Source organism: Sphingobium sp. PNB, from assembly GCF_019873065.1.
Classification (GTDB): domain Bacteria; phylum Pseudomonadota; class Alphaproteobacteria; order Sphingomonadales; family Sphingomonadaceae; genus Sphingobium; species Sphingobium fuliginis.
Map to the genome: position 1 here is coordinate 1 of NZ_JAINEZ010000035.1, position 49288 is coordinate 49288.

Annotated in this window: 54 protein-coding genes and 2 pseudogenes; 43 read left to right on the top strand and 13 right to left on the bottom strand. The window is 64.1% G+C overall.

Features of this window, described 5'->3' with window-relative positions; all coding sequences use genetic code 11:
- The coding region (locus tag K7W03_RS13305) for a hypothetical protein (RefSeq protein WP_222886534.1) at positions 1-851 on the bottom strand (851 nt) is incomplete at its 3' end.
- 461 nt (positions 852-1312) lie between these two features.
- Complete coding sequence (locus K7W03_RS13310; RefSeq protein WP_020819418.1) at positions 1313-2311, bottom strand: IS110 family transposase; 999 nt, start codon at positions 2309-2311, stop codon at positions 1313-1315.
- A 72-nt stretch (positions 2312-2383) separates the two neighbouring features.
- Here K7W03_RS13310 and K7W03_RS13315 point away from each other — a divergent pair, with 72 nt between their 5' ends.
- From K7W03_RS13315 to K7W03_RS13390, 16 genes are all read left to right on the top strand, one after another.
- The gene (locus tag K7W03_RS13315) at positions 2384-2623 is read left to right on the top strand and encodes a hypothetical protein (protein ID WP_020819419.1); all 240 of its coding nucleotides are present in this window, start codon (positions 2384-2386) and stop codon (positions 2621-2623) included.
- Entirely contained in the window at positions 2616-2891 is a 276-nt protein-coding gene (locus tag K7W03_RS13320; protein WP_025160948.1) for a hypothetical protein, read from the top strand. The genes K7W03_RS13315 and K7W03_RS13320 overlap by 8 nt, the downstream gene beginning before the upstream one ends.
- Positions 2892-2895: 4 nt before the next feature.
- Positions 2896-3066 (top strand): hypothetical protein, encoded by a 171-nt coding sequence (locus K7W03_RS13325; protein WP_020819421.1) that lies wholly within the window; start codon positions 2896-2898, stop codon positions 3064-3066.
- 98 nt (positions 3067-3164) lie between these two features.
- Positions 3165-3431, top strand: a complete 267-nt coding sequence (locus tag K7W03_RS13330; RefSeq protein WP_025160949.1) for a hypothetical protein — start codon at positions 3165-3167, stop codon at positions 3429-3431.
- A gap of 192 nt (positions 3432-3623) precedes the next feature.
- Positions 3624-4964, top strand: coding sequence for a ferric reductase-like transmembrane domain-containing protein (locus tag K7W03_RS13335; RefSeq protein ID WP_020819423.1), 1341 nt, complete (start codon positions 3624-3626; stop codon positions 4962-4964).
- An 81-nt stretch (positions 4965-5045) separates the two neighbouring features.
- The gene (locus K7W03_RS13340; RefSeq protein ID WP_020819424.1) at positions 5046-5441 is read left to right on the top strand and encodes a hypothetical protein; all 396 of its coding nucleotides are present in this window, start codon (positions 5046-5048) and stop codon (positions 5439-5441) included.
- Between the two features lie 63 nt (positions 5442-5504).
- Positions 5505-7649: a TonB-dependent receptor gene (locus K7W03_RS13345; RefSeq protein WP_020819425.1), complete on the top strand. Its 2145-nt coding sequence runs from the start codon at positions 5505-5507 to the stop codon at positions 7647-7649.
- A 372-nt stretch (positions 7650-8021) separates the two neighbouring features.
- Entirely contained in the window at positions 8022-8354 is a 333-nt protein-coding gene (locus K7W03_RS13350; RefSeq protein ID WP_021223103.1) for an energy transducer TonB, read from the top strand.
- A 78-nt stretch (positions 8355-8432) separates the two neighbouring features.
- The gene (locus K7W03_RS13355; RefSeq protein WP_020819427.1) at positions 8433-9134 is read left to right on the top strand and encodes a VIT family protein; all 702 of its coding nucleotides are present in this window, start codon (positions 8433-8435) and stop codon (positions 9132-9134) included.
- Positions 9135-9205: 71 nt separating this feature from the next.
- A complete protein-coding gene (locus K7W03_RS13360; protein ID WP_020819428.1) occupies positions 9206-9940 on the top strand; it encodes a cytochrome b/b6 domain-containing protein in 735 nt (244 codons plus the stop codon).
- A gap of 85 nt (positions 9941-10025) precedes the next feature.
- Positions 10026-10703, top strand: coding sequence for a response regulator transcription factor (locus K7W03_RS13365; protein WP_020819429.1), 678 nt, complete (start codon positions 10026-10028; stop codon positions 10701-10703).
- Positions 10700-11716, top strand: a complete 1017-nt coding sequence (locus K7W03_RS13370) for a sensor histidine kinase (protein WP_037485648.1) — start codon at positions 10700-10702, stop codon at positions 11714-11716. The genes K7W03_RS13365 and K7W03_RS13370 overlap by 4 nt, the downstream gene beginning before the upstream one ends.
- Before the next feature lie 58 nt (positions 11717-11774).
- Positions 11775-12887: an efflux RND transporter periplasmic adaptor subunit gene (locus K7W03_RS13375; protein WP_037485649.1), complete on the top strand. Its 1113-nt coding sequence runs from the start codon at positions 11775-11777 to the stop codon at positions 12885-12887.
- 9 nt (positions 12888-12896) lie between these two features.
- A complete protein-coding gene (locus tag K7W03_RS13380) occupies positions 12897-15968 on the top strand; it encodes an efflux RND transporter permease subunit (protein WP_037485651.1) in 3072 nt (1023 codons plus the stop codon).
- A complete protein-coding gene (locus K7W03_RS13385; protein WP_020819433.1) occupies positions 15961-16260 on the top strand; it encodes a DUF3240 family protein in 300 nt (99 codons plus the stop codon). The genes K7W03_RS13380 and K7W03_RS13385 overlap by 8 nt, the downstream gene beginning before the upstream one ends.
- Positions 16257-17504, top strand: coding sequence for a TolC family protein (locus K7W03_RS13390; RefSeq protein WP_020819434.1), 1248 nt, complete (start codon positions 16257-16259; stop codon positions 17502-17504). The genes K7W03_RS13385 and K7W03_RS13390 overlap by 4 nt, the downstream gene beginning before the upstream one ends.
- 7 nt (positions 17505-17511) lie before the next feature.
- Here K7W03_RS13390 and K7W03_RS13395 read toward each other — a convergent pair whose 3' ends face one another.
- The 4 genes and pseudogenes from K7W03_RS13395 to K7W03_RS13410 all read right to left on the bottom strand — a co-directional run.
- On the bottom strand, positions 17512-18372 hold the full coding sequence (locus K7W03_RS13395; RefSeq protein ID WP_020819435.1) for a class I SAM-dependent methyltransferase: 861 nt from the start codon (positions 18370-18372) through the stop codon (positions 17512-17514).
- On the bottom strand, positions 18369-19862 hold the full coding sequence (locus K7W03_RS13400) for an efflux transporter outer membrane subunit (RefSeq protein ID WP_223308155.1): 1494 nt from the start codon (positions 19860-19862) through the stop codon (positions 18369-18371). Before K7W03_RS13400 ends, K7W03_RS13395 begins: the two co-directional genes overlap by 4 nt.
- Positions 19863-19891: 29 nt before the next feature.
- Entirely contained in the window at positions 19892-21016 is a 1125-nt protein-coding gene (locus K7W03_RS13405) for an ABC transporter permease (RefSeq protein WP_020819437.1), read from the bottom strand.
- A 6-nt stretch (positions 21017-21022) separates the two neighbouring features.
- Positions 21023-21898, bottom strand: a pseudogene (locus K7W03_RS13410) (ABC transporter permease); the annotation flags it as partial.
- 10 nt (positions 21899-21908) lie between these two features.
- Between K7W03_RS13410 and K7W03_RS13415 the strand changes: the two are divergent.
- The 6 genes from K7W03_RS13415 to K7W03_RS13440 all read left to right on the top strand — a co-directional run bounded on the left by K7W03_RS13415 (position 21909) and on the right by K7W03_RS13440 (position 24371).
- Positions 21909-22061 (top strand): hypothetical protein, encoded by a 153-nt coding sequence (locus tag K7W03_RS13415; RefSeq protein ID WP_021222963.1) that lies wholly within the window; start codon positions 21909-21911, stop codon positions 22059-22061.
- 11 nt (positions 22062-22072) lie between these two features.
- Positions 22073-22471 (top strand): type II toxin-antitoxin system VapC family toxin, encoded by a 399-nt coding sequence (locus K7W03_RS13420; RefSeq protein WP_197672744.1) that lies wholly within the window; start codon positions 22073-22075, stop codon positions 22469-22471.
- Between the two features lie 208 nt (positions 22472-22679).
- On the top strand, positions 22680-23198 hold the full coding sequence (locus K7W03_RS13425) for a hypothetical protein (protein WP_020818772.1): 519 nt from the start codon (positions 22680-22682) through the stop codon (positions 23196-23198).
- Positions 23195-23668, top strand: a complete 474-nt coding sequence (locus K7W03_RS13430) for a DUF6878 family protein (RefSeq protein WP_015460584.1) — start codon at positions 23195-23197, stop codon at positions 23666-23668. Before K7W03_RS13425 ends, K7W03_RS13430 begins: the two co-directional genes overlap by 4 nt.
- A 3-nt stretch (positions 23669-23671) precedes the next feature.
- On the top strand, positions 23672-24061 hold the full coding sequence (locus tag K7W03_RS13435; RefSeq protein ID WP_015460585.1) for a DUF6915 family protein: 390 nt from the start codon (positions 23672-23674) through the stop codon (positions 24059-24061).
- A gap of 4 nt (positions 24062-24065) precedes the next feature.
- Positions 24066-24371 (top strand): hypothetical protein, encoded by a 306-nt coding sequence (locus K7W03_RS13440; RefSeq protein WP_015460586.1) that lies wholly within the window; start codon positions 24066-24068, stop codon positions 24369-24371.
- Between the two features lie 139 nt (positions 24372-24510).
- On the opposite strand, the gene K7W03_RS13445 is transcribed toward K7W03_RS13440, so the two are convergent.
- Positions 24511-25383, bottom strand: a complete 873-nt coding sequence (locus tag K7W03_RS13445) for a nucleotidyl transferase AbiEii/AbiGii toxin family protein (RefSeq protein ID WP_222886535.1) — start codon at positions 25381-25383, stop codon at positions 24511-24513.
- Entirely contained in the window at positions 25376-26047 is a 672-nt protein-coding gene (locus K7W03_RS13450; RefSeq protein WP_020818773.1) for a type IV toxin-antitoxin system AbiEi family antitoxin domain-containing protein, read from the bottom strand. Before K7W03_RS13450 ends, K7W03_RS13445 begins: the two co-directional genes overlap by 8 nt.
- 312 nt (positions 26048-26359) lie before the next feature.
- On the opposite strand from K7W03_RS13450, the gene K7W03_RS13455 reads away from it, so the two are divergent.
- The 9 genes from K7W03_RS13455 to K7W03_RS13495 all read left to right on the top strand — a co-directional run bounded on the left by K7W03_RS13455 (position 26360) and on the right by K7W03_RS13495 (position 33400).
- The gene (locus tag K7W03_RS13455; RefSeq protein ID WP_015460589.1) at positions 26360-27055 is read left to right on the top strand and encodes a hypothetical protein; all 696 of its coding nucleotides are present in this window, start codon (positions 26360-26362) and stop codon (positions 27053-27055) included.
- A gap of 11 nt (positions 27056-27066) precedes the next feature.
- A complete protein-coding gene (locus K7W03_RS13460; RefSeq protein ID WP_015460590.1) occupies positions 27067-27351 on the top strand; it encodes a hypothetical protein in 285 nt (94 codons plus the stop codon).
- Between the two features lie 390 nt (positions 27352-27741).
- Positions 27742-28281, top strand: a complete 540-nt coding sequence (locus tag K7W03_RS13465) for a DUF736 domain-containing protein (RefSeq protein WP_015460591.1) — start codon at positions 27742-27744, stop codon at positions 28279-28281.
- 168 nt (positions 28282-28449) lie between these two features.
- Positions 28450-28764 carry a type II toxin-antitoxin system prevent-host-death family antitoxin gene (locus tag K7W03_RS13470; protein WP_031297199.1) on the top strand — a complete coding sequence of 105 codons (315 nt, stop codon included), beginning with the start codon at positions 28450-28452 and terminating at the stop codon, positions 28762-28764.
- Between the two features lie 871 nt (positions 28765-29635).
- On the top strand, positions 29636-29965 hold the full coding sequence (locus tag K7W03_RS13475; RefSeq protein ID WP_007015553.1) for a single-stranded DNA-binding protein: 330 nt from the start codon (positions 29636-29638) through the stop codon (positions 29963-29965).
- Between the two features lie 53 nt (positions 29966-30018).
- Positions 30019-30348, top strand: coding sequence for a hypothetical protein (locus tag K7W03_RS13480; protein WP_020818465.1), 330 nt, complete (start codon positions 30019-30021; stop codon positions 30346-30348).
- Between the two features lie 32 nt (positions 30349-30380).
- Positions 30381-30983, top strand: coding sequence for a hypothetical protein (locus K7W03_RS13485; protein WP_020818466.1), 603 nt, complete (start codon positions 30381-30383; stop codon positions 30981-30983).
- Between the two features lie 670 nt (positions 30984-31653).
- Entirely contained in the window at positions 31654-32652 is a 999-nt protein-coding gene (locus K7W03_RS13490; protein WP_020818467.1) for a DUF2493 domain-containing protein, read from the top strand.
- Positions 32653-32833: 181 nt separating this feature from the next.
- Complete coding sequence (locus K7W03_RS13495) at positions 32834-33400, top strand: hypothetical protein (protein WP_020818468.1); 567 nt, start codon at positions 32834-32836, stop codon at positions 33398-33400.
- A 2-nt stretch (positions 33401-33402) separates the two neighbouring features.
- Here the strand turns inward: K7W03_RS13495 and K7W03_RS13500 are convergent, their stop codons facing one another.
- Complete coding sequence (locus tag K7W03_RS13500; RefSeq protein WP_015460598.1) at positions 33403-33666, bottom strand: hypothetical protein; 264 nt, start codon at positions 33664-33666, stop codon at positions 33403-33405.
- Between the two features lie 595 nt (positions 33667-34261).
- Here K7W03_RS13500 and K7W03_RS13505 point away from each other — a divergent pair.
- Positions 34262-34753 (top strand): hypothetical protein, encoded by a 492-nt coding sequence (locus K7W03_RS13505; protein ID WP_020818469.1) that lies wholly within the window; start codon positions 34262-34264, stop codon positions 34751-34753.
- Between the two features lie 366 nt (positions 34754-35119).
- Positions 35120-35344 (top strand): hypothetical protein, encoded by a 225-nt coding sequence (locus tag K7W03_RS13510; RefSeq protein ID WP_020818470.1) that lies wholly within the window; start codon positions 35120-35122, stop codon positions 35342-35344.
- 119 nt (positions 35345-35463) lie between these two features.
- Here the strand turns inward: K7W03_RS13510 and K7W03_RS13515 are convergent, their stop codons facing one another.
- Positions 35464-35682, bottom strand: coding sequence for a hypothetical protein (locus K7W03_RS13515; RefSeq protein WP_020818471.1), 219 nt, complete (start codon positions 35680-35682; stop codon positions 35464-35466).
- 554 nt (positions 35683-36236) lie between these two features.
- On the opposite strand from K7W03_RS13515, the gene K7W03_RS13520 reads away from it, so the two are divergent.
- The 5 genes from K7W03_RS13520 to K7W03_RS13540 all read left to right on the top strand — a co-directional run bounded on the left by K7W03_RS13520 (position 36237) and on the right by K7W03_RS13540 (position 42869).
- Positions 36237-36527, top strand: coding sequence for a hypothetical protein (locus K7W03_RS13520; protein WP_025160433.1), 291 nt, complete (start codon positions 36237-36239; stop codon positions 36525-36527).
- The gene (locus tag K7W03_RS13525; RefSeq protein ID WP_020818473.1) at positions 36517-38823 is read left to right on the top strand and encodes a type IV secretion system DNA-binding domain-containing protein; all 2307 of its coding nucleotides are present in this window, start codon (positions 36517-36519) and stop codon (positions 38821-38823) included. The genes K7W03_RS13520 and K7W03_RS13525 overlap by 11 nt, the downstream gene beginning before the upstream one ends.
- On the top strand, positions 38823-41894 hold the full coding sequence (gene mobF / locus K7W03_RS13530) for a MobF family relaxase (protein WP_020818474.1): 3072 nt from the start codon (positions 38823-38825) through the stop codon (positions 41892-41894). The genes K7W03_RS13525 and mobF overlap by 1 nt, the downstream gene beginning before the upstream one ends.
- A 49-nt stretch (positions 41895-41943) precedes the next feature.
- A complete protein-coding gene (locus K7W03_RS13535; RefSeq protein WP_020818475.1) occupies positions 41944-42144 on the top strand; it encodes a hypothetical protein in 201 nt (66 codons plus the stop codon).
- A gap of 71 nt (positions 42145-42215) precedes the next feature.
- Positions 42216-42869, top strand: a complete 654-nt coding sequence (locus K7W03_RS13540) for a hypothetical protein (protein WP_020818476.1) — start codon at positions 42216-42218, stop codon at positions 42867-42869.
- 20 nt (positions 42870-42889) lie between these two features.
- Here the strand turns inward: K7W03_RS13540 and K7W03_RS13545 are convergent, their stop codons facing one another.
- Both K7W03_RS13545 and K7W03_RS27850 read right to left on the bottom strand, forming a co-directional pair.
- Positions 42890-44089, bottom strand: coding sequence for a tyrosine-type recombinase/integrase (locus tag K7W03_RS13545; protein WP_020818477.1), 1200 nt, complete (start codon positions 44087-44089; stop codon positions 42890-42892).
- A 145-nt stretch (positions 44090-44234) separates the two neighbouring features.
- On the bottom strand, positions 44235-44765 hold the full coding sequence (locus K7W03_RS27850) for a type II toxin-antitoxin system ParD family antitoxin (protein ID WP_063619123.1): 531 nt from the start codon (positions 44763-44765) through the stop codon (positions 44235-44237).
- A gap of 132 nt (positions 44766-44897) precedes the next feature.
- On the opposite strand from K7W03_RS27850, the gene K7W03_RS13560 reads away from it, so the two are divergent.
- Both K7W03_RS13560 and K7W03_RS13565 read left to right on the top strand, forming a co-directional pair.
- Positions 44898-45572, top strand: coding sequence for a type IV toxin-antitoxin system AbiEi family antitoxin domain-containing protein (locus tag K7W03_RS13560; protein ID WP_020818478.1), 675 nt, complete (start codon positions 44898-44900; stop codon positions 45570-45572).
- A complete protein-coding gene (locus K7W03_RS13565; protein WP_020818479.1) occupies positions 45565-46428 on the top strand; it encodes a nucleotidyl transferase AbiEii/AbiGii toxin family protein in 864 nt (287 codons plus the stop codon). Before K7W03_RS13560 ends, K7W03_RS13565 begins: the two co-directional genes overlap by 8 nt.
- Before the next feature lie 20 nt (positions 46429-46448).
- Here the strand turns inward: K7W03_RS13565 and K7W03_RS13570 are convergent, their stop codons facing one another.
- Positions 46449-47048: a hypothetical protein gene (locus K7W03_RS13570; RefSeq protein WP_020818480.1), complete on the bottom strand. Its 600-nt coding sequence runs from the start codon at positions 47046-47048 to the stop codon at positions 46449-46451.
- Between the two features lie 178 nt (positions 47049-47226).
- Between K7W03_RS13570 and K7W03_RS13575 the strand changes: the two genes are divergently transcribed.
- From K7W03_RS13575 to K7W03_RS13585, 3 genes and pseudogenes are all read left to right on the top strand, one after another.
- Positions 47227-48147, top strand: a complete 921-nt coding sequence (locus tag K7W03_RS13575; protein WP_020818481.1) for a hypothetical protein — start codon at positions 47227-47229, stop codon at positions 48145-48147.
- A 282-nt stretch (positions 48148-48429) separates the two neighbouring features.
- Positions 48430-48903, top strand: a complete 474-nt coding sequence (locus tag K7W03_RS13580) for an Hsp20 family protein (RefSeq protein WP_020818482.1) — start codon at positions 48430-48432, stop codon at positions 48901-48903.
- 104 nt (positions 48904-49007) lie between these two features.
- Positions 49008-49288 (top strand): annotated as a pseudogene (locus K7W03_RS13585) (hypothetical protein); the annotation flags it as partial.

Genomic DNA, 49288 nt, shown 5'->3' on the forward strand with positions numbered 1-49288 from the left:
ATAATGCGCAGCAACGCGGTTAGAAAACGGCGTAATTCTCGTGCATAGCTGACTTCCTTCGCATTATTCCAACCTCGCGATAATATGCCGCGCATGCGGGCTGGGATCCCGAATGCCGCAAGCCTGGCCCACTCGATGCGGGCGCCGAAGCCTATGATCACGGCTTTTGCGATGGTGGCGGCAACCGCGATGACCTCTTCGACACCGCGCGCCGCGCCTTGATGGTGGATCGCACACCAACGTCTTCGGCCATTTTGCCCGCGCGGCCTCGTCCCAGCGAATGGCTCAAGCCGACTGACGTGCCGCGGCCGGCACGCTGGCATCGTCGCCTCCTCCTGATCGGTGCGCCCGAAGCCGGACTGGTCGCCGCGCCGGCAAAAACGGCCCTGCTTCGTCCGGCTCTCGATTCCTGCTCGGGCTGCGGGGAGGCGACCATCGTCGTCATTTCCGGAGCCGGTTTTCACCCTCTCGATAGAGCCGATACGGCGCTGCCCCTCGGTGGTCCCGAAGCACTGGAGGTACTCGCGTCCGATCGCGCACTCCAGGCCTGCTTGCGGGCGCTGCTCGGTGATCGCGACTTTGATGACATCCTTGTCGCTGCCCAAGGGTATTATCTGGCTTTGCTCGATGCACATGCTGCAGCGCTTCCGCTTTGCCGGACAATGGAACGAACGCGGAACACCGCGCTCCAGCAACGGACGCACTTTCGTATCTGGCTCGACCGTGGGTTTCTCGCGGGCCAGACGGTCGGGGCAGGCCACATTCGTTGGGGCAAGGCCGTCAATGGCCTGACGGGCCGGCTCGGAGAATTTACGGCCCGTTATGCCGGCAAGCTTCCCCCGCGCGGCCACCGCATCGTCATCGAAACCGCCGACGGTAAGCCTGCCGCGGGCTTCGTCACGGCGCGAGGCGAGCCATTGGCATGGGAAACCGTCATCGCAAATCGCGCCCGTCTGCGCAGCACGATGGCAGCGCGCCTGCGGGCATTCGGCGGTGCAACGCGGCTGGCATGGCCAAGGCCAGCAAACACGTCAATCCAGGGAAGGAACGATTCTATGGACGCCTCCCGCGCAAGGTAGTTTCTCGATGTTGCTCCGGCATTGGATGCGTGAATCTATCCGGCCTGTTGATTGAGGTGTTTTCGCCCCTGGCCATGATGGGAATCCGCGCGGTTCAGTGCCTTTTAAGATGAGCGGCCTCGAGGGCCATCGTTCCTTACAGGCTGTGAAGCGGCGGTCCGTGCCGTTACACCATCAAGTCTTCACCTCGCATTTGTAACCTCTGATCAGATTGCGGCCCGCTGCCCGAACGGTCACGCCATTTTGTAACTTTCGCCGCTTCGCAACATCGCCCAGGCCATGCGAGCAGTCTTGTTTGCCATGGCGACGAGTGTCTTGTTGTGGCCTGCCCTTGATTGCAGTTCCTGCGCCCATTTTGAACGCCGGTCGTCATGCTTGGCGATCCGCAGCAACGCAGACCGTGCACCATGTATCAGCTGGCGCCTCAGGTAATGATTGGCTCTGTTCCCGATACCACCGAGCCTTGGCTTTCCGCCGGTCGTGTATTGTCGCGGAACCAGTCCAATCCAGGCAGAAAGGGCTCGGCCGGATGCGAAGTGTCGGCCATCGTCAATTGCGGCGATGAGGGAGGTTGCGACAATCGGTCCTACCCCCGGCAGCGTAGTCAGACGTTTGCAACGATCGTCTCTCCGGCAGATATCAACCAGCATGTCATCCAGAGTGGATACTCTGGCATCCAAGTCGCGATACTCCTCGACGAGCTTCAGGAACAGGTCCTTCGCCAAGTGCGATAGTTCGGCAATTTCGATCATCTTGTCGACCTGCAGCCGGAACCGGGACGCACCTGCCGGCATGACGACGCCATACTCGGCCAAAAGACCACGAGTGTGATTGATCAACGCGGTGCGCTGCACGATCAGTCTGTCACGCGTTCGGTGCAGAGCTTGCAGATCCTGCTGTTCGACGCTCTTCAGCGGCACGAACCGCATGGTTGGCCTGTTGGCAGCTTCGAAAATGGCTTCGGCATCAACCGCATCATTCTTCGATCCCTTCACGAATGGCTTGACGAAACGCGGATGGATCAGGCGAACGGCATAACTCAGCGCCTCGAAGACGCGGCCCCAGTGGTGTGAACTGGCGCAGGCTTCCATCGCGACCGACTGCGGTTGCAATCTGGTCACCGCATCGACCAGCTTTGCCCTGCTAACCTTCCGCGAGATTACCTCACCTTCGCAAGTGATCCCGTAGATGTGAAAAGACTGCTTGCCCAAATCGATCGCTAGCATTTGCATGTGATGAACTCCTCTTCCCGGTCGCTGTGGCAACATGCTCGGCCCGCTTGCGGGAGGCGTCCATCCCATAAGATGAAAATCCGAAAGGTGACTATTGGCGTCACGCTGTTGATGCATGACAGCGATGAGGATCGCCTCTCGACCATGAGCCTCGCCCGTATCGGCGAGGAAATGGACTTCGGTGACATGGTTGGCGCCTTCGCCATCACATCCGCCGACGATGTCCCACCCCATGCCCTGCAGGCTGAACTCACCGCGCTCGGCAACGACGGCACCTTCTTTGACGACAGGATGGAGCACGCAGATGACTGACGGATCGTCCATGACGAAAGCATGCACAGTCGCCGCAGTGCTGTGCGAGTTGCTCGAGACCCACATGCAGGCATGCGACGTGGGAGGGCGGCCGTCAGGGGATCACCACCATCATATCGTCTCGGCTGTGCATGGAACCCGTGCTGACGTGGAAATCCTCTCCAGCTGTGAAAATGAAGACGGTGTCGAGATCGGGTTGACGCTCAATGATGGCGCCACCTTCCGGATACAGGTTGAGAGCCTGTCCGCATCTCCTGGTCAGGAATAGCCCCATGACCGAGGACGAATTCGATCAACTCGTTGATGATGCGACGCATGCAGTCAACAATCTAATCCCGGATCTCTATCTCGACGGCATGGGCGACACTGCCCATAGCGGTGTGCTTTACGCGATCAATGATGCCCTCAGCACTATATTGCGGGACGTCATCGAACCCCGCTGATGACTTCGGCCTCGATCGGGGCTGACGATGTCGGCCGTGCGCCAAGGCATCTGGGCCTGTCACCCGCGATCATTCCAATGCCTCAAAGGGAGATCAGCATGTCTGCGCCAACCCATTTCGTTCACGTCTATGCCACCGTGCGCGTCAAACTGGGCGTGACCGCACATGACCAGTTTGCAGCAATGAAGGAGGCAGATCGCCTTCTCTTTGCCAACGGTTTCGGTGTTCGTCTGATTCCGAGTGCTACAGGAGTGCTTGAAGCGGACTACGCCGAAGAAGTGTCCGGCTATCTTGTCGACGAAGCGGGCGACCACGAATACGACCGGAGCCGGACCTATGCTGCCGATGGTGCACCCATTTCGTGAAATATGTCACGCTGCGAGGCCTGACACTATCGAATTTGGGTAATGCTCGTCAGGCTTTCGTCAGACTTGTCGGCGATGTTCGCATGCGCCGAGCAAGGGGTTCTGCCTTCTTGTCCGAAATCAATCCCACAGCTGGGCCGATCGCTACAGGGCGAAGGGAACAATTGACGCAAGGGCCGGACAAGGATCGAAATGCGCAACCTGCGACTGACATTCTGGGGCCTGGCCGCCTTGGTCACCATGTTGTGGCTTCTTGCGGACCTGTCCATATTCCGGTCGTCCGGCTTTTTCGCGATCCGCAGCGCGGCGGTGCAGTATAGCGGCGCGCTGGCGATCGCCTGCATGAGCGTCGCGATGATGCTCGCCATCCGCCCCCGCTGGCCCGAACATGGGCTGGGCGGACTGGACAAGATGTATCGTCTCCACAAATGGCTCGGCATCGCGGCACTGGTCACGGCCATCGCGCACTGGCTGTGGGCGAAGGGTCCGAAATGGGCCGTGGGGTGGGGCTGGCTCGAACGACCGTCGCGTGGCCCGCAACCGCCCGCAAGCAATCCTGTCGAGGCCCTGTTCGCCAGTCTCCGCCACACGGCGGAGGGTCTGGGCGAGTGGGCCTTTTATGCCGTGGTTGCGCTGATCGCCGTCGCGCTCATCCAGCGCATTCCCTACCGCTTCTTCTATCGAACGCATCGGCTTCTGGCGCTGGCCTATCTCGTGCTGGTCTTTCATGCCGTGATCCTGACGACGTTCAGCTACTGGCTGTCTCCGTACGGCCTCACGCTGGCGGCGCTGCTTGCTTGCGGCACCGGGGCGGCGATCCTCATTCTGTCGCGCCGCGCAGGCCGGGACCGGCAGGTGCCGGGCAGGATTGCCGCCATCCACCATTATCCGGGCGTGCGGGCGCTCGAGACCATCGTCGACATGGGGGAGGGGTGGCCCGGCCACCGACCCGGCCAGTTCGCCTTTGCCGTGTCGGACCCGGCCGAAGGGCCGCATCCCTATACCATCGCGTCCGCCTGGCGCGAGGATGAGCGGCGGATCACCTTCATCACCAAGGGACTGGGGGATCATACGCGGCGCCTGCCCGAAAAACTCCATGTCGGCCAGGAGATCAGGATCGAGGGGCCTTATGGATGCTTCACATTCGACGATGATAGCGCCCGTCAGATCTGGATCGGTGGCGGGATCGGTATCACGCCGTTCATCGCCCGCATGAAGTATCTGGCCCAGAGTCCCGAAGGCGCGCGCGCGGAGATTGATCTCTTCCACTGCACGGCCGAAGTCGACGAGGAGGCTCTGGGCAAGCTGCAAGCGGATGCGGCGGCTGCCCATATTCGCCTGCATGTTCTGGTCGATGCACGCGATGGCCGCCTCGATGGCGAGCGAATACGCGCCGCCGTGCCGGAATGGCGGGAGGCGAGCCTCTGGTTTTGCGGCCCCCTTGGATTTGGTGAAACGCTGCGCCGGGACTTTGCCGCGCTGGGCTTTCCGGTAGCGAAACGTTTCCATCAGGAGCTGTTCGCGATGCGCTAAGTCAAGGCGATGTATGCGAAAAAATCCGACTTGTCACCTCGACATCAGCAGGACCGATTTCTAAAGACCGCTCCCGTGACCATGATCCGCTCCTTCCTTGCCCGGCATCGCTGGCTGGCCATCTGGCTGGCCGGGGCCGCGCTCATGCTGAAGGTGCTGGTGCCGGCCGGGTTCATGCCGACCGTCTCTTCGGGTACGATATTGGTCCAGCTCTGCTCGGGCCAGGGTCCGCAAACGGTCATGATGGAGCTTCCGGGCAGGTCCGGCGATCATGATCCCGCGGATCACAAGCAGGCCGACATGCCTTGCGCTTTCTCGGGTCTGTCGTCGCCGGCGCTCGCCGCCGCCGACCCGATCCTGCTGGCGCTCGCCATTGCCTTCATCCTGGCGATGGGCTTTCTTGGCCTATCTTTCGCCCTGCCCGGTGCCTCGCCATTTCTGCGGCCTCCGCCAATAGGACCGCCAACAGCCGCCTGATCCCTTTCGCCGTTCGTTTTCAACGGCGCGCGGACCGCCGCGCGCCCGGATCAGGATCCATCCATGTCTGTCATTTCCAAAGCCGCGAGCGCGGCTGCAATATTCTATGGCCTGTCGGCCGCGAGTGCCTTTGCGCAGGATACACAGGTTCTTCCGTCCATCGGGATCGATTCCGAGGATCGCCCTGCCGGTCCCGTGTCGTCCGAGATCCTTTTGCGTGACAAGGTCGCACCCCTGCAATCGGGAACAAGCGATACGGCGGCGCTGATCGGCCGCCTGCCGGGGGGCAGCAGCTTCGGCGCCGGTGGCTTTTCCAGCCTGCCGGTGATCCGGGGCCTCGAAAGCCAGCGGCTGACCATATTGGTCGACGGCGTGCCGATCGACATCGCCTGCACGAATGCGATGAACCCGCCTTTGTCCTACACCGATCCGCAGACGATCGACGCGATCAGCGTCATCACGGGCGTGACGCCGGTCAGCATGGGCGGTGACAGCATCGGCGGCGCGATTTCGGTGGAAACCCTGACACCGCGCTTCGCCAAGGCGGGCAAACGATTGCTGACGGGCGAACTGTCCACCTTCTACCGCAGTAACGGCGACGGCTTCGGCGGCGCACTTTCGATCACGGCGGCAAGCGACCGGCTCAGCCTCAGCTATGCCGGTTCCTTCACCCAGTCCGACAATTACAAGGGCGGCGGCCGTGACGGCACCGTCCGTTCGACTGAATACAAGAAGACGGACCATGCGCTGAGCCTGGCCGCGCAGACCGATATCGGGCTGTTCGAACTGAAGGGCGGCTACCATTTCTCGCCGTACGAGGGCTTTCCCAACCAGTATATGGACATGACATCCAACAAGAGTTGGTATCTGAACGGTCACTGGAAGGGCGCCTTCGACTGGGGCGATCTGGACCTGCGCGCCTTCTATCGCGACACCGATCATCGGATGAACTTCCTGGCGGACAAGGGCGGCACCGCGACCGGCGGCATGCCCATGAACACCGAGGTTCATAGCGCCGGCTATACGCTCAAGGGCGACATTATGCTGTCCAATCGCGACACGCTGCGTCTCGGGAGCGAATTCCACCACCAATGGCTCAATGATTACTGGCCGGCGGTCGCGGGCCACATGATGATGGGGCCCAACACCTATATCAATGTGAACGGCGCGAAGCGCGACCGGCTTGGCACCTTTGCCGAATGGGAGGCGAAGTGGACGCCGCAGCTCACCACGCTGGTCGGCGTGCGCAACGATCAGGTCTGGATGAACACCGGCGAGGTCCAGCCCTATTCCACCTCGATGATGAATATGGCCGACGCGATGGCGGCCACCGCGTTCAACGCCGCGGATCGCAAACGGCATGACAGCAACTGGAGCGCCACGGCCCTTGTCCGCTATGCGCCGAGCGATCAGGCGACGCTCGAATTGGGCTATGCGCGCAAGAGCCGTTCACCGGGCGTCTATGAGCGCTACAGCTGGGGACGCGGTTCGATGTCGAGCCGGATGATCGGCTGGTTCGGTGATGGCAACGGCTATGTCGGCGATCCCACCCTGAAGCCCGAAAGGGCTGATACGATAAGTGCCGCGGTCAGTCTGAAAGGCGCCGGCGCCAATGGCTGGACGCTCAGGATCGCACCCTATTACACGCGCGTCCATGATTATATCGATGTCGTGAAGCTGGCCGATTTCACCAATATGATGGGCACGCCGACGGGGTTCGTGCAGCTTCGGTTCGCCAACCGCGAAGCCGAGCTATATGGCGTCGATGTCTCGGGTTCGCTTGCGCTGTGGCAGTCGTCATCGGCCGGCACGGCGAAACTGACCGCAACGGCAAGCTGGTTGCGCGGGCGCAATCTGGACGACGGCGGGTCGCTCTACCATCAGATGCCGTTCAACGCGACGTTTGCGCTGGAGCATCGGCTCGGGGGCTGGGAGAGCGCGGTCGAACTGACGGTCGTGGCGGACAAGAACCGGGTCGACGCCACGCGCAACGAACCCCGAACGGACGACTATGCGCTCGTCAATCTTCGGACCGGCTATGCCTGGGGCAATTACCGGCTGGGCCTGGATGTCCAGAACCTGTTCGACAAGGGCTATGATCTGCCGCTGGGCGGCATGTCGCTCGGCGATTACAAGGCGACCGGCGACTTGCGGCCGGTGCCTGGTCGTGGCCGCTCCTTCAACATCGGCCTGACTGCGAAATTCTGAGGCATGGCCGCCAGTCCAGCATACCGGCTGGCCCAGGCGAGCGATACGAGGGCTTTCGGGTTCCTCGTGTCGCTTGCCCTGCATGCGGGTGTTCTTGCGGCCTATGGCCTGTGGAGCCACAGTCCGCGTCTAATCCCCGAAAGGCGGGAGGAACCCCGCACGGTCACGATCATGACGCTGCCTTCGCTCGAAACCGAACAGCCGTCTGCCCGCCGGCCGAAAGCCGCCCCCAGACCGGCAAATCAGCTGACGCCCCCCAGTACAACGCCAGCGACACGCGCGCGGCAAGGGCCGCAGGCGTCGCCCGACCGGCCTGCCTCCGATCAGGCTGCCTTGACGCTACCTGTCGCACCGTCGCCCTTGCCTGCCCGCATGAACGTCGACATGCCGCATCCCCAACCTGCTTCGCCGCAGGCTGCGTCATCAACGCTCAGCACTGCGCGTGCGGCCTATCTTCGGCGGTTGTGGGAATGGATTGCCGCCAGACGCCCGGCGGGCCTTCATCTTGAGGGTGAGGCGCTGATTAATTTTTCCATCGGTGCTGACGGCGCCTTGCGCGAGATCTCGCTCGCGCAATCCAGCGGCAATGCGCAGCTTGACCGGCTCGCCCTTCGCACGGTTCGCCTGGCGGCGCCCTTTCCGCGCCCGCCTGAAAGTCTCGGCGTGGGAACGCTCGATTGCGTCCTGCCTTTCCATTTCAATTAGCGCCGGAAATCACATTGCGTCAGGAGCTGGTCAGCAAATGCGGTCATGGTCTTGTGCCGACCCTTGGCTGGAGGACCCATGACCCGCTTGCACGCTCACCCCGAACGACATGCGGTATCACGTATCGGCTGGCTCCGCGCGGCGGTCCTTGGCGCCAATGACGGTATCGTTTCCACAGGAAGCCTCATTGTCGGCGTCGCCGCTTCGGGAACGGACCGATCAGGCATCCTCGTTGCCGGCATCGCGGCGCTTGTCGCCGGCGCCATGTCGATGGCCGCCGGCGAATATGTCTCGGTCAGCTCGCAGGCCGATACCGAGAAGGCGGACCTCGCCCGCGAAACGGCGGAACTGACAACGCAGCCCGGGCTCGAGCGGCAGGAACTGGCGGACATCTATATGGCGCGCGGCCTGGACCCCGATCTTGCGCTCAAGGTTGCCGACCAGCTCATGGCGGACGATGCGCTTGGGGCGCATGCCCGCGATGAGCTGGGAATTTCCGACATATCCACGGCGCGGCCGTTGCAGGCGGCATTCACATCCGCCGCGACGTTCAGCGCCGGGGCGATCATGCCGCTGGCGGTGGTTGCCGCCGCGCCGGGACAGCAATTGATACCGCTCGTCGTCGCCGTTTCGCTTCTGTGCCTCGTGCTGCTCGGGGCGCTTGGCGCGAAGGCGGGCGGGGCCCCTGTCATGCGGTCGATCGTCCGCGTCACGTTCTGGGGCGCCCTGGCGATGGCGTTGACGGCAGGCGTGGGCAGCCTGTTCGGAGCGGCTGTCTGACGTGATCGCTGCCCCGCGTTCGTCAGCGCGCCGTCAGCAATCTCTCTTATGGCCAAAGGCCAAGGAGACAAATGATGCTCATGGCAAAAACGAGCTACAGTGATAGTTTCAGGGTTTGGGATGCCCCGCTCAGGCTTTTCCACTGGCTGCTGGTCGCGGCGATCACGATTGCCTTTTTGTCCTCGGAAGGAGACAGCGGAATCGCGGACTGGCACATGGCGGCAGGCTGGACCGCCGCTGTCCTGCTTGTCTTTCGTCTTGTCTGGGGGTTTATCGGCGGCGAGCATGCGCGTTTTGCCAATTTCGTGCGACCGTCACGCCTTCTGTCCCACGTCCGGGAACTTGTGACGGGTCATCCACAACGCACGATCGGGCACAATCCGCTGGGGGCGCTCGCTGTTCTGGCCATGCTCATTGCAACCGGCGCGGTGCTGTGGACCGGCATCCAGGTCGACGCGGGGCAGGCCGACGAGGATCTTCATGAGGCGATTGCCTATGGCCTGCTGGCGCTCATCGGCGTTCATGTCGCAGCGGTGGTCCTGATGTCCGTCTTCACCCGCGAAAATCTCGCGCGCGCCATGGTTACTGGCCGCAAGAGCGTCGCTCTGCACCCTGGCGCCCACGATGCCCGTCGGCCGGCCGTCGTCGCGGTGCTGCTGGCCGTCCTGGTGATCGGGATGACGGTGTTTGGCATCCTGCGCTACGATTCCGCGGCGTTCAGTGCGCAGTCGCACGGCGAGGCAAAGCAAGGGCATGAAATCGAAGGTGGAACAGCCGTTCAAGGCGAGGATAATGACCGGGATTGAGACGGCCTCTTTCGATCCCCGCGCGGGACTGGTCAGATTGCAGGGCGGGAATTGAGGCGGGATCGTGCTAGGAAAGCCGGCATAGATGCGCGTTCTTGTCATAGAGGATAATGACCGGCTGGCGAAGCTGGTTGCGGACGGCCTTCAGCGCCGGGGCTTTTCGTGCGACATCGCCACGACCCTGTCCGATGCGGACAGCGCACTGGGTGGCGCGGTCTATGACGCGATCATACTCGATCTCGGCCTGCCGGACGGCGATGGCGTCGCCTGGCTGGCGAACCGTCGCCAGTATCGGCAAATGCCGCCCGCGATCATCCAGACCGCGCGCGGCGCGCTGGAGGACCGGGTCACGGGGCTTGACGCCGGCGCCGACGATTATGTCGTCAAGCCTGTCGAGATCGATGAACTGGCCGCGCGCATTCGCGCGTTGCTCCGCCGCCCCGGCCCGCGCGCGCAACCTGTGCTGGAAGCGGGCTGCCTGCGGTTCGACACGGCGGCGCGCACGGCGCACTGCGGGGACTACGCCATCGATCTGTCCCGCAGGGAGGCCGACCTCCTGGAATTGCTGCTACGGCGGGCGGGAACCGTCGTCCGCCGCGAGACGATCGAGGATGCGCTCTACAATTTCAACGAGCCGGTGACGCCCAATGCCGTGGAAGCGGCGGTCTCCCGCTTGCGCCGGAAGCTGGACGAGGCTGGTGCCACTGGCGCGCTCCACACCATCCGCGGCGTCGGCTATATGCTGAAGGATGTCGCGGCGTGACCTATCGGCGCTCCGTGTCGCGCAAACTTGCGCGAGGGCTTGCTCTCGTCGGCCTTGTCGGCACCATCTTGTTGCTTGCAGCGGTCGTCTTTTTCTACAGCCTGACATTCGACGATCTGACGGCGCAGGACGCGCTGATCAAGGCCGTGCGCGAGATGCTGGAGCATGTCGCGCTTCCACTGGTCGTGCTGATGGTGCCCGTCGCCTTCGTCGTGCGGCGCGTGATCCGACAGGCTTTTGGCTCCCTTGAGGAAGCCGCAACCGCGATCGAGGCCGCGCGTGGGCACGAACGCGGCTTTCGCATAGACACGTCCCATCTGCCGGCCGAAGCCCTGCCGTTCACGGATGCCGTCAATGATCTGCTCGGCCGGCTTGACGACGCCGCCATGCGCCAGGAAGCCTTTGCCGCCGATGTCGCGCATGAACTGCGCACGCCGCTCGCGGTGCTGTCGCTCGAATTCGACCGGCTCGATCATGACGACGCCGCGCGCCTCAAGAACGATGTCGCCGGGATGCGCCGCCTGGTCGACCAGCTCATGCTGCTAGCCCAGGTTGATGCCACAGCTGCCGCACAATTCCCGCTGGAATCCGTGTCCCTTGTCGAGATTGCGCGCGATGTCGTCAGCCTTCTTGCCCCGGCCATCATCGCGGAAGGGAAAGCCATCACGCTCGATGTGGGCAGCGGGATCCCAATGGCGCGGGGCCGGCGTGAAGCAATCGCGGCCGCCTTGCGGAACCTTATCGAGAATGCTGTCCGGGTGACGCCGTTGGGAGGCACGGTGAATATACGGGTTGGCCCGGATCCGGTGATTGCGGTGGGCGATGGCGGAGAGGGCCTTTCACCCGAACGCCTTCGCGAACTTGTGCGGCGGCACAGCCGGGCGGACCATGCCAGCACCAACGGCGCCGGGCTTGGCCTGGCGATCGTCGACCGGATCATGGCGGCGCACGGCGGACGGCTGACCACCGATCCCGCCGTGCGGGAATTGTCCCTGCATTTCCCCAGCGCCTGAAGCGCCGAGCATTGCGACCCGTCAGGGTCTCGTCAGTTTCGCGCACTAGGCGAAGCCCATGTCGAAGCGGAATTATATCCTTGCCGGCTTTGCCGTCATCGCGCTGGCGCTTGGGATCTGGTGGCTTGCCGGGTCCGGCACGGCGCCTGAACCAGCCCCTTCATCCCCCGAAGCCGGGAAAGCGGCGCCGGGCGTTCTGCCCGTTGACCGCAGGCAGGCCGCGCAGCTTGGTATCCGCCTGGCGCCCGCCCTCACCGCGAGCGAAGCCCCCATCGCCGTCATTCCGGCGGTGATCCAGCCGCCCGCCAATGCGCGCGTGGCCGTGGCCGCGACCTTTCCCGGCGTGGTCATGCGGACGCTGGTGGTTGAAGGCGATACCGTCCGGCAGGGCCAGCCGCTCGCGGTTATTTCCAGCCGCGACGTGCTGACGATGGGGGCCGACCTGACGCGCGCCAATGCGCGGGCAGGGGTCGCGCGGTCGAACGCGGCCCGGCTCTCGCAGCTTGCCCGCGAAGGCATCATCGCCGGCGCGCGCGCTGATGAAGCCCATGCACTGGCGGCCGAAGCAGGCGCCGATGTCGCCGAAAAGGCGCGCATCCTCAAAATGGTCAATGGCGAGGGGAGGGGCGGCACCTATACGCTGACCGCGCCGATCGCCGGGCGCGTCACGACCGCCAACATCCAGACGGGCAATCCCGTGGACGGAACCACCGCGCCTTATGTGATCGACGCCGCCAACCGCTATGAGGTTGTCGGCCAGTTGCCCGAGCGGCTCGTCGGCGCGGTCCGGCCCGGCATGACCGTAGTGATCGAACCCGACATCGCCGGGCGCGTCACCGCCGTTGGCTCGACGATAGACCCCGCCACCCGTTCCGCCATGCTCAAGGCCGAGATTCCCGCCGGGCCGGGCATCGTCGCGGGGCGCACGACCAGCATGTCGCTGTCCGGCCCGGCGCCGGCCGGCGCCGTCAGCGTGCCTTCCGGCGCGACCGCCATGATCGGGGACAAGACTATCGTCTTCGTCGCCACCGGCGGCGGATATGCGATCCGCGACGTGAAGATAGGCGGTTCCGTTGGGGGACAGACCGTGCTGCTGTCCGGCGTCAGGCCGGGCGAGCAGGTGGTCGTTTCCGGCACGAGCGCGCTCAAGGCGCTCGCTTTGTCGCGATAGGTCCGGGCCATGTTGCGTTCGCTGGTCGCCGCCTCGCTCTCCTGGCGCCTGCTCGTCATCGCGCTGGCGCTGGCCGTTGCCGGGCTGGGCACCTGGGCCTTCATGACGCTTCCCGTCGATGCCTATCCGAACATCGCCCAGACGCAGGTGAAGATCATCCTCAAGGCGCCGGGCATGACGCCCGAGGAGGTGGAAAGCCGCGTCATCACACCGATCGAGATGGAAATGCTCGGCATTCCCGATCAGGCGATCCTGCGCTCCACCGCCAAATACGCCATCGCCGACATCACCATCGATTTTGTCGACGGCACCGACATCTATTGGGCGCGCCAGCAGGTGGCGGAGCGACTGTCGAATGTGATGCGCGATCTGCCCGCGTCGGTCAGCGGCGGCCTTGCGCCGATCTCTACGCCGCTTTCGGACATCTACATGTTCACGATCGAGGGGCCGCTCTCGCTACAGGAGAAGCGCGAACTGCTCGACTGGACCATCCGTCCGGCGCTGCGCACCGTTCCCGGCGTCGCTGACGTGAACGCGCTGGGCGGCTATGTGCGGACCTTCGAGGTCAGGCCCGATCCTGTTGCGCTTGCGGCGGCAGGCCTCTCCATCGCGGACATCGAGACGGCGATCGAAAGCGGCAACCGCAACGATGGCGCGGGACGCCTGAAAAGCGGCGAGGAATCTCTGATCGTGCGCGCGGTCGGCGCAATCCGGTCGGTCGAGGATCTCCAGCAACTCGTTGTCGTCAGCCGGAACGACCGCATCGTTCGGCTGGGCGATGTCGCGACGGTCGGCACCGGCAGTCTGACGCGCTATGGCGCGGTGAGCAAGAATGGGCGGGCCGAAGCCGTGCAGGGGCTGGTGATCGCACTGCGCGGGGCCGATGCGCGGCAGGTGGTCGATGGTGTCCGCGCCCGCCTCGCGGAAATCGAAAGCACATTGCCCGCCGGCACCCATGTCGATGTCTTTTACGATCGGTCCGACCTGATCGCGCGCGCCGTCGGCACGGTCGAGAAAGCCCTGCTCGAAGCGGCCGTCCTTGTCGTCGTGCTGCTCATTCTGTTCCTGGGCGACTGGCGCGCGGCGGCGATTGTCGCCGTCACCCTGCCGCTGGCGGCGCTCATCACCTTTCTGTTCATGCAGGGCATGGGCCTGTCCGCCAATCTCATGAGCCTTGGGGGCCTGGCTATCGCCATCGGCCTGCTGGTCGACGGGTCGATCGTGGTGGTGGAAAATATCGTCGAACGGCTCGGCCGGGCGCATGAGGAGGGAACCCCGCGCCTTAACCTCGTCTATCAGGCGGCAAGCGAAGTCATCGTGCCGGTCTCGGCCGGGATCGCCATCATTGCGCTGGTCTTCCTGCCGCTGCTGTCATTGCAGGGCCTCGAAGGCAAATTGTTCGCGCCGGTTGCGCTCACCATCGTCTTCGCGCTCGCCGGTTCGCTGCTGCTCGCGCTCACCCTGGTCCCCGTGCTTGCATCCTTTGGCCTTAAAAGCGGCCATCATGGCGAGCCGTGGCTGATGCGCCAGCTCGGCCCTCGCTACCGGGGGCTTCTCGACGGCGCCTTCGCGCGCAAGCGGCTGGTCTACGGGCTGTCGGCGGCGGGGCTCGTCCTCGCCGGCATCGCCTATGGCGCGGTCGGCAAGACCTTCATGCCGACGATGGATGAAGGGTCGATCATCGTCCAGCTCACCAAGCTGCCCTCCATCGATCTCGACCAGTCGGTCCAGGGCGACATGGCCGCGCAGCGCGCGCTGATGCGCGTGCCGGAAGTGCAGGACGTGATTGCGCGCGTCGGATCGGACGAAATCGGCCTCGATCCGATGAGCCCCAATGAAACCGACAACTTCGTCCGCCTGAAGCCGCGCTCCGAATGGCGCGGCGACAAGGATCTCATCGTCGAGGACATGCGCAAGGCGATGGCGGACCTGCCCGGCATCGAGCCGAGCTTCACCCAGCCGATCGAGATGCGCGTTTCCGAAATGCTGACCGGCGCGCGCGGCGATCTTGCCGTCAAGATCTTCGGGCCGGATCTGGCGACGCTGGGCGAACTTGCAGATCAGGTGCAGCAGATATTGTCGAACGTCGATGGCGCCTCCGAAGTGCTGACCGTCGCCAATGACCGCGTTGATTATCTCCAGCTCGACATCGACCGCGCCGCCGCCGGGCGCTTCGGGATGCCGGTCGACCGCATACAGGATGCGCTGCGCGCGCAGGTCGAAGGCGCCCATGTCGGTATCGTCGCCGATGGCCAGAAGCGCGTGCCGATCGTCATTCGCGGCGACGAGGCGCTGCGCGCCGATCCCGCCCGTTTTGCCGATCTGCAATTGCATACGCCGACCGGCATAGTCGCCCGGGTCAGCGACATGGCGCGGATCGAGCGGACCGAGGGGCCGGTCAAGCTCGACCATGAGAACGGGTCGCGCTTTGCGCTGGTGCAGGCGTTCGTCTCGGGGCGCGACCTGGTCGGCTATGTCGATGAAGCGAGAGGCGAGGTCGGCGCGAAGGTCAAACTGCCCGCCGGCTACAGCATCGTCTGGGGCGGGCAGTTCGAAAACCAGCAGCGCGCCTCGGCCCGGCTGGCGGTCGTGATCCCGATCGCGCTGCTCCTGATCTTCTTCGTTCTGCTGGCGACGCTGCGCTCGATGCGCGCCTCGGTGCTCATCCTTGTCAACATCCCCTTCGCCATGGTCGGCGGGATCGTCTCGCTCTGGGCTTCGGGAGAATATCTGTCGGTTCCCGCCTCGGTGGGCTTTATCGCCCTGCTCGGCATCGCGGTGCTCAACGGACTGGTCATGGTCACCTATTTCCGCCAGCTCCGCGCCGATGGGCGGAGCATGACCGAGACGGTGCGCCTCGGCGCCGAACGGCGCCTGCGTCCCGTCCTGATGACCGCCAGCATCACGGCCTTCGGCCTTGTGCCGCTGCTGTTCGCGACCGGCCCGGGATCGGAGATCCAGCGCCCCCTCGCCATCGTCGTGATCGGCGGCCTCATCACCTCCACCCTGCTGACGCTCATTCTGCTGCCGATCCTGTTCGAGCGTTTCGGCGAAAGCGCGGGAGAAACCGACAATGGCTGACATCCTGCTGACCTTCCATTGCGCCTCGCATGACGCCGATAGCGTGACTGACGCACTCCGCGCCGCCTGCGACGCGCCGATCCATATCGCCGAGCAGGCGGTGCGCGGCTGGGACTTCGGCGACGCCAGCACGGCGGAACGGGTGTCGGGCCTTCTGCGCCGCAACGCGCTGGAACTGATTGTCGATGAGGACGCTCTGGGGACACTGGTTGACGCGGTCACCCAATCGAAGCGGTCGCTGCCAGTGCGCTGGCACGTAGTCCCGGTGTCAGCCCGGGGGAGGATCGCATGAGATCGCCGATCATCCTCGGGGCGCTTGTCGCATTGCTCACACCCGCTGGGGCGCTTGCCCAGCGCGCCGATTTGCCGCCGAGCGAAAAGGTTGCCGAAGCGCTGGACAATCATCCGGCCGTGGCGGCCGCGCGGGCACGGGTGGACGCCGCCCGTGCCGACCGCGACATGCTGGCGAAGGGGACCCATGAGATTGCCGTTACCGGCAGCTATGTTCGCCGCAGCGTGGACAGGGAAGGCGGCTATGACGAGTTCGACGCCACGATCGCCCGACCGTTCCGCCTGCCGGGCAAGGCGGCGCTCGATCGCGAGGCGGGCGCCCTGGGCATAGAGGTCGCGGAAAACCGGATGGAGGATGCCCGGCATCAGACGGCTTTGCTGCTCTCCGGCTATTGGAACGACTGGCTGGTCGCCGGCGCGCTGTATCGCAACGACCTCGATACGGTGCGCTGGCTGGAAAAGGAGCTGTCCGCGCTGCGCCGGCGCGTGGCGCTGCGCGATGCGGCGGCGCTCGATGTTGATCAGGCCATGGCGGCAATGGCTCAGGCCCAGGCCCAGGCCGCGAACTCGCTCGCGGCGCGCGAACAGGCGCGTGTGGCGCTTGCCGCGAATTTTCCAGAAATACCGCTGCCCATCGAGCCGCCGGAAACGTCCGTCGCGATGGTTCCGGCCCAGAGACTTGCGGCGATGCGGGATCTGGTGATCGAACGCAGCCATGAAATCCGCGCCGCCGAGCGCGAGGCGCAGCGGCTGGCGGTCGTTGCGCAGCGTGTTCGCGCGGACCGGATTGCCGATCCGTCCTTCGGCGTCCGGCTGTTCAGTGAGCGGAGCGGCATGGAGCAGGGCGCGGGGGTGGTCATGTCGATGCCGCTGGGCGGCGGTCACAGACGCGCGGCGGCGGACCGGGCTTCCGCGGAAGGCAATGCCGCGCAGCTTGAGCATATGTCCGTCCAGCGGACCGTGAGGGCCATCGCGGATGCCGATCTGTCCAGCGCCACATTGCGGCTGGAGGCGTGGAAAAACACGGATCTGTCAGCGCAAAGCGCCGCTAGTGCGCTGGCCCGAACCGAACGTGGCTACCAGCTCGGCCAGATCGACCTTGCCGACCTGCTCTATGCCCGCCGTCAGGCGGGTGAAGCGCGCCGGTCCGAGATCATGGCGCGATCGGAAGCGGCCCGCGCCCTGCTCAAGCTGGAAATCGATTCGCATAGCCTGTGGGTGGTTCACGATGAGGATGGCGGTTGACGCCAGGTCACGCGCGGGCGCTCACCAGCCAGGCTTTCGCGCCCATGCGAACACCTTCATTATCGCAATTGCGCTCGAACAGTTCGACCAGGCTGCGGTGAACGGCTGCGCGTGTGTCGTCCCCGCTCGCCCGGACGAGATCGCCGACCTGCATGCCGTCGAGCACGAAGCGGGTGGCGCTCTCGGGATCGCTGCCGGGTCCGCCGACGCGCTGCTCGCCCGTCCAGGCGTCGAACGATATGTCACAGAAGCCGGCGCTTTGCAGAAGATCGGTGACATAATCCTGCTCGCCCAGCGCGAAGGGGCCGGGCTCGCGCGGCTGCGGCGTGGGCAGGTCGATATGCCGGCGGATCGCGGCCATGACATTGCGCTGCCACGGATTGTCGGCGATCGGCGCCCACACCGCGATGTCGAGCCGTCCACCGGCACGCAGCATCCGGCGCAGATTGGCGAATGCGGCATAGGGTTCGGGAAAGAACATCGTGCCGAAGCGGGAATGCAGCCGGTCGAAGGGGGCTTCTTCGGGCATGGCCGTCGCGGCGTCGCCTTGTTCGAAGCGGATGTTGGCAAGACCGGCGCGCTGCGCCCGATCCGTTGCCGCCGCCACCAGTTCGGGCGATATGTCGAGGCCGAGCGCCAATCCCGTGTTGCCCGTCCTTTCGGCGATCCGCCTCGTCGTCCAGCCGCCGCCGCAGCCGATATCGACCACCTTCTCCCCGGCAACATAGGCTGCTCGCGCGAGCAGCGCTGCGCCGATCGGTTCGATCATGCTCTCGAAACGGTCGAGCTGGGCGAGCCAGCGTGTGCCCGCTTCCCCCGCCCAGTCGTGCGCGGCCGGTTCCTTGCTGTTCCCGTCAGCGTCATTCATTGCCCTTCTCCCACTGTGGCACCAATTGAAACGTGTTTGGAAGTCGGCGCATCGGGCAAGTCCCAGCCCCCACCGATCGCCTTGTACAACGCCACCAGTTGCACCGCCGTTGTGGCATGCGCGCGGGCACAGGCGGTTTCAGCTTCGTGCAGGAGGCGCTCGGCCGCAAGCAGTTCAATCCCCGCGATATCGCCGGCGGCAAAACGGGCCTCGGCGTGGCCGACACTTCGACGCGCAGCGTCCAGCGCCGTTTGACGCCGCGCGAGCGCATCGCGTCCGGCGTCATAGTCGCTCAAGGCGCGCTCCGCGTCGCCCAATGCGGCCAGGACGGCCTGTTCATAGCCCAGCGCGGCCTGCCGCTGAACGGCCTCCCGCGCGCGTATCTCCGCGCGCACGCGGCCGCCGTCGAACAAGCGCCAGGAAATGAGCGGCAGGATGGAGTAGCGGGTGCTGGAGGTGTCGAACCAGTCGCCCGTGCTAAGCGCCTGAAATCCGCCGCCCGCTGCGATAGAGAGCTTGGGAAACAGTTCGGTGGTCGCCACGCCGATATCGGCGGTGCTGGCGGCGAGGCGCCGTTCGGCAGCCAGAACATCGGGGCGACGCCGCAATATATCGGCCCGTTCCCCCACGGGCAGCGCCGGCAGTATGAGAGACGATGCAGTTGCATCGAGCAGCTTGAGTTCACGTTCCGGCGGTGAGCCGAGCAGGACACCAAGGCCGAGCACTGCCGCACGCTGCCGCGCCTCTATGCCCGGCAGCAGGGCGTTGGCGGCGGCCCAGCGTTCATGGGTTGCGTCCACGTCGGCACCGGCAACATCGCCGAGCGCCGCGCGACCGCGCATGAGTTCCAGCGTCTGGTGCAGCGTCGCCACCGTCGCCCGCTGCGCGCGTAATTCTTCTCTGGCGCCGGTCGCCTCGAACCATGCGCGTGCGACTTCGGCCGCGATCCGCATACGCACGCCCTGCGCCTCCGCTTCACTTGCCTGCAAGCGGGCGTTCGCGCCTTCCAGCGCCCGCCGGTTCGCGCCGAACAGGTCGAGTTCCCAGGCCGCGTCGAAGCCGGCATCGTAGATCGTCTGAGACGCATCGAGGCCGGGAATGGACCCAACGGGCAGCGGGCCGTTCTCGCTTTGCCGACGCTGGTTCACACTGGCGCCAGCAGAAACCGTGGGCAGTTGCCGGCCAGCGGCGCGGTCTCGCAGCGCGCGCGCCTCGTCGATCCGTGCGGTGGCTTGACGGATATCGAGATTTTGCGCCAGTGCGGTATCGACCAGCCTCTCCAGTTCGGGATCGCCCAGGGCCCTCCACCAGCGGTCCAGGTCCGTTGGCGCCGACGCTTCCCCAACCGGCCGGCTCCAGCCACTACCCGTGTCAACGGCAGGTGGCGCCCGGTAGTTGGGGCCGACCATACAGGCCGTCAACGAACTGCAGCCAGCTATCAATATTGCGTAGCGCGACCATCGCGGGGAACGTCCGCCCGTATCAGACAATGACGGCGCATGACTGTGGCGGGGCGATCTCATTGCAGGCGTCCTCGAACGAAGATGGTGGCCATGGTGAGCGACACCAGGGCGATCATCGCCAATGGCCAGAGGCTGGCAAATATGTCGCCCGGCGCCATGGCTTTGAGAAAGCTGCCCTCGACGATGACCAGGAAATGGGTGAGTGGAATCGCCTGCGCCAGCCATTGCAGCAGCATGGGCATGTTCTCGACCGGCGTGGCAAATCCCGACATCAGGACGGATGGCACGCCGATGGCGAAGGCGCCCAGGATGGCCTGTTGCTGGGTCGCGCTGATCGCCGAAATCATCAGACCGATGCCCACCACCGACAGGATGAACAGGACCAGGCTGACAAACAGCAGCGCGAACGACCCGTTGAACGGAATCCGGAACGGTCCCGCGGCCGCGGCCATCATCAGAAGTCCGAGCATGGTGCCGATGACCAGCGCCGGCAAGGATTTGGACAGGATGATTTCCGGCGTGGAGGTTGGTGAGACCAGCAACTGGTCGAAGGTTCCCAGTTCGCGTTCACGGGCGATCGACAGCGAGGTTATGAGCAGTGCGCTGAAGAACGCCAGGATGCCGGAGAGGCCCGGGACGATGAACCAGCGATACGTCAGATTGGGATTGAACCAGTTGCGTACCGCCACTGGCGTCGCAGGACCTGTGCCGGGGTTGGCCTCCGCGCCGACTTCGGCGGCGATGGCGGAGAGATAACTGGCGGTGATCTGTCCCGAATTGCTGCGCCGGCCGTCGATCAACAGCTGGATACGGCCGCTGTCTCCGGCAGCGATTGCGCGCGAAAAGTCCGGCTGGATGTCGAGCGCCGCGATCACCTTGCCCTGGTCGATCAGGCGTCCCAGTTCCTGACCGTCGGTCACGCGATAGACCTGGGTAATGAAGTCGGCCCGATCGAGCCGCGCGATCAGTTCATGCGACCAGCGGCCCGCATCCTGATTATGCACGGCAATATCGACGTTGCGCACTTCGAGCGTCGCGGCGAAGGCGAACACCAGCAGTTGCAGCAGCGGCGGCATGAACACCACCATGCGGCTGCGCGGATCGCGCAGGATGCTCAGCACTTCCTTGACGAACTGGGCTCGCAGCCGGGTGAAAGAGAGATAGCCATTGTGCCGCGTCATGGCTCGTCACTCCAGATTCTTGCGCGTGGCGCGCTTGGCCAGGAGGAAAAACAGGACGCCGATGGCGCCCATCGCCAGCAGGTTCGGCACGAAGACGGCCCAGATGTCGCCGGCCAGAAAGACGGTTTTTAGCGAAGAGACGAAATAGCGCGCCGGTATCGCCCAGGTGATGGCCCGGATCGGCGCGGGCATCGCGTCGATCTCATAGAGAAAGCCCGACAGCATGAAGGCCGGCAGAAAACCGGAGAACAAGGCGATCTGCGCGGCCAGGAACTGGTTGCGGGTGACAGACGAAATCAGCAGCCCTTGGCCCAGCGCCGGCACCATGAAGGTGGCCGAAAGCAGCAGGAGCGCCGCCAGCGATCCGCGCAGCGGCACGCCGAACACGAAGACCGCCAGCGCGGTCGCACCGAGCGTGGCCAGCATGCCGAGCGCAAAATAGGGCAGGAGCTTGCCGATCAGGATCTCCGCGACCGATGCGGGCGTGGAGAGCACCGCTTCCATCGTGCCGCGCTCCCATTCGCGCGCCACCACCAGCGCGGTCAGCATGGTGCCGATGATGGTCATGACGATGGCGATCGCGCCGGGCACCAGCGCGCGGCGGCTTTCCAGTTCGGCGTTGAACCAGTAGCGCGGCTCCATCGTGACGGCTGCGCGTGGCGTCTCGCCATCAAGCCCGCCCCGCCAGGTCTGCACCACGCCCTGCGCATAGTTGGTGACATAGTTGGCGGTATTGGGCTGCGAACCGTCGGCGATGATCTGCACCAGAGGCCGCGTGCCGCGATCGGCCAGGCGCTGCTCGAAATCCTGCGGGATCACCACAAATCCGCGCAAATCGCCCGAGACGACCTGGTCGGCGACTTCGCGCCGGTCATGGGCGAAGGACCGCGTGATGATCCATCGCGATGGCGACCGCCTCATTATCGAACCGGTACGCCGCAAGAATCTTCTGGAAGTCCTCGCATCCCTGCAGCCGCTCGGGCCCGATGATCAGTTTCCCGATGTCGAGGACACATTGCTCCCGATAAAGGCCATCGACCTGTGAGCGGGCTCTATATGCTCGACACCAATACCGTCTCCGAGCTTGCCCGCAATCCGCAAGGATCGGTTGCCGCACGCATCGCCGAAGTGGGCCCGGATGCGATCTGTGTCAGCATCATCACCGCGGCGGAACTCCGCTACGGCTGCGCCAGAGCGGGTTCGCCGCGGCTGCTGGCGCAGATCGAGGCCATTCTGGACAGCCTCCAGATCCTTGCCCTCGATGTCCCCGCCGACACTGAATATGCCGGTATTCGCGCAGAGCTGGAAGCAGCCGGCAAGCCTATCGGGCCAAATGACTGGTTCATCGCTGCCCATGCCTATGCCCTGGAAGCGGTGCTGGTGACCGCGAATATCACAGACTTCTCGCGGATACGCGCACTCAAAGTCGAGAACTGGATCGCCGACCTTCATTGACCGGATGCCGGGCAATCACCGCATGGCTTTCGTCTAGCGCATCGGCTCGCTCCAGCGGCGGGCCGCCGCCACACGCTTCGCGATCGACCCTAACCCTTGAGATGACCTTCAGCTCCATAGCGGATCGGGGGGCCTTTGCCGTCCATTGACCTCATGGCCGGAGAGAGGAGGGGGGTGTGCCTTTGTGTTCACGCAACAGGAGAAGGCCATGTCCGACATCATCGACCTCGGCGGCGCGCCCGGACACGAGGATTGCGCGCAGCTCGGCCACACCCCCGACTTCGAGCGCCTCAACCGGCTTGAGGTCGCCGCCTATCGGGCCGCCGTCATCGCCCGCTTCGGCCCGCCCCCGGACGGGTGTGCCCTCGTCTTTATCACCAACCGGCACGACTTCGGCATCTATCGCACGCTCGGTCTCAAGGTCGATGCGGGCGCTTATCGTCGCGATCCCTCGGTCGCGGCCTATGTCGAGGCCGCCCAGGACGGTCTCGCCAGCTGGGTCGAAGCCGGTTTCGCGCCGCCGGTCCGCTACGACGACGGCCGTGCCCCCGCGGTCGACCGGGACCGTATCGACGACATCGTCATGGGTGCGTTGCTCGCGACGCGGCCCGACCCGTTGGGACGGTTCCCCATTCCCGACTTCGAGATCCTTCATCGCAATCTCGCCGCCGCCTACCCTCGCTGCGCCGAGGCCGCGAACCGCTCGCTTGAGGAGACACCAGTATGATACCGACGCAACTTACCTCCGACCAGGCCGCCATTCAGGCTCGTATCGAGGCCGAGATCGCAGAGCATGCCGCCGCCGTCCGGCGTGTCGAAGCGCGCTGCAAGAGCGCGTTCCTGCCTATCCTGCGGGAGCATGGTATCACACGCGTCGACATCAGCTATGATGGTGGCGGTGATGAAGGCATGATGGGCGATGTCACCGCCTATGGCGGCCAGTCTGTCCGGGAATTGCCTTCGGTGCTGTGCGACCATTACGCCGTCGACTATGGTGGAAACGTTCGCAGTTCCGCATTGCAACTGGAGGACGCCCTGTCGTCTTTTGCTGAAAATGCCGTCTGCGACCATCATGGTGGCTGGGAAAATGGCGAGGGCGCCTACGGAGAGATCGTCATCGATGTCGCCTCGGGAGGCGTGACCATCACGCATAATGCCCGGTTCATCGACTACGACACCACCGAGACGGAGCTGTGATCCATGTCTCACTGCTATTTTCATGCGCTCAGCTCGGCGCGCCGCTGGGGCGGCGTGCCGGGCGACTATATCGCCCTTCATCAATGGTTCGATGAATCCAAGAAGATCATCGCTGATCCGCGCCACCGGGCGCTCAGGCACCATGCCGAGGGGATTTTCCTGCTCGAGACGATTTTTGGCGTGACCGTTCGCAACAGCGACGGACGTCAGGTGCCGGTGCGTCTGATCGGGGAGGCGCACGTCACCGAAGATCTGGGGCGCATTCCGTCTTTCGCCGACTGGGCACGGCTCATCCAGCCGATGCCCTGGATGTTGCGCGGCAATCCCGCCGGCTCGCCGGGGCTGGATCCTGCTATTTCCGGTTCACCCGCACCCAACGCTGCTGTAGCCTGATCTCATGGATCAGGGACCCTTCAGCAAGGCCGCCGCAGACAACGCCCTCGATCGTCTCATCGCAATTGCCCGATCCGACACCGGCCAATCACGCCGGGTCGCAAACTTCCTTCTGGCCTGGTGGAACGGCGAGGATTGCGGGCACTTTCCTATCGCCGATCTGTTCGGCGTCGACGCGACGATCGCGACCCACATCACGACGATCGTCGGTTTCCTCGGTCAACATGAAGGCGCGATCTATCCGGATGCCTTCGGCTGCAAGGCCGAGATGATCGAACTGGTCGGCCGCTGGCGGGATTTCGGCGACTAGAAGTTTTCCAACGTGCAGAGCAACCCGCTCGTTATCGATCTCCTACTGTTGCTCGGGCAGGAGATGACCCGAGTTGCCATCGCGCACGGTTCCATAGGTCTTGAGTCAGGCGTCGAGCGCTTGCCCTGGCGACGGGCAATCATGCATTCGCATTCTGTCCGGGGGGCGGAACCAGCCGGTCCAGCTTCGCCATGAAGAAGCGCTCGCTCCACAGGTCGATCGATTTGAATTCAGCCGGACGCAGGAAGCGGCGCACATCTTCGGCCGCCGCTTTCCAGTCGAGACCGGCGATCGTGCTGCCCAGCGCGTCCTTCAGCCAGGGCATATTGACGGCAATGCTCTCGTCACCAGCCCACGGTCCGGCTTGAATCAGCGCCGCGCGCAGGAGCGGCAGATTGGGGGCAGTTCCCTTTGCGACATACCAGGAGAAATCGTACCAGTCCCTACCTTTGAGGAAGCCCCGGCAGAGCAGCGCATGGATCTTGAGCGCGAAGTTGGACGGCAGATCCTGATGTCGCACTTCATAGTCGGCCGGAAAATCGAGATAGGTGGCATCTTCGCCGGAGCCGGCGGGGGGATTGACATCGATTTCCAACTTGATGCGGATCGTCCGGGGCTTGCCTGTCCCGGCAAAGATAAGGTCGAGCTGGCTGGCGATCGAATCATTCTTGAGGAGCGCCTGGCGGATCGCGCTGTCCATTTTCGCCTTGGGCCGCGCGTCGAGCTTCAGGCCGAACTGGCCGAACACGTCGACCAGAACCGTGAGATAAGGCGACCAATCGAAATCCGGATCGGGCGCGCGGAGGAGGAAATCGAGGTCTTCTGAAAAACGCGGCAGGCCATGAAGGATACGCAGCGAGGTGCCTCCCTGAAACAGGGCGACATCGAAGAAATCGCCGCGCCACAGGGCGTAAAGCGCGATCTCCTGGAGGATTTCCTTGACGGCATTTTCCTCTTCGAGGGCGTTGGCCGCATCGTAGCTGCGCAGCTTTTCCTGGATGATGTCAATCATGATTGGAAGCCTTTCGGGCCATGACGGCGTATTCGAGCGCGGCGAGAAAGGCGTTCTCGGCCTTGTGCTTGTAGGTGGATCTGAGCTTGGCGAAATCCTTTCGTCGAAGCGAGACGAGCCTGTCCGGGTCGATCCGCATGCCATGGGTCAGCCATTCGACCCCGCTCCATTGTTCCTTGCGCAGGGCAACCAAGTCCATCAGCGCCCGCAAAGGCTGGGCGACGAAGGCGGTGAGTTTGCCCATCTGGACCCGATCAACGCCGATCAGGAACCGATAATCGGCAATGGCGAGAGGGTGGAAGCTGAACGCCCCGAAGTCCGGCGTGTCGAAGTGCAGCGTTTTGCGTCCCGGTGTCACGCTGGCGGTGGTGAAAACCGCTTCGGGAATCCAGCCATGCCAGGTCAGCGCGCTTTCGAGCGAGATATAGCTGCCTGGTACGAGACTCTGGGCAATGGCGAAGGGATGTACGGTTTGGCTGCGATAGTCTCGCCCCAGAAGATATGTGCCGCGCTTCACCCGAAGCAGGGAGCCATCCTTGAGGGCACGGTTTACGAGGCCGTAGCGCCGCGCATCCCCGCCGCCCAGCAACCGCCCAAGCTGGCGTTCGCTCAGGATATGGTCGGCCAGCCCTGCTGCCGTGATCTGCTGTGCCAAGGATGACATGAATTTCCTCATACTTCCAAATTGTGAAAGTTTCCAGAAATTATCGGATGAGCGGCCAGAATGAGCAAAACCTTCCCCGGCGCGCCGCAGGCCTTGTCTCCCGACGTGCTGGTGTCGGCGATACGCTTGGACTCGCTGACGGTGCCCACGCCTTCTGTAAGCCACTGACCGAGACCGAGGCTCTCCTCCGCGCGCCTCGCCGCATCTGCGCTTCGCGCACGCAAAGAGGAGCAGGGAAGGGGGAAGGGGCAGGACATGTCTCCGAGGCCGGAGACCTGACTGTCCCGAACCTATTTTTCGCGAGGAGCGAACATGGCCAACCATTTCGTCAAAGCGAGCTTTGTGCTCACCGTTACCGAGGCCGAGGCCGAAGTCCTGCGCCAGATCGAAGATGCTACAGGAATTCTCGATGATTCTGGTTTCGAGCAGGATGAACTTGCCGCAGCTTATGCCGCGCTCGGCGAATCCTTCACGTCGTGCTTCCCGTCGATCGAGGCCGATCCCTTCGGTGGATTTCGCGCGATCTTCAGCGATCTCGATTATCCACGCCTCAGCTTCTCGCTGCAGGTCGATCCGTCCGATGGGTCAGGCCGTTGCAAGGTCTGGTTCTACGGCGACCAGGTCGATGTCGAAACCGCCGCGCTGCTGATCCAGGCGACCGCGAAATCGGCTCTGCCGTTTGGCTTCGAATATGCGCTCGATTGCGATCGCCTGCGCCCCGGTGAGTTCGGCGGCGGCTATGTCGTCATCCGCGAAGACGGGCTCGAGTTCGCAGGTTCGTCCCGGCTCCTCGATCGCGCTATCGCGCGCGGTCACCACGAAGGTGTCGACGGATACGTCCTTGTCACGCGCGACGCAGAGGCCGGCCTGCTCTTCTGGAACAGCCATTCGGGCTTCGGCTCGCTTGCTGGCGCCACGGTGTTTTCCGAGGCCGAGGCCGCGAACTTCGATCCGCCCATTGCCGACGACCAGCCCGAATGGCTGGCGCTCCCGGCCCCACTCAACTGAAGGAGCCGCACATGCGCTACATCATCGCCCTTTATGAGATTGACCGCGCCTATGGTGGAGCAGAAGAGGGTGGCTGGTGGTACGACACCGGCGAGTTGGCCCGCCTTCTCGCGCTGGCGCCGACCGAAGCGCGGGCCATCCAGTTGGCTGACCGCGCCAACCGCCTGCTCGAACGGCTACAGCGTCATCGTCGCCGCGTCGATTCCGTCCTTTATGATGGCGGCCGTTATACTGCCATCGTCTTCGAATGGACGGCGCCCCCGGCCTTTCCCGAGGTCCGGCCGCACTACGCCTGAACGCGACTGTCCGCCGTTGACGGGCCACCATCCCAGATTGCGGTCCTGCGGAATAGCTGCGCACGGAAGAAGCCCAGTCGAATTCCGGCATCCTGGAGCCAACTCGCCAAAGCCAGCGGCCTGACGCGCGAGCGTTTCGCGATGGCCGATCATCTCCTGCGTCTGATCTGCTGCCCGACGATTGGCGTCGGGGGTGGGGTTGATCAGGCCGGGACCAGGCGGGGGCTGTTCGGATCGATCCATGGATCGACCGGATCGTCCCGAGGCCGCGGACGCGGGCCTCGGCTATGGCGCTTGCGCGCTGGCTCGGCCGAACGGCCGAGGAGAGGAGGGGGAGGAAGGACGGTGTCCCGGACACAGTGTTCGAGACCATCATCCAGGAGACTTTCCATGAACATTGGTTCGATCAAGCAGAATGAAGGCGGTATTTTCGTCGGCAAGATCGAGACGCTGACGATTGCGATGACGATTGCGCTGCGCGAGGTGCACTCGGCCAATCCGAAGGCGCCGAAGTTCGAGGTGCTGGCGCTGTCGGCATCGCGGGCGTGGGTGCAGGTTGGGGCGCTGTTCGAGCTGTTCTCGAACGGCACGGGCGAGGCGTTCCTCAACGGGAAGATCGAGGATCCGAGCCTGGCGGCGCCGCTTTACATTTCCGCGTTCCGCCAGGAGGACGGCAGCTACAACGTGGTCTGGTCGCGTCCGACGCGGCGGCGCGACCTCGCCTCGGAGATGGCGCGCAAGGCCGATGACGCGCTGCCGCCGCTGCCCGGCGAAGGCGAAACCGCCGGCGCGCCGGCCCAGGGCGCCGAGGCCGGCCTCGGCCAGTCGTCGGCAGAGCACGCCTTTGGTGGCGAACAGCCCGAAGGCGGCCGGCGTCAGCGTCGTCAGCGTACGGCCGAACAGGTGGAGGAACCCGAAACCGTCAGCTGAAATCCCCCCGTCGTGCCCGGTCCCGCGCCTCCAGGCCGGGCACGATTCCCGCAGGGTCCGCTTCGTTTCACGCGAAGCGGACCCTGTTCTTGTTTGGCGGCGGTATTTCTCGAACTTACTAAAATTGCCATATTTGGTATATGCCGATTATTCCGCCTGGACCGTGCCATGAATGCGGAAACCTTGCGGTCGACAACGAAGAAGAAAGTTCCGCGGACGGCCTTCCACAATCATACCGGTCAATATCCGGATATCAGCCAGCGAGAACCAATCACCGTCACAAAACATGGGCGTCCAGACATCACTATTGTCGAGGCCGCCTATTTCGAACGGCTCGCCGCTGGACAGATTCTTGCGGTGTTCGATCTTAACGCCGCCGATGCCGATCAAATGCCCGACGCGCATCGGGATCTTTTCGAGGCCGCGAAGCCCTCCGCCGAAGAAATAGGACAGGACGTTTGGAACGATGACGCCGCTCCTTAAGGTCGGCGACATCCTCCACTGTGTCTATCTCTTCACCCGTGACCAGTAGGCCGGTCGGGACGAGGGCATCAAGACACGTCCAGTCATTGTGATCGCTGTGCAGAGTCAGCGCGCTTTCACGGCCGCGATCGCCACGAAGAGCGACAAGGCGGGCCAGGAGCTGGCCATTCCCGACGCCGTTGGCGATCCCGCCGGCTCGCGCACGGCACGTCAGTGGTCATCGACCAGTATAATCATTTCACCTGGCTCGGCTTCGATATCCGCCCCGTTACAGCCGAACCTTCCCGGTTCCCATCCGGCGGCCGTGACAGTCCCCACCGCAGCACCGGTGATCACCTGCCGCCGTGACGGCTGCGATCAGCGGCGCCCTTCCTGCCGAAGCGCGGGATCCGGCGCGCTCGCCCGGGACGGACCCGCCGGCCAATCTCATCGTCTCTGGAATGTGGCCCGGCCTCCGGCTGCAGGCGGCCCGCGGGATCATCGAGGCGGTCGGCGCACACCGCGCCCACTGGCGGCCGCCTTGACCGGAGCCCGCGACCGGGCAAAGCAGGAGGCCCATCGCCCGGCCATCGGCCGCGCTGGTTGAGGGCAAGCGGCCGGGATCGAGCCTTCCACAGTCGGTGCGTCCCCGTCTCCTGTCCGCCATCCGGCCACCCGCTTGTCGGGATGAACGCTACGCCCGTGCGGGACCGTCGCAACCCCCGATTTTGCGGCCGTGTTGAGGCCTGGCGGCCTCTGCCCGCACCACCCGAAAAATCGCAGGTTCCCCGTCGCTGGCGCTCCGGTGCGGCGCTCCCTCGTTCACGGGCTTTCGCGACTGTTCATCCCAGCGGGGTCGGCCCGCTGACGGACACGCGAAAGGTACACGACCATGAACAAGGTTTTTCTCTCAGGCCGCATCACCTCTGACATCAGCCGCTTCGGCACCGACAGCAAGGGCGGCGTCAGCTTCAGCCTCGTCACCTCCAAGCCGGTGATCAAGGACGGCCAGGTCCAGAAGGACGACAACGGCTACACCGAGACCTACGACGAGTTCCACACGGTGAAGGCCTTCAACGGCCTCGGCAAGTCGGTCGCCAACCACAAGAAGAAAGGCGACAAGCTGATGGTCGTCGGCGAGATCCGCTACAGCCGCAACGAGCGCGATGGGCGCACCTACTACAACACCGACATCGTCGCCGAGGAAATCGAGTTCCTCTGATCCCTGACGGGCGGCCGTCAGCGGCCGCCCTCCTCATTTCCACGGAGAGCACAATGTTCCATCTCGCCACCTTCGATGAGATCGCCGGCATTGCCCACGGCATCGAGACCACGAACCCCGCCATGGTCGACCGCATCCGGCGTGCGGCAGACCGCCTCAACCGCTACGAGATCGCCGCACGCCTCGCCCAGGCGATTGCCGAAGCCGCCGACGCGGCCCACGTCCGCGCGTTCGAACAAGCCCAGTTCGGCGAAGCGAGTGCCGATGCGATCGTCGACAGCGAATATTACGACGACCTCGCCGCGGCCTGGTCGCTGGTCGCCGGCGAGCACCAGCTGATCAGCCCCGATGCCATCTTCGCGCATGACGGGTCAGTTCACTGACCCGTCCTTCCGCTCAAGCAAGGATTCCGCTCATGGCCACACAGCCCGCCCCCAGACCCGCCGTACAGCATTGCTACGGCGTCCTTCTCCATCACCGCCTCGCCTGGTGGCTCGTCGAGTTTCCCGAACTCGACGCGGCGCCGGTTCGCGCGCGCAAGCTCTCGGGCCGGCTCACGCCGGCCCTCGCCGACTGGCTTCGCTCGGAGACCGGCGATGCCGGTCTTCCCGCCGAGGTCACGGCCCTGCACCCGGACAGCCGTTGCTGGTCGGGCGAATTCTCCTGTGTGCGCGCCGCCGGGAGCGTCGATCTGTATGACATCGACGCGCATCCCTGGGGCAGCGATGCCGGCGAACTCGAGCTTCGGTTGGCGCGCACGATGATCGATGCGACGATCCGGCCGCTTCCGTCCGGCTTCACCTCGGTCTTCTTCGATCTTCCTTCGGAGAATCAGCCGGTGCTTGCCATTCGCCTCAGCGGCTATAGCTGCGCCACCTTTGAGCTGATGACCGCTCGATACATGCCGACCTATCGGCCGCGCTCGCCGTGGCGCGACATTTCGAACGACGCCGTCTCCGACAGTGGCAGCGACATCCTTGGGTGGCGTGAGGCCGCGGACTGGATCGGCCCCGTCTGATCGCTGCCGACGTCGAATGTCCGGGACGGGTGCCAGCCATGTCCCGGGCGCCGGCGTGACCACCCCTCGCACGGCGGAAGCCGCGATGCCGAAGTTCCTGCCGGCATGAGCGCATTGGCTCGCAGGATATTGCCCATATGCCTGATCTCGGGGCGCTGCGCTCCCGATTGCGGCATGGCGCAACATGGGGATGGGGCGGTTGCATGGATGGTTGGCGCATCCCGTCCTTCGCCAGGGCAGAAGGACGGGACCGGGGCTCTATTCGCTAAGCCGCCGCCCGCGCATGCGCGCGGTCCCCGGCTAACCTCACGGAGCCGAGGCCTGAGCCTCGTCTCCGCCCGTCCGGGTTACGATCCCGCTTGCGGTTGTTCTCGCCGGTGAGGTTTTACACCCCTATTCCTCTCTTGTGTCTGCCTAGTGTGGCATGCGGGGTTGGCGGTCCGTCGAGCATGAGCGGTCCCCCCCAATTTTGACGGCGCCGCCGCGCCGCTGACGCGTCCCGGCAACCCCGACAAAATCGGTTCCCCCACTCCCCGCTGGCGCGGCGTTAACCGGGGTCCGGCCTGTGGCCGGCTTCCCGGTTAACGTGCCTGACCTCCCTGACCACCGCATGCCCTGAGTCAGGTCTCATCCGAGGGGATGAGACAGCAAAAACGCCATGGAGGCTCACATGACCAAGTCTTTCACGAACTTCGCCGACCTCGCCAGCTTCATCGCCGGCGAAACCGGCCATCACGGCCAGAGTTCGATCTACGAGGGTGCTTTCATCGAGCACGACGAACGCGCCAAGCTGTCGCCCGTCGACGAGACCGAGCAACGCGAGATGCCCGATCCCGAGCAAGCCCGCGCAGCGGTGGAAATGGTGATGGCGACGCTGTTCGACGTGTTTCGCGACACGCGGCTCGAGCCTTTCGCGAGCGACCTCGCCTGGGGCTTCGTCAACAGCTTCCATGTCGTCGCCAAGCGTCTCAGCGACCGCGAGGACGACGCGGCCAAGGAGCTCGGAGATCTCGCCCGCAGCTTCGATCCGAGCGAGATCTACGCCTCGCAGCTCGAGGAGGCGCAGCTGCTGTGCCAGACACTGCAGGGGTGCCGCGATGCGATGGAATGCATGCGCGACCATGCCGCCGAAGTCTATCGCGTCGAGACTGGCCGTCCCTACTCGCCGACCCGCGGCAGCCGGGTGTCGAGCGGGGTCACCGCCTCGATGATCGATGCCCGCAACTATCTCGCCGAGCGCGCCCGCGAGCGCCGCGAACAGTTCGCGCCCGAAGGTCCCGTCGTCGCCTTCTCCGGCGGTCAGGTCTGGGACGATCACGAGATGCTCTGGCGCGGTCTCGACTCCATCAAGGCCCGCGTGCCGGAAATGATCCTCGCGACCACCGCGCAGACCAAAGGCTGCGACGCGATCGCCCAGGCCTGGGCGGCAGCGCGCGGCGTGAAGGTCATCCTGTTCCGGCTGGATCGCCGTCTCGGCGCCAAGGCCGCCTTCGTCCGCAACGATCGCCTGCTGGCGCTCAAGCCGGTCGAAGCGGTCATCTGCGAGGGGTCGGGCATCCAGATGAACCTCGCGCAGAAGCTGCGGCAGGCCGGCGTTCCGCTCCATGTCGTGAAGCTGGACCAGCAGGCCCCGCGCCCGGCACCGCAGCGTCAGCAGCGCTGGGCCTGAGCCCGCGCCCGAGAGAGGCTCCGGCATCCGCCGGGGCCTCTCTCTTCCTTTTGCGCGCGACATGCGGAGCGCGGGGGCATCGAACCCCCGCGCTCCGCCGGGGCGAACGCCATGCGGCATCAAGCCGCGTCCAGAGAAAAGGGGGATGAAAGGGTGGCGGTTTGCCCAAGGAGACAAAGTCATGTCCATCCTCTTTCGCATCGCCGTTCCTGCCGACGACACCCTCGCGCCGGTTGCCGTCATCACTGCCCGCCAACTCGCCGCGCTGCGCCGCATCCTTCGCGCCGAAGGCGACCGAATCGGCACCGCGCTCATCGAACCCGACGACATCATCGGCGACAGTTTCGAGGTCCGGGTCTGCCCGCTCGCGCTGGCCACGGTGACGGCCATCTTCGACCATGATCCGGCGGTGATCAGCGTGGTCGAGGAAGCGCAGTTTCGTGCCCGCCGGGTCTGCGTTCACCACTGCGCCAACTCGGCCGAAATAACCATGAGGGTCGCGCTTACATCCGATAGCGGGCTTGAACTCGATCTTGCCTATGGCAACGCCTATGCGCTTCTCGAAGCCTTGGGCGTGGACGCCGAGAGCGTAGGAGAGATCGCCCTTTCGCAGCTCAGGGAGCGCATTGCCGACCCGGCTACGTCACGGCGCGCGATGCGCTTTGGCGTCGAACAGTATCTGCCCCGGCTGAAGCGTCTGGCGGATAGCGCCGATGGAACGGACGACGCCCGCCTCGCCTGGGCCTGATTTCAATGAATTTCCCGCGACAGATCATTGCGAGGGCCGCCCAGCAATCGGTCGATCGCCATCTGCAAATGCGGGGTGCAATTGGTGTCCCGGATCGAATCGAGCACGCCCAGAGCCTCGCGCATCAAGACCAGCGCATAAGCGCGCTGCATCCTCGCATCGCCACCATCGCCTTGCCCAATTTCGCCGCGCAGCATTCGGATCGATAGCATGACCTGCTCCACGAAATGTCGATCCGATGCCTCCAAATCTTCCGGCTTGATCATCCGACTTCCCCTCGCCTCCGCCGAGGCGGAAACGAGAGAGCCATTCCCGCCCAACGCTCCCGCGCGAAGGCGCGGGAGCCGGGGCTTAAGAACACGTCGAGACATGCGCCTACGCTTTTAGAGCCGAGGCTCCTGGACATATGCGCAGGCACCCCGGCGTGAAATCACACCGTGTGCCGTTCTCGACAGGGTTCTTAAGCCCCGGCGCTGCCGTTTTTGCAGCACGCCGAAGCGCCTAGCACAGCGACGAGGACCAACCAAGCGGCACCCCGTTCGCCGGAGTAGCGCCGGGGATTTACTGCCGGGTTACCCGCTCGACTTGCCGGGCAGGAGGCAAGCACGCGTTCGCACATCTCGGCATCAGACGGGGCTTCATCGCCATAGCATGACGCTGGGTGTTCCTCGGCCGTCAAGGATCAGCGGTCCCCCCGATTTTGCCGCCGCTCCGCTGCGCTACCCGGCAACAAAATCGGTTCCCCCGCTGCCCGCTTCGCGGCGGCCATGCCGTCCCTGACCGCCTCAACACCGCGTCCCGCTGAGCCCATCCTCATCGATGAGAGATGGGGAGCACGGCATCATTCTGATGGAGGCTCTTATGGACAACCTTTCCGACGATCTCCGGGCGCTGTTCAACGCTCCGATCTGCCCGTACTGCGCGACGCTCTACGATCCTGAGCAATATGACGAGGTCGATGAATGCGCCCGCTGTTCGAACTGCTGCAGGGCATACCAGGTCGCGGCCGAACACCGCCCACCACAGCCGCACATTCCGCAAGATGACCCGCTGTCGGCAGCCGCCCAATCAGATAGTCTGGCCCAGTTTCGGGACGAGGCGGGCCGCGTTTCGAAAGCCATGATGCGCCAGACCGCCGGAGGAAGCTACCAAATGTACGAACGCTGGTTCACAGAAGCGCTCGGGCCTGCCATCGACAAGCTCGATCCGGTGCTCCGGCCCCAGGCAATCACGATCGCCAGCGAGCTTGGCTATATCGCCGATACCGAGGTCATGGCGGCCGGCTTCGGTCCAGGCCTATGCTCGATCAGCGGCATCGATGAGCATTTTTGCCATTGCGGCCGGCATCCCTGACGACATCGGGGCCGGGTATCCGCTCGGCCCCTTCTTCTCATCCATCGCCGAACTCGTTCCGGCTCGCTCGCGTGCCGCGCGGACCCGTCGGTCCGCACGCCGCTACGCCTTGCCGCAGCGTCCCGACGAGGGGAAACATCTCTCACAGACTTCCCATTATGTCGGACGGCCGAGACCGCCTCAAGGACGGTGGGGCCCCACCATTTTCTTCGGCGGATCGAGCGCGGCGCTTCTCCTTCGGCGTTGGCGGCCGCCGAAGAAAATCGTGACCCCCACCGCCGCTCACGCGGTCGCTTCGCGATCCTTGACCCGGCCTCGGCCGCCCGACGCGCCGCTCCTGTCATTCAAGACCGACAGGAGCCTATCATGCAGATCATCTCGACCAGCGCCGCCGCCGACAACGCCGCCTTCTTCGCCGCCATCGCGAATGCCGAACGCCGCGCGCTTCACAGCTACTTCGACCAGCATGTCGTGGCGGACGAGGAGGCCGGCTACATCACCATCGACGAGGGCGATTACGGCGCGCTGCCGATGACGATCATAGACCGGATCGTCCACAGCGTGCCGGGCGGACGGCTTGACGAATTCTGAGACAGATGGGGAGGGGCGCGTCTGCGCCTCTCCCTTTTTTTGCTGTGGGGTCAGAACGGACATGGAGGGCATCGAGCCCTCCATGTCCGTGCCGCGAGCATGCTCGCGGCGGGGGCTGTTCACGCCGTCAGGCGCTTTTCCACTTCGTCTATCCCGAGGCTCCGAATCCGGCCGAGAAGGTTCCCCAGCCGCTTTGTCTCGAGTTTGAGAAGACCGGTCTTCTCGATGGCCTGAATGGCTGCCTCGCGTTCCTTCTCTTCCAGTCTTTGCCGCCGCTCTTCGAGCTTGCGGACATCCTTTTCGATCGCGGCTCTTTCCTGTTCCAATGTGCGTGCCATGAAGGGCCTCTTGGTTCACGCTGATCGGGCTATGAACCGCGACACTATAGCCTCTCGCGACCGGCCTCGAAAGCGGAACGTCGCCGATGTTTTTCGGTGCACTTTTCCTCGTGCAAACAAATCCCATCAGCGTCGTTCACAACGCTAAGACGCGCAGACTGGCAGTCTCGCTTCGCGTAATCACGCCTTGCACGCCGTTCCGTCCAAAGGACGGCGAGGCGCCCCGCCGAAGGCATTTTTCATCCCAGACCATCTGTGTCACATGACGACCCGAGGGTGGAGATCTGCCCTGGTACAGAGCAGCACACCCTACGCACCAGGGTGCAGGAGCTTTCTTCGCGTTTTCAAGAAGATGAGGCGAAAACCGCGCGTGTTCGCCTGTGGGACGCATGTGGCGCCCACACGCAAACCGCTATTTTGCGGGCATTTCAGTGTGTTACGCGAGAACACGGGCCGCTCGCCAGATCGAGAATTCTTGCCATGCGGGCATGGCTGAACTATAAGACGGGCAGGTTTCTGAGACCCCACCAGCCTCCCTGCTAGGAGGCCTGGTTTTGATGACCCCCAACAAGCATTGCACGGTCAGGCTCGACCGCAGCAAATATGACCGTCTAGTCGCGATCGCGGCCGAGCGCGAATGCACCGCCTCAGACCTCATCCGGCACGCGGTCGACGCCTTCCTTGGAGCCGGCCAGATTCTCGCTGGAAGCCAGCGGCGGCTCGCGCGGATCAACGAGTTTCAGCACCTCGCTCTCGACATCATCATCCGCGAGCAATTCCCCGAATATCGCGATCGCATCCTCGCTGAAACCGACAAGCGTCTGGAGACCTACCATGGCGCGTAAGGACATTCGATCGAACGGGCGCAACATCCCCCTCATTCATCACAGCGCGCGCGGAAATGTGCAGCGCAACTCAGGCAATTTCACGCGCGGAAGCCAGCTCCTCACGCACGAGATGCTGATGTGGTTCTCGGGCGCGAAGCTGCCCTTCCTGCTATGGTTTTTTGTCTTCCTCATAGCCTTCTGCCTCATCCTCGCCGTGAAGCTCGACGAGCACGGCGTCCAGCTCATCGGAATGAAGCTCTATTCGGCCTTGTGGAACTGGATCGACCTCGATCCGAACAAGCGCGTCAACGTCACGCTTCCCAGCGGAGACGTCCTTCGCACCGTGATGCCGGCAGTCCCCTACATCCCCGAGGTGATCAGGGCATGGACCGTCGCCATGAGAGGACTGTTGGGCGCGTTCCTCATCTCGGCCTTCATCACCATTCCGTTGACCATTTGGTTCATCGACATCTCGCATCGACGCGGCCGCGCGATCCTTCAGGAACGGCATGAACGCGGCGCCATGCTTGTCGACCACGATATCCTTCTCAACGAGATCAATGAATATAATCGCGAGAAGTTCGAAACCGAGGCGGTCGAACTCTTTCCCGGGAAGTCGCCGCGGGACGTCCTCGCGCTTCCCTTCGCCGTGCGCAAGGCAGCCGGAATCCACCATCCCTACAAGCTCGCCGACATCCCTTTCCCCCATCGGCTCGAGCAGTCGCATGCGATGCTATTCGGAACGACCGGCGCCGGGAAAACGACACAGCTTCGCGATCTGATTGTGCAGATGCGCCAGCGCCAGGACAACGCCGTCGTTTTCGACCTCACGGGCGCCTACGTCGAAGCGTTCTACGACCCGGAACGCGACACGATCCTCAACCCGATGGACCAGCGCTGTCCCGCCTGGACCATCTTCAACGACTGCACGAGCTACAGTCATTTCACGGCAGCGGCTGCCTCTCTCGTTCCGTCCGACGGCGGATCGTCCGAGCCCTTCTGGGCGCTCGCCGCGCGCACTCTCTTCATCGAAATGTGCATCAAGCTCCGCGAGCGCGGCCAAACGACCAATCTCGCTCTCTCCGACAATCTGATGACGGCCGACCTGAAGCGCGTGCACCGCTATCTGGCCAACACAATCGCGGACCCGCTGACCGCCCCGGAAGCTGCACGGATGGCGGAATCGATCCGGGCTGTCTTCAATACCAATGCGCAGGTCCTGCGGTTCCTCCCCGACGAGGGCGAGCCTTACTCCATTCGCAGGTGGATGACGGCCGACAAAAGGCCCGGCGCCATCCTCTTCATCACCTCCGATTATGAGGACCTGGAGCTGAACCGTCCGCTCCTGACGCTCTGGACGAACCTGTCCATCACGAGCCTCATGTCGATGCCGCGGACGAACAGTCTGCGCACCTGGTTCGTGTTCGACGAACTCGCCGCGCTCCACCGTCTGCCGGCCATCGAGAAGGGACTTCAGACCGCACGCAATTTTGGCGGAGCAATGCTCCTCGGCCTCCACAGCTTTCCGAAGCTCGTCGAGGTCTACGGCGAAGAAGGCGCTCGAAATCTTGCTTCGCTAGCACGCACCAAGCTGATCCTCGCCACCGGCGAATATAAGACCGCCGAAGAATGCTCCCTCTACATCGGAAACCGTGAGGTTCGCCAGATGGATGAGGCCTATTCTTACGGCTATAACAACACGCGCGACGCTTCGACGCTGACTCCGCGAAAGCAGGTCGAACCGCTTGTCCTTCCCGACGACATCACCAACCTTCCGGCGCTTCACGGATATGTCAAATATCCGGACGGATTCCCCGCAGGACGGATCAAGCTCGAATGGAAACGATACCCCGTTGTCGCCGAGGGCTTCATGCCTCGCGCCAATGTTCAACCCGTTCGATCAAGGCGCGGAGAAGGGGCGTTCGAGGAGGATGGGGCAGGGGAAGCCGGCGGGCGGGACGGCTCGTTGCTGGTGATCGACGAGATTCTGGAATCTCCCAATCTCGCGCGGGATTTGGCCGCCGGGATATTGTCGGCGGAAGCAGAAGAAGAGGGGAACGCGGCGGCACGGGCGGCGCAGGGCACGGACGACCGCGGTGATCAGGGATCGGTAAAGGGTGAAAGCGCCGAAAAGGCGCCCGCGGCACCGGCCCGATCAGACGAGCAGGCTGTTGCGGCGCGGGATCGCGACGATCGGAGCGATGGCCATCGGCAGGGTCAGGGGACGCCCCAGGTCGAGGATCAGACGCTCGCCGAACTGCGTCAGGACTTCTCGGCCGGCCGTGACGACAACGATCTCGATATGGGCATCTGATGCTCTCCGTCGCCCCGATCCGCTCGGCCGCCGGGTCCGCGAATTATTTCGCGAAGGACGACTATTACACCGTCGAGGATTCGTCCGAGGTCAGCGCCTGGGCAGGGGAAGGGGCCGACATCGCTGGTCTCTCTGGCGAGGTGTCGAAGGACGCCTTCGAAGGGATTCTAAACGGGTTCCTGCCGAGCGGGGAAGGGGTCGCCCAGGTCGAGAACCGCCGGCACGGCCTCGACCTTACCTTTTCGATGCCGAAGTCCGCGTCGGTGATGGCCTATGTCGCCGGCGACAAGCGCGTGCTCTCCGCCAACATGGCGGCCGTCAAGCAGACGATGGCCTGGGTCGAAAAGAACCTTGCCGAAGGCCGGCGCGACGTCGACGGCCGCAAGGTTCCGGTCCAGACCGGCAATCTCGTCTATGCGCTCTTCCAGCACGATACCAGCCGGGCGCTCGATCCGCAGGGCCATATTCACGCTGTGATCGGCAACATGACGCAGATGCCCGATGGCAAGTGGCAAGCCCTTCACGCCGACAAGATCTGGAGCCACAACAGCATCATCGGCGCGATTTACCACAGCTACCTGCGGACGGCGCTCGAGAAGATCGGCTACACTGTAGAGCTTCGCGGCAAGCACGGAACCTTCGAGATCGTCGGCGTGCCAAAGGCCGCGCGTGAGGAGTTCAGCCAACGGCGCGAGGACATTCTCAACAAGGCGGCCGAAACCGGCATAACATCCCACAAGGGCCGCGACCAGATCACGATCAATACCCGCGATCCCAAGCTCGACGTCGAGGATCGCGGCGCGCTCAGGCAAAGCTGGATCGAGCGGGCCGCTGCGCTCGGTTTCGACGGAAAGGACCTGCGCGCGGCCGCGGAAGCGCGTGCTGGCATGATGACCGCGGTCGGGCCGCTCGAGCGCGGCTATCGCGCGATCGTCGATGCCATCGATCTCGCGCGCAGCCGGCTCGGCGATTTCCTTCGCCCACACGACCCGTTAGTCGACCATGCGCTCGCGCGCGCGGTCAAGTCACCCGAAGAGGCCCGCACGCAACTCGCGGTCGCATCGGCCGTCCGCATCCTGTCCGAACGCGAGGCGGCCTGGCCGCTTCATATGGTGTCGAAGACTGCGCTCGATCTCGGTCTCAAAGGCGTCACCGTCGAAAGCGTCGAGCGCCGGATCGATCAGCTCGTCCAGAATCGGCAGATCGTGATGGGAACTGCCCATGCCACGGACCGCGACGGCAAGATGGTGACGACCCAGGAGGCGCTGCGCATCGAGGAGAAGATCCTCGACCTGGTGAAGGAAGGCAATGGCGCCGCAAATCCCGTCCTGTCTGCTGCCGACGCGCCCGCGCGCCTTCAGGCAGTCGCGGAGCATCCACTCAATCCCGGGCAGCTTGCCGCCGCGACCCTGATCCTCTCCTCTGACGATCGCACGATCACGATCCAGGGAAAGGCGGGCACGGGCAAGTCCACGATGCTGCAGGCGGTCTCGCGCGTCGCGGAGGCCGAAGGCCGTACGATCCGGGGTCTCGCGTTCCAGAACAAAATGGTCGGCGATCTCGCCGAGGGCGCCGGCATCCAGGCCCAGACGATCGCCTCCTTTGTCCTCGCCCACGAGCGCTTCATCGCCGAACGGAACACGCCGCGCTATGAAGCGGCGCGGGAAAGGCTCGCCGGCACCATGCTCCTCGTGGACGAGACCTCGATGGTCTCGGCAAGCGATATGCTGAAGCTTCACCAGATCAGCGCGGCGATGGGCGTCGACAAGCTCGTCCTCGTCGGCGACAGGCAGCAGCTCTCCTCGATCGACTGGGGCAAGGCCTTCGCCATGATCCAGGCTGCCGGCGCGACGATGGTGCGGATGACCCAGAATATCCGCATCGGGAAGCCGGGCCAGCCGCTAACCGAAGAGCAGCAGAAGCTGAAGGTTGTCGCCGAACTCGCGAACGTGGGAAAGGCGGGCGCCGCCATGAAGGTGCTCGGCGAGCATATCGTGGAAGAGAAGGATCCGGCCGCCGCCGCGGCCGATAGTTGGCTCGGCCTTTCACCGGAAGAGCGTGAGGCGACCGCCGTATTCGCATCAGGCAGAGACGCGCGCGAGACTATCAACAAGCGCATTCAAGCCGGATTGATCGCCGAAGGAAGCGTCAAGGGCGAGGCGCTCCAGCTCACAGTCTATGATCGAGTGAATACGACGCGCGAGGAATTGCGCTATGCGTCGACCTATCGCCCCGGCCAGACCCTCGAGGTGGGTCGGGGCGGGGCGCAGGATGTCGGCATCCAGGCCGGGCGATACGATGTCCTCAAGGTCCATGCCAGTGGCAAGGTCGACCTCGCAGACGGACGGCGCAGGATCCGCTTCGATCCGCAGAAGCTGTCGCCGGCAGAGCAGCGGGACCGGCTCCAGCTCTCCGAGAAAAAGCCGCTCGATATCCACGAGGGCGACCGCATCCGCTGGACCGCGAACGACAAGGGCCGCGGGCTTCACAACGCCACCCTCGCCCGGGTGGTGAGCGTCGACGGCTCCGGCGTCACGGTAGAGACGGCGGGCAAGGAGCAACTGACCCTGCCGATGGGCGATCCGATGCTCTCGCGCCTCGACCTCGCCTACTCGCTGAACATGCATATGGCGCAAGGCATCACAACCGACAGGGCGATCGGCGTCATGTCCTCATTCGAGCGTTTCCTGTCCAACCAGCGCCTGTTCAATGTCCTCGTGACGCGCGTGCGCGACGGCCTGACGATGATCGTTGACGACAAGGAGAAGCTGGCACGGCAGCTCGACATGAACCCGGGCAACAAGACCTCTTCGCTCGAAACCGTCGGCCGCCTCGACATAGATGGGAACATGGCCAAGGGCGCGAAGGCGCGCGAGGATTTCAATCCCGGCCCGATCGACGGCGTCGACCTGTCCGATCTCCCGCCGCTGCCTGACGACCTGCCCCCGCTCCCTGACGCCGGCGCCGCAGCGCCGGTCGGAAAGGACCAGGCAGCGAAGCCCGAACCGAAGCCCGACCGGGCGGAACAATTGCCGCCGCTGCCCGAGCGCAGCCTCGGCCTCGATTTGTAGCATGAAGCCGCCGGCGCGGCGCCGGGGGCGAAAGGAAGGAGACGAAACGATGGCATGGGAATTTGAGCAGGCCGGCAAGTTCGGCAGCGAGAAGGCGGCTGACGATTATGCCAGGCGCAACAATCTCGATCCGCGCGATGTGCAGATCACCCGCAAAGGCGGGGAAGTGGAGCTCAGCATCCGCCGATCGGCGCTCGACGGGCGCAACCTGCGCGACAATGGCGAAGGCCGGCGGGATGGGTGGGGCTGAAGGAGGCGGTCATGGAATTCACTCAGCGCCGCGGCGACGCGCCCCCTCGGGCAATCGGAGGATAACCGCGCATGGGCATCGACGATCGAGACTATATGCGCGAGCGGCAGCGCGCGCGGAGCGGAAGCACGCGCTGGAATGACCGAGCCGGGCGCGTGGAGGGCGCCTGGTTCGACCCGGCCATTCGAAGCTTCGACTATCAACGCGGACGCTGGCGGGGCTCCAGGCGTTCCAGCCCTGTTCGATATATTCCCTTTGCCCTGAGCCTCCTCCTCATTCTGATCCCCCTCTACGGCGAAGCTCAACGGGCGGGCTGGCTGCCGGATCGCGAGGCGGCGATGCCATTTCCGGAATCAGGGTCGGTAACTGTGGCGAGTTGGGCGATGCACGAACCCGTTAGCAGCTTCCTCACCGTCGAGACGGCGGACAGCAATGCCGTCGTGCAGCTCATCGACCCGACCACCGGCCGACACGCCATTTCGATCTATGTCTCGAAAAATGACCGGATTCGCGTGCCGGTGCCGCAGGGCACATTCCGGCTCCGGCTCATCGAAGGTCAGAAGTGGCACGGACCGGTGCGCTATTTCGGGTCGAATACATCCTACGAGACAGCCGCTGAACTCATGATCTTTGCACCTCGGGCCGGCCACATCATTGACCTTCATCGGAGGCCCGATGGCAATCTCAAAACGCGTATGATGTTGTCGCGCCCCGAAGCTCTGTGATTCCGGACGCGTAAGTGTGGTCAGCGGCGCACGCGCGATAGGACCCGGGCGGCGACATTGCTGCGAACCGCGAGCTTGCGGCCATAGCGTAATGCCGTAGCGGGCGAGCTCCAGCGCAGCGCCTGGGCTATTCCCGCGCCGTCCTCTCCGGCAGCAAAAAGGTCCTGGGTCAGGCCGACGCGAAGGGAGTGAGTGGACAATGCCTGCACCGCGGCGGTCAACTCGCTGGCGGGGAGACTCACCAATCCCAGTTCGAATGCTGCAAGCGCGACGCGTCGGTAGATGCCGTTGACGCCCTGGCGTGTCAGCGGCGCCGTTCCGATGGAATAGGTCGTTCGGGCGAGCGCCGTTTCAGAATCGCTGGCGCGTACGCGCCGCCGATCGACTCCGACCCTGCGGAACAGGGGGCCTTCCTCGATACCGCTCGCTTCCAGCCAGGCGCCGACCCGCCGCATGGTCTCGGCCGACAGCCATGCCCAGGCGCCTTCGCCTTCCTGGTCGGTCTTGGAGAAGGGGATGAACAGCGTCGCCGAACCATCCTGCTGGGGATCGATATGCACAGCTTCGACCACCGTGAGTTCGCTTACGCGCAGCCCCGCGTCATATCCGAGCGATAGCAGGGCAGCGTCGCGCAGCCCCTGCAGGTCGCCGCCGCAGGCATCGAGAAGCGCAGCGAGGGTGAATCCCTTGGTGACATGGCTGTCCAGTGCCTTGCCGAGCCGCAATGGCGCTGCCTGGCGCTGCAAGGCTCCTCTGCGCCTGCGGACGGCCTTGAGCGCCGCGCGCACCATCGGTGCGTCGGTAGGCGCGGCTTCGCCCGCCAATCCCATCATGCGGTGGACCGTGCCGAGGCTAGCGATCCGGCGCGCGAGCGTCGCGGGCTTCTTGCCCCTGCCATCGAGCGCATTCACATAGCGAACCAGATCTTCGGGATCGGCGGGCAGCGGTGAGCGGCCTTCCTCACCGCACCAGCCGCTCCAGCAGTCGAGATCGGCGGCGATCGCCGCCTTTGTCGCGTCGGCCATGGCCGCCAGCGTCGTCTCGAGTCCGAGTTGGCTGATCGGCGGCAGATCCGCTGGAACGATGCTGGCGATCGTGCGCAGCAGCCGCATGTCGACGGTCTCGGGATCCGCGTTTGGCGATCGCGTCGGCAGCGCGGCATCGTTGGTCCGGACCACCACGATTTCGGCGTCGGAACGGCTGGCGGGTTTTTCGGCCATCGTTGCTACGCGCCCTTGCGCCGGGCATTGTGCTCATGCGGCACAAGGCGCGGCACATTTGTGCCGCGTGATTTCGCTGCCATTTTCGCGATCGTCATTTTGGCCCTTCCCTGCTGTTTCCGCGCACTTGTTCTTACCATAACGATCAATTATGGTAAGTGACAGATCGCGCGGGGAGGGCGGTTTTTGGGGCTGTTTTACAAGCTTTTCCGATAATGCTGATCAGAGCGCGATATCGACGCGCGTGCAGGACGGTCACGATGCCCGACGGATCCATCCGACAGAAACGCCAAAAGACATAGTGATGCTCATGGCGGCCGAAAAAGCCCTCGACCCCGAATTCTGCCGGAATGGCGCGCCATCGCGTTTCGCGCCTAGCGATCCGATCGAAGCAGTCGAAGAGGCCGCGAATGTAGGCATCCGCCTTGGGCCTCGCCCCAGCGGTCGCGTACAGGCATAAATTTCGCCCAGCCGCCCTCCGGCGCATTGAATGCCTGCGTAAGCTCTGCCTTGAGGCGACCAAACTGCTCGGCTTGAGCCGTTCCTTGTCCCGGCGGATGAGGTCGCGGACATATTCGCTGACATTTTCGTAGGAGCCTTCGGCGCCGACATGTGCCATGACGAAATCGCCTAGTGCGCCCCTGATCCGAACATTGAGCGTAACAGGCTTGCTCATGGCGATAACCTCCTGTTTGATATTCTGGACAGGATCAAGGGCAGACTAAGCAATGCTGGGTGCCTCCGCTGCTTCCCGCCCTTCGTCAGAAAATTCTGGAAACTTTCATACATTGGAAGTATCGGGAATTTCATGTCCTCCCTGGCGCAACAGATCACGGCAGCGGGTCTGGCCGATCATATCCTCAGCGAACGCCAGCTCGGCAATCTGCTGGGCGGCGGAGACGCCCGGCGCTACGGCCTGGTCAATCGGGCGCTCAAGGATGGTTCCCTGCTCCGCGTGAAGCGCGGCACCTACCTGCTGGCTAAGCGCTATCGGGCCGAAACCATCCATCCCTTCGCCATTGCGCAAGGTCTGATGCCGGGTAGCTATGTCTCTTTCGAAAGCGCGCTCGCCCATCATGGCTGGATCCCCGAAGCGGTCTTTGTGACCGCGGGAGTGACGCCTGGCCGCAAAACGCTCCGCTTTGAAACGACAGACTTCGGCACGTTCAGCTTTCATCCGCTCGCTATCGCGGATTATCAGTTCCTGGCCGGCGTCGATCGCGTGCAGATGGGCAAGCTCATCGCCTTCGTCGCACAGCCGCTGCGGGCCTTGTTGGACCTCGTTGCCCTGCGCAAGCAGCAGTGGGCGGGCATCGAGTGGCTGACCCATGGCATGCGGATCGACGAGGACATGCTCCTCGGGCTCCGACGGAAGGATTTCGCCAAGCTGAAACCGGTCTACAAGCACAAGGCCGTGAACAGCTTCCTCGCCGCGCTCGAAAGCACTGTCATGGCCAGGAAGGTCCGCTCAGCACATGATTGACATCATCCAGGAGAAACTGCGCCGCTACGATCCCGCCAATGCGCTAGAGGAAGAGAATGCGGTCAAGGAAATCCTCCAGGAAATCGCGCTCTATGCCCTTTGGCGCGGCGACTTCTTCGACGTCGCGCTATTCCAGGGCGGCACGTCCCTGCGCATCCTGAACAGCCTACCGCGCTTCTCGGAAGATCTCGACTTCCTGCTGCGCCAGGCCGACCCAGACTTCGACTGGACGCCTTATCTCAAGACCCTGATCGAGGTGTTCGGCCAGTTCGGGCTGAAGCTCGATGCTCTGCCCAGGGCGAAGATGGACACGGCTATCCGCCAGGCGCTGATCAAGAACGATTCCATCGCGAGCCAACTCGACCTGTCTTTTGCGGGCGCTGGTAAGCCAAAGACGATCCGGATCAAGCTAGAGATCGACGTCAACCCACCTGCGGGTTCGGGCGAGGCGTCCAGCTATCTCGATTTTCCAGCGGACCACGAAGTTCGGCACCAGGATCTGCCGTCCAATTTCGCTCTCAAGATTCATGCCTTGCTATGCCGGGGTTTCCTCAAGGGTCGGGACTGGTTCGATTTCTCCTGGTATGTCGCCAAGGGAGTAACGCTCAATCTGGCCCTCCTGCGCAATGCCCTCATCCAGGCCGGTCCCTGGGCGGGAGATAATCACATCGCCGTCGACATGCCCTGGCTGAACGAAGCGCTGGGCAGCACGATTGCGAAGATCGACTGGAAGGCCGCCGCTGACGACGTGCGGCGTTTCCTGCGGCCGGCCGAACTCAGGTCGCTTGATCTGTGGAGTGAGCGCTTTTTCCTCGCCAAACTGGAAAAACTGACGTCGACTTCTGGTCACGCTTGAGCGGCAAACCTCCAGCGCTATCATGACACCGCCGCGCGAGGCTGGCCGTGCATTCCGCGAATGTAGAAGTCTCGCTGATGCTCACTCGTGGCGACGTTGGGATGCAGCGCGGCCCGGACGGCGGGCGTTATCGTATAGACCGCATGTCGCTGCGCCCCGCGGTTCTCATGATCCACCAGGAAACCCTGATAGTGGCGTTCGATAAGACCCGCCCGCACCAGCTCGGACACGGCCCGGCTGATCGCCGTCATGCCCGTATCCCGAATGCGCTCGCTGACTTGCGCTTCCACGATCCGTTCAGCTTCAGCCGTGTCGGCCGGCAGCTCGCCCTTCGCGGCGAGCGCCGCCCGCACCTTGCCGGCGGTCGCGCGACGCTGATGGTACCGCGCCCCGCTCGGCGCGATCGCGGTCGCCAGCCATTCACGGATCGGTACCAGAGCCTCGCCATCGCGCACGAGCGGCCCGGCCTGCCCATTCGCCCGGGCGACCCGCGAAATAAGGTCGAGCACCATGAAGGTGTAGCGCGGACGCGCTGAATGTTCGGCGATCGTGCGGACGATATCGGGTATTCCGATTGTCCGGCGGGCGGGCGGAGGTGCGAAAAGGTCCTGCTGAAACATGGAACGAATCAAGCACAAAGTTAGACTCATGTGAATCCCCCAATTACTCACAAAGACGGTCATTTGGCGATTTTGCCACCAGTGTCACTTTACCGCTGGGCAAGGTAAAGTGACGTAGTTGTCATTGTTCGGCGCTTCCCTCTCTCACGCGCGGATGAAGCTGTGCTAGAGCGTGGCGATGGATCTGGACCAGTTTCGCTCCTCCGCTGCCTCCATAGCCGCGCCGGTCGCTCGCCCATTGTTCCGGCTCACAACGGATCTCGACCTGCCGCCGCTGCCCGGGCATGCGGCCGCATCCTCGCGCCACTCCATGGCGAACCTGCTGGAGGAACTCATCGACGCTGCGGGCTGCAATGAAATTCCAGCCCCCGCCCGCGCACCCGATCAGCCCTCTATCGTTGACCTGTTCGGAGCGTTGAAGACGGCCGCTGCCGGCTTCGAAGTGGCTCCCGGCGTGGGCCTTGCCGAACACTTCTGGACGCACCCGGTCGCTCTACATAATGGCGAGGCCGCCGCCTCCCTTCTGCGCACCGCACGCAACGGGCATTCCATACACGGTTTCGCCGTCCTCTATGCCACCGATGTCCGGCCGCCATTGCTCTATGGCCCCAATATGTCGCCGCTGCGTGTGACAGGAACGATCGGCACCGAAAGCGACATCGAGGGTCCTTACCTCGCGCTCGTTGCCTTCGAAGGCGAGCCGGACGGTCGCGCCGCAGCGATCGAAGCGTACGCAGCCCCGATCTTCCATGCTCGACGGTTCATCCTCGTTCGTTCGGAACTCGATCGGGATGTGCTCCGCGCTCTCGAGCATCTTCAAGCGGCGCTGGATGCCCACGGCGTCGAATGTGCGATCCACCGCGTCCGACCGGGTGCAGACGACGAACGAACCCTGATTGAATTGGTCATCTCGAACGCGGTAGGTGGCCGGCGCATGCGGCTGGCGATCGATGCGACGCGTGAGGCCACGCGGTGCCAGGCCGAGCGTACATCTCCCGGGTTCGTGGTAACGCACCGGAACTGGAGGGACGGCAGCTTCATCGCTTGGCTCGCGCAAACGGTAATAGCTGACGGTCGAACAATCCCCGCAATTGCATAACCAGGCCCATCGCGAGAGGCAGGCTCGCGTCACTATCCTCGCTACCCCATCGCGATGCGGTTCCGTCTCCGCCTGCAGCGGGTTCAATATCCGCTTTTTCGTGGAAGCCAGCGCGGTTCGATCAGAGGTACCGCCAACGTGCGATCAGGCTCTTGAATCGAACTTTGGCCTCACTAGCTCTGCAATACCGGACGCCATCCGGGTCCGGATGGACATAGAGGGCGTCGGCTCTCGCATACCGACGCTTCTCATGCCCAAATTGCTTCGTTGGAGGATTTGGAAATGAGAACCAACTTCGACTTTACGCCGTACAGGCGATCAACGGTCGGCTTTGACCGTCTTTTCAACCTGCTTGAGGCGGGAGCACGCGAGGACGACGGCTATCCGCTCTTCGATATTGTGAAGCTTGGCGATGACAGCTTCCGCATCACCTTGGCGATCGCAGGGTTCAGACCCGACGACATCGAGATCGTGGCGCAGCAGAACCAGCTCACCGTGACCGGCAAGCGCGCCGATGATGCGGACAAGGGAGAGTATCTCCACCGAGGCATCGCGTCTCGATCGTTCGAGCGACGCTTCCAGCTTGCCGACTTCATCGAGGTCGGAGCGGCGAGCTTCGAACATGGACTGCTCTCGATCGAACTCCGGCGTGTCGTTCCTGAAGCAATGAAGCCGCGCCGAATCGAAATCGGCGGCGGAGCCCCGGACGGTCGCCAAATCGGCGAGGCGAAGGAGAAGGCGAGCGAAGTTGCCTGATCCCGCCGCCGGCCTGCCGGCGCCGCTTTCGTCCCTCCCGCCAGCGGCGGCCGGCAGGTGCCGGCAGGTATCGACAGGATCCAGCCAGAAAGGAGATGCTTATCATGGCTTTTCGTGATCTCATTCCCTGGAGCCGGCAGGAAAACCGGCTGCCTGTCTCGGTCAGCGCCGAACAGGACCGGGACACTCATCCGCTGCAATCGCTTCACCGCGAGGTGAACCGTCTCTTCGACGACGTCTTGCGTGGCTTCAACATGCCCGCCTTTGCCGGGTTTGATCGGCGCGCCGGCTGGCCTCACCTAGCCTCTCTTATTCACGACGCTCGGTTTCGGGCCCGCTCTGGGCATTTGCTGCGGCTGGCTGTATTGCGCGGACGACCGGCATC

What these genes read in the sequence shown, in the direction of transcription:
- K7W03_RS13470 (WP_031297199.1), top strand. Translation starts at nt 28,450, where the DNA reads ATGAATGCGGAAACCTTGCGGTCGACAACGAAGAAGAAAGTTCCGCGG.
- K7W03_RS13350 (WP_021223103.1), top strand. Translation starts at nt 8,022, where the DNA reads ATGAACGTCGACATGCCGCATCCCCAACCTGCTTCGCCGCAGGCTGCG.
- K7W03_RS13580 (WP_020818482.1), top strand. Translation starts at nt 48,430, where the DNA reads ATGAGAACCAACTTCGACTTTACGCCGTACAGGCGATCAACGGTCGGC.
- K7W03_RS13395 (WP_020819435.1), bottom strand. Translation starts at nt 18,372, where the DNA reads ATGAATGACGCTGACGGGAACAGCAAGGAACCGGCCGCGCACGACTGG.
- K7W03_RS13485 (WP_020818466.1), top strand. Translation starts at nt 30,381, where the DNA reads ATGGCCACACAGCCCGCCCCCAGACCCGCCGTACAGCATTGCTACGGC.
- K7W03_RS13570 (WP_020818480.1), bottom strand. Translation starts at nt 47,048, where the DNA reads ATGTTTCAGCAGGACCTTTTCGCACCTCCGCCCGCCCGCCGGACAATC.
- K7W03_RS13560 (WP_020818478.1), top strand. Translation starts at nt 44,898, where the DNA reads ATGTCCTCCCTGGCGCAACAGATCACGGCAGCGGGTCTGGCCGATCAT.
- K7W03_RS13355 (WP_020819427.1), top strand. Translation starts at nt 8,433, where the DNA reads ATGACCCGCTTGCACGCTCACCCCGAACGACATGCGGTATCACGTATC.
- K7W03_RS13320 (WP_025160948.1), top strand. Translation starts at nt 2,616, where the DNA reads ATGACTGACGGATCGTCCATGACGAAAGCATGCACAGTCGCCGCAGTG.
- K7W03_RS13365 (WP_020819429.1), top strand. Translation starts at nt 10,026, where the DNA reads ATGCGCGTTCTTGTCATAGAGGATAATGACCGGCTGGCGAAGCTGGTT.
- K7W03_RS13310 (WP_020819418.1), bottom strand. Translation starts at nt 2,311, where the DNA reads ATGCAAATGCTAGCGATCGATTTGGGCAAGCAGTCTTTTCACATCTAC.
- K7W03_RS13360 (WP_020819428.1), top strand. Translation starts at nt 9,206, where the DNA reads ATGATGCTCATGGCAAAAACGAGCTACAGTGATAGTTTCAGGGTTTGG.
- K7W03_RS13480 (WP_020818465.1), top strand. Translation starts at nt 30,019, where the DNA reads ATGTTCCATCTCGCCACCTTCGATGAGATCGCCGGCATTGCCCACGGC.
- K7W03_RS27850 (WP_063619123.1), bottom strand. Translation starts at nt 44,765, where the DNA reads ATGAGCAAGCCTGTTACGCTCAATGTTCGGATCAGGGGCGCACTAGGC.
- K7W03_RS13335 (WP_020819423.1), top strand. Translation starts at nt 3,624, where the DNA reads ATGCGCAACCTGCGACTGACATTCTGGGGCCTGGCCGCCTTGGTCACC.
- K7W03_RS13525 (WP_020818473.1), top strand. Translation starts at nt 36,517, where the DNA reads ATGGCGCGTAAGGACATTCGATCGAACGGGCGCAACATCCCCCTCATT.
- K7W03_RS13510 (WP_020818470.1), top strand. Translation starts at nt 35,120, where the DNA reads ATGCAGATCATCTCGACCAGCGCCGCCGCCGACAACGCCGCCTTCTTC.
- K7W03_RS13460 (WP_015460590.1), top strand. Translation starts at nt 27,067, where the DNA reads ATGCGCTACATCATCGCCCTTTATGAGATTGACCGCGCCTATGGTGGA.
- K7W03_RS13325 (WP_020819421.1), top strand. Translation starts at nt 2,896, where the DNA reads ATGACCGAGGACGAATTCGATCAACTCGTTGATGATGCGACGCATGCA.
- K7W03_RS13345 (WP_020819425.1), top strand. Translation starts at nt 5,505, where the DNA reads ATGTCTGTCATTTCCAAAGCCGCGAGCGCGGCTGCAATATTCTATGGC.
- K7W03_RS13415 (WP_021222963.1), top strand. Translation starts at nt 21,909, where the DNA reads ATGATCCATCGCGATGGCGACCGCCTCATTATCGAACCGGTACGCCGC.
- K7W03_RS13575 (WP_020818481.1), top strand. Translation starts at nt 47,227, where the DNA reads ATGGATCTGGACCAGTTTCGCTCCTCCGCTGCCTCCATAGCCGCGCCG.
- K7W03_RS13420 (WP_197672744.1), top strand. Translation starts at nt 22,073, where the DNA reads ATGCTCGACACCAATACCGTCTCCGAGCTTGCCCGCAATCCGCAAGGA.
- K7W03_RS13435 (WP_015460585.1), top strand. Translation starts at nt 23,672, where the DNA reads ATGTCTCACTGCTATTTTCATGCGCTCAGCTCGGCGCGCCGCTGGGGC.
- K7W03_RS13505 (WP_020818469.1), top strand. Translation starts at nt 34,262, where the DNA reads ATGGACAACCTTTCCGACGATCTCCGGGCGCTGTTCAACGCTCCGATC.
- K7W03_RS13475 (WP_007015553.1), top strand. Translation starts at nt 29,636, where the DNA reads ATGAACAAGGTTTTTCTCTCAGGCCGCATCACCTCTGACATCAGCCGC.
- K7W03_RS13380 (WP_037485651.1), top strand. Translation starts at nt 12,897, where the DNA reads ATGTTGCGTTCGCTGGTCGCCGCCTCGCTCTCCTGGCGCCTGCTCGTC.
- K7W03_RS13330 (WP_025160949.1), top strand. Translation starts at nt 3,165, where the DNA reads ATGTCTGCGCCAACCCATTTCGTTCACGTCTATGCCACCGTGCGCGTC.
- K7W03_RS13340 (WP_020819424.1), top strand. Translation starts at nt 5,046, where the DNA reads ATGATCCGCTCCTTCCTTGCCCGGCATCGCTGGCTGGCCATCTGGCTG.
- K7W03_RS13390 (WP_020819434.1), top strand. Translation starts at nt 16,257, where the DNA reads ATGAGATCGCCGATCATCCTCGGGGCGCTTGTCGCATTGCTCACACCC.
- K7W03_RS13440 (WP_015460586.1), top strand. Translation starts at nt 24,066, where the DNA reads ATGGATCAGGGACCCTTCAGCAAGGCCGCCGCAGACAACGCCCTCGAT.
- K7W03_RS13385 (WP_020819433.1), top strand. Translation starts at nt 15,961, where the DNA reads ATGGCTGACATCCTGCTGACCTTCCATTGCGCCTCGCATGACGCCGAT.
- K7W03_RS13500 (WP_015460598.1), bottom strand. Translation starts at nt 33,666, where the DNA reads ATGATCAAGCCGGAAGATTTGGAGGCATCGGATCGACATTTCGTGGAG.
- K7W03_RS13450 (WP_020818773.1), bottom strand. Translation starts at nt 26,047, where the DNA reads ATGTCATCCTTGGCACAGCAGATCACGGCAGCAGGGCTGGCCGACCAT.
- K7W03_RS13515 (WP_020818471.1), bottom strand. Translation starts at nt 35,682, where the DNA reads ATGGCACGCACATTGGAACAGGAAAGAGCCGCGATCGAAAAGGATGTC.
- K7W03_RS13495 (WP_020818468.1), top strand. Translation starts at nt 32,834, where the DNA reads ATGTCCATCCTCTTTCGCATCGCCGTTCCTGCCGACGACACCCTCGCG.
- K7W03_RS13375 (WP_037485649.1), top strand. Translation starts at nt 11,775, where the DNA reads ATGTCGAAGCGGAATTATATCCTTGCCGGCTTTGCCGTCATCGCGCTG.
- K7W03_RS13535 (WP_020818475.1), top strand. Translation starts at nt 41,944, where the DNA reads ATGGCATGGGAATTTGAGCAGGCCGGCAAGTTCGGCAGCGAGAAGGCG.
- K7W03_RS13455 (WP_015460589.1), top strand. Translation starts at nt 26,360, where the DNA reads ATGGCCAACCATTTCGTCAAAGCGAGCTTTGTGCTCACCGTTACCGAG.
- K7W03_RS13465 (WP_015460591.1), top strand. Translation starts at nt 27,742, where the DNA reads ATGAACATTGGTTCGATCAAGCAGAATGAAGGCGGTATTTTCGTCGGC.
- K7W03_RS13545 (WP_020818477.1), bottom strand. Translation starts at nt 44,089, where the DNA reads ATGGCCGAAAAACCCGCCAGCCGTTCCGACGCCGAAATCGTGGTGGTC.
- K7W03_RS13490 (WP_020818467.1), top strand. Translation starts at nt 31,654, where the DNA reads ATGACCAAGTCTTTCACGAACTTCGCCGACCTCGCCAGCTTCATCGCC.
- K7W03_RS13405 (WP_020819437.1), bottom strand. Translation starts at nt 21,016, where the DNA reads ATGACGCGGCACAATGGCTATCTCTCTTTCACCCGGCTGCGAGCCCAG.
- mobF (WP_020818474.1), top strand. Translation starts at nt 38,823, where the DNA reads ATGCTCTCCGTCGCCCCGATCCGCTCGGCCGCCGGGTCCGCGAATTAT.
- K7W03_RS13425 (WP_020818772.1), top strand. Translation starts at nt 22,680, where the DNA reads ATGTCCGACATCATCGACCTCGGCGGCGCGCCCGGACACGAGGATTGC.
- K7W03_RS13315 (WP_020819419.1), top strand. Translation starts at nt 2,384, where the DNA reads ATGAAAATCCGAAAGGTGACTATTGGCGTCACGCTGTTGATGCATGAC.
- K7W03_RS13430 (WP_015460584.1), top strand. Translation starts at nt 23,195, where the DNA reads ATGATACCGACGCAACTTACCTCCGACCAGGCCGCCATTCAGGCTCGT.
- K7W03_RS13540 (WP_020818476.1), top strand. Translation starts at nt 42,216, where the DNA reads ATGGGCATCGACGATCGAGACTATATGCGCGAGCGGCAGCGCGCGCGG.
- K7W03_RS13445 (WP_222886535.1), bottom strand. Translation starts at nt 25,383, where the DNA reads ATGATTGACATCATCCAGGAAAAGCTGCGCAGCTACGATGCGGCCAAC.
- K7W03_RS13565 (WP_020818479.1), top strand. Translation starts at nt 45,565, where the DNA reads ATGATTGACATCATCCAGGAGAAACTGCGCCGCTACGATCCCGCCAAT.